Consider the following 57,671-nt stretch of genomic DNA (forward strand, 5'->3'; position numbering starts at 1 on the left):
CTGAGTCAGCTGCCGGTAATGCGTAGTCATCTGCGCTTGAATCCTTCGGTGTGAGAGCCTGGATTCTACCGGTGGCTGGCTCTCTGCCTCTCGTTTCAAGCGTTGCGCTTATTCTATGAATTCAGGACTGGTTGGATCATGTGATCGATGGCAAATCAGCGACCAAAGCAATCCGTTTGCTCTTTGCTCCCAATGTAGGAGCGATTCCCGAAAGCGATAGCCGAAGGGAACGGACGATCAAACAAAAACAACACGTCCGAAATACCAATAACAACAAAGCACGCAACATCTTTTAAAGGGGAGCTTCGGCTCCCCTTGTGCTTTCCAGCTCCTGGTCGAATTTTGACACCTCCCCACGCTTCGTTCACCATCCCTGCTCCCGGTGCTAGAATTCACGCCAGTTTCGTGCTTGTTTTCTAAGGTCTGTACGAAAAGTGTCCGAGCGAAGGTCAGGCGAGGCAAAAATTGGTGAGGAAGCGGAGTGTACGAGCTGTACATGAGCATTCCGAACCGATTTTTAACGAAGCATCACCGAGCGCAGGTACTTTTCGTACAGAGCCTGGTCACCCGTCCTTTCGCCACACAGTGCCTCCCATGCTGAAAAAGCTGTTCCAGTCTTTTCGTTCTCCCCTGCGCCGCTTTCCGCGCCCTCGACACACACCTGAAATTCTGTCCGGCAGGCAGCATTCACTGCACAGCGAGGACATCAGCCGACACGCCGTCAGCGTCGTCGAGCGGCTCCAGCAGGCCGGCTATCAGGCTTATGTGGTGGGCGGCTGCGTGCGCGACCTGCTGCTACAGCTGTCGCCCAAGGACTATGACGTGGCCACCAGCGCCACACCCGAGCAGGTTCGGGCCGAATTCCGCAATGCACGCATCATCGGTCGGCGCTTCAAGCTGGTGCATGTGCACTACGGTCGCGAGATCATCGAAGTCGCCACGTTCCGCGCCAATCATCCCGAAGCCGATGACGAGGAAGATGCCAGCCATCTGGCCTCACGCAACGAAAGCGGGCGCATACTGCGTGATAACGTTTATGGAACGCTGGAAGACGATGCCCAGCGTCGCGACTTCACCATCAACGCGCTGTATTACGACCCGACCACCGAACGCATTCTCGACCATACCCACGGCGTCCATGATATCCGCAACCGGCTGATCCGCCTGATCGGCGACCCGGAGCAGCGCTACCTGGAAGATCCGGTGCGCATGCTGCGGGCAGTCCGCTTCGCCGCCAAGCTGGATTTCGAGATCGAGAAACACAGCGCCGACCCCATCGCCGAACTGGCCGACATGCTCTGTGACGTGCCTTCGGCACGGCTGTTCGATGAAATCCTCAAGCTGTTCCTGGGCGGCAAAGCCTTGCGCACCTTCGAACTGCTCTTGGAGTACGACCTGTTCGCCCCGCTGTTCCCCGCCAGCGCCGAAGCGCTTGAGGACAACCCGGAATACGCCGGCACGCTGATTCGCAACGCCCTGACCAATACCGACCAGCGCATTGCCCAGGGCAAGCCGGTCACGCCGGCCTTTCTGTTTGCCGCACTGCTCTGGCCAGCGCTGCCGGCGCGTGTACTGCAAGCGCAAGAGCGCGGCCTGCCGCCGATACCGGCAATGCAGGAAGCGGCCCACGACCTCGTCTGGGAACAATGCCAGCGCACCGCCATTCCCAAGCGCTTCACCCTGCCGATGCGCGAAATCTGGGACATGCAGGAACGCCTGCCGCGTCGCCAGGGGCGCCGCGCCGACCAGTTGCTGGACAACCCGCGTTTCCGCGCCGGTTACGACTTCCTGCTGTTGCGCGAAAGTGCCGGCGAGCAGACCAATGGCCTTGGCGACTGGTGGACCGAGTATCAGGAAGTCAGCGACAGCGAGCGCCGCAACATGATTCGCGACCTCAGCAAGCGGGACGATGACGGCAGTGCGCCACGCAAGCGCCGACGCAGCGGCGGACGACGCAAACGCGGGCCGGCCGAAGGCACGCCGACCGCTAACGAATGATGGAGCGCGTCTATATAGGCCTCGGCAGCAATCTCGCCGAACCGGGGGAGCAGTTGCGCTGCGCGCTCATGGCGCTGGATGCCCTGCCCGACTGCCATCTCGCCGCCGTTTCCTCCCTGTATGCCAGCGACCCGCTCGGCCCGGCGGACCAACCACGCTACAACAATGCCGTCGCGGCGCTGGATACCCGCCTGTCGCCCCTGCAACTGCTCGACGCGCTGCAGGCCATCGAGCAGGCTCAGGGCCGTGAGCGCAAGGCCGAACGCTGGGGGCCGCGTACGCTGGACCTGGACATCCTGTTGTTCGGTGAACGCTTGCTCGACGAACCCAGGCTGACCGTTCCGCATTATCACCTGCACGCCAGAGCCTTCGTGCTCTACCCGCTGGCCGAGATCGCCCCGCCAGACCTGCAACTGCCCGATGGCCGCCTGCTGGCCGAACTGCTTGCGGCCTGCCCTTTCGAGGGGATCGAGCGACTGGATGCCCTTCTGGTATCAACAGGCCGTTGAAAACGTAGGCGAGGCAGGCAAGACAAGGCAAAAACAGCCGAAGAAGCGGAGTTTAGGTGTTCTAAATGAGCATGACTCACTTCGTTCGCCCTTCGGGCCGCGCTGAAGCGCGTTAGCCGCAAGCGGCTTTCTGAGGCTGTTTTTAACGACGTATTGCCAACGCAGGTAGTTTTTCAACGGTCTGTTGCCAGGTAACAGGCGTAACGCCTCCGGTAACACTCACGATTGACTTGGCACGCCGCCATCGAGACTATAAGCGCCCTCTGCCGGCACGCGCCTATTTGACGCAGCAACGCGGCTCGCGATGAACCCTAGGAGGACGGCATTCATGCCTGACGTAACCCTGACCACCCTGCAAGGCCTCAAACAGAAAGGCGAAAAGATCGTCATGCTTACCTGCTATGACGCCACGTTCGCCAAGACCGCCAGCGAAGCCGGGGTCGAAATGCTGCTGATCGGCGACTCCCTGGGCATGGTCCTGCAAGGGCATGACAGCACGCTGCCCGTCTCCGTCGAAGAGATGGCCTACCACACCGCCTGCGTCAAACGCGGCAACCGTGGCGCGATGATCGTCGCCGACCTGCCGTTCATGGCCAATGCCACCACCGAGCAGACGCTGAACAACTCGGCCACGCTGATGAAGGCCGGCGCGCACATGATCAAGGTCGAGGGCGCGGCCTGGCTGGCCGAATCCATCCGGTTGCTGGCCGAGCGCGGCATTCCTGTCTGCGCCCACATGGGCCTCACGCCACAGGCGGTGAATATCTTCGGCGGCTACAAGGTTCAGGGCCGCCAGGAAGCCCAGGCGCAGCAGATGATCGCCGACGCACAAGCCCTGGAAGCCGCTGGCGCAGCCCTGTTGCTGCTCGAATGCGTGCCCAGCGAACTGGCCGCACGTATCACCCAGGCCGTCGACATACCCGTCATCGGTATCGGCGCCGGCAGCGACACCGACGGCCAGGTGCTGGTCCTGCATGACATGCTGGGCCTGTCGCTCAGCGGGCGCGCACCGAAGTTCGTGAAGAACTTCATGGCCGAGCATGGCGACATCGCCAAGGCCATCGCAGCCTATGCGGCAGCCGTCAAGGCCGTGGAATTCCCCGCAGCCGAACACGGGTTCTCCGCATGAACGTTGTCAGAACGGTCGCCGACCTGCGCGCGGCGATCAACCGCGCGCGCGGCGAAGGCAAGCGTATCGGCTTCGTGCCGACCATGGGCAACCTGCACGACGGCCATATCGCGCTGATCAGAAAGGCCGGGCAGCGGGCGGATTTCGTCGTCGCCAGCATCTTCGTCAACCCGCTGCAGTTCGGCCCGAACGAAGACCTGGCCAGCTACCCGCGCACCCTCGCCGCCGACCAGGACAAGCTGTTCGAGGCCGGTTGCCACCTGCTGTTCACACCCAATGTGGAAGAGATGTATCCCAGCGGCCAGGCCCTGCAGACCATCGTCAGCGTTCCCGGCGTTTCCGAAGGGCTCTGTGGCGGCAGCCGTCCAGGTCACTTCGACGGCGTCTCGACGGTCGTCAGCAAGCTGTTCAACATGGTGCAGCCTGATCTTGCGGTATTCGGTGAAAAGGACTTCCAGCAACTGGCAGTGATCCGCACCATGGTGCGCGACCTGAACATGCCGGTGCAGATCATCGGCGAGCCCATCGTGCGTGCCGAAGACGGCCTGGCACTGTCCTCGCGCAATGGCTACCTCAGCCCGGAAGAACGCGCCAGCGCTCCGGCGCTGTACCGCACCCTGCACCAGATGGCTGACGCCCTGCGCAACGGCGAGCAGGATTATGCCGCGCTGCTGCTCAAGGGCCGGGAAGCCCTGCAGGCCGCCGGCCTGCGCCCTGACTATCTGGAGATTCGCAGCGCCACCGACCTGCAACCCGCCACCACCGGGACACGCGAGCGGGTCATCCTCGCGGCGGCCTTTCTCGGCAAGACCCGCCTGATCGACAACCTGCAGGTCGATATCGGCCCACCCGTGCAGTAAAGCCCTGCCGCAACCAGGGATATCCCACGAACCCTCGGCCTTGATCACACCCCAGGGTTCGGGCACACTCTGCGCCGCTTGCGCACCCGGAGGACCCCCGCCATGCACGCCATCATGCTCAAGGCCAAACTGCACCGCGCCCAGGTGACCCACTCGGTACTGGATTACGAAGGTTCCTGCGCCATCGACGGCGACTGGCTGGACCTGGCCGGCATCCGCGAATACGAACAGATCCAGATCTACAACGTCGACAACGGCGAGCGCTTCACCACCTACGCCATTCGTGGCGAGGAAGGCTCGAAGATCATTTCCGTCAACGGCGCGGCAGCGCACAAGGCGGGTGTCGGCCATCGACTGATCATCTGTGCCTACGCCCACTACAGCGAAGCCGAACTGGCCAGCTTCAAGCCGCACGTCCTTTATATGGGCGCCGATGGCGATCTCAGCCATACCAGCAACGCCATTCCGGTTCAGGTTGCCTGAGGCGTCAGCCGAAAGTTCGAAGCCCGCAACGCTCAGCGCGTCGCGGGCTTTTTATTGTTTCGGGGTTTCGCTCGACAAGTGAATCTGCAATGGTTTCGCTGTTGTGCCCGGTGGCAGCGAAGCGGCAAAGTTGTTTCGGAACGCAGCGCGATTTTTCCAGTCAGACCAGTCTGCGACGCCGGATGTGTCGCCGCCGCTTCGACTGTCCCGGAGCGGTCCGCACCTACAGGATTCAGGAAGAATGCCCGTGCACCCGCATGATCGAGCGCCCCTCGGGGACGACCCTGTCACTGCCGGCGCACGCAACCGCAACCGTGCAGACAGTCCGCCACGCAAAGGAAGCCGCACCCCATGAGCTACTACCAGCACCCTCTCGACGCCACTGCCCTGCCCTCCTGGAAGGCCCTGGAAGACCATCGCCTGGCCATGCAGCACTTCAGCATGCGCGAGGCGTTCAAGGCCGATCCGACACGCTTCGAGGACCTCTCGGCTTCCTGCTGCGGCCTGTTTCTCGACTACTCGAAGAACCTGATCACGCCCGAAACCCGCGCACTGCTGGTCAACCTCGCACGCGAGGCTGGCGTCGAGCAGGCGGCGCGCGCCATGTTCGAGGGCGAGCGGATCAATGCCTCGGAGGGGCGCCCAGCGCTGCACACCGCACTGCGCCGCCCGATGGGTGACAGCGTGATGGTCGACGGGCAGAACATCATGCGCGAAGTGCACACGGCCCTTGCGCAGATGACCGATTTCGTCACGCGCATCCACAATAATCTCTGGCGCGGCTTCAGCGACAAGACCATCACCGACGTGGTGAACATCGGCATCGGCGGCTCCTTCCTCGGTCCGCAGCTGGTCTCCGAGGCGCTGCTGCCCTTCACCCAGCACGGCGTGCGCACGCATTACCTGGCCAATATCGATGGCAGCGAATTCCGCGAAGTGACCGCCAAGCTGAACGTCGAAACCACCCTGTTCATCATTTCCAGCAAGACCTTCAGCACCCTGGAAACCCTGAAGAACGCCCAGGCCGCACGCAACTGGTATCTGGGCAAGGGTGGCACTGAAGAGAAGCTCTATCGCCACTTCATCGCGGTGACCAGCAACCGCCAGGCCGCTGTCGAGTTCGGCATTCAAGAGAAGAACATTTTCCCCATGTGGGACTGGGTCGGCGGGCGCTATTCCCTGTGGTCGGCCATCGGCCTGCCTATTGCCCTGGCCATCGGCATGTCCAACTTCAAGGACCTGCTCTCCGGTGCCTACAGCATGGACCAGCATTTCCTCAACGAACCCTTCGAGCGCAACATGCCGGTGCTGCTGGCCATGCTCGGCGTCTGGTATCACAACTTCTGGGGTGCGCAGAGCTATGCCTTCCTGCCCTACGACCATTACCTGCGCAACTTCGTCAAACACCTGCAGCAGATGGACATGGAGTCCAACGGCAAGAGCGTGCGTCAGGACGGCAGCGCGGTTGCCTGCGGCACCGGACCGGTGATCTGGGGCGGCGTCGGCGCCAACGGCCAGCACGCCTATCACCAGTTGCTGCACCAGGGCACACCGCTGATCCCGGCGGACTTCATCGTCCCGGTGGTCAGCCACAATCCGGTGTCCGACCACCATGAATGGCTCTATGCCAACTGCCTGTCGCAGAGCCAGGCGCTGATGCTCGGCAAGACCCGTGAAGAAGCCGAAGCCGAATTGCGCGCCAGGGGGCTGGGCGAAGCCGAGATCGAGCGACTGGCGCCGCACAAGGTCATTCCTGGCAACCGACCGAGCAATACCGTGGTGATGGAGACCATCAGCCCCGGTCGTCTCGGCGCGCTGATCGCCCTCTACGAGCACAAGGTATTCGTGCAGGGCGTGATCTGGGGGATCAACTCCTTCGACCAGTGGGGCGTCGAACTCGGCAAGGATCTGGGCAAGACCGTTTATGGCCAGATGACCCGCTTCGACGCGCCACCCGCCGAGGACGCCTCGACCCAGGGCCTGATCGACTTCTTCCGCAGCCGTCATCGCGGCTGAGCCTGTGCGCCGCAACCGGATGGCGCGGCGCTCGCTGTCCGGTTCCTTGCTCCACGCAACGCAGAGGGTTCAGGTAACATTCGCCCTCTTCCGCCACCGCCGCCGTCCGCCATGGAATTTCTCCGCCGTCATATCGAAACCCAGGTACTGAGTCTCACCGGCCTGGCCATCGGCGGTGTGGACTATGAAAACCCGCCGGGCGATCCAGGCCTGTTCGGCCCGGACTCGGTGTGCTGGAAGGTGCATGGCGATTTCACCTCGATGCTGATCGGCGGCATCTCGGCTCTGCTGCTGCAGGCGCTGCATCCGCTGGCGCTGGCCGGTGTCTGGGACCACTCGAACTTCCGCCAGGACCTGCTGGGACGCCTGCGCCGTACCGGGCAGTTCATCTCGGCCACCACCTTCGGCAGCCATGCCGATGCCGAGCGCCTGATCAAGCGGGTCCGCGCGATACACCTGAACGTCAACGGCCATGCAGCGGACGGTCGCCCCTATGCCGCCAGCGACCCGGAGCTGCTGACCTGGGTTCACGTGGCCGAAGTCAGCAGCTTTCTCAAGGCGCACCTGCACTACCTGAACCCATCCCTGCCCGGCAGCGAGCAGGACCGCTACTACGCCGAAGTCGCACGGATCGCCGAAGCCCTCGGCGCTCGCGACGTACCACGCTCCAGAGAGCAGATCGCACGCTATCTCGACACGATACGACCACAATTGCAGTGCGATGAACGCTCACGGGAAGTTCTGCGCATCCTGTTCAACGCACCGGCACCCAGCGCACTGGCCAGGCCCTTCGGCGCCCTGATGATGCAGGCCGGCGTCGAGCTGCTGCCGGACTGGGCCGGCGATATGCTCGGGCTGCAGCAAGGCCCACGCCAGCGCCAGGCGATACGCTTCGGCGTCAGGAGCACCGCGCCGCTGCTGCGCTGGGCGGTTCGCAATGGCTCCGTACATCGCGCCAGACGCCGCATGGGCCTGCCGATTCGCTAGAGCCCTCTTTATCCTGCGCCACACACCTGAAGCCGGCTCCCATGCCATACTCCAAAGCAGTCAATCGCCTGGAATCAACGTCGCATGCCCAACGGAATGAAGCGAGCGCTCATCGGCCTGATGACCGCACTGACCTGCTATTGCCTGATCGGCTTTCTGATCCTGCCGGGTGTAGCCCAGCGGATCGTCAACCAGCAACTGATCCAGTACGCCACGGTCCCGGCGCGCCTGGAGCGGATCGAATTCAATCCCTTCACGCTCGAACTGACGCTGTTCAACCTGCATCTGGGCGAAGAAGGTCAGCAGCAGCTCGGGTTCGAACGGCTCTATCTGGATCTCGAATGGAGCAGCCTGTGGCGCCGCGAGCTGCAGATCGCCGACCTCGAACTGGTCCGTCTGCAGACCCAGGTGCTGTTCGACGAGCAGGGTGTACTCAACCTGAGCCAGCTCTTCAACCTGCCGCCGAGCAGCGAAGAACAGGCTGAAGAGGCCGATCAGGAGCCTTTTGCCCTGAGCATCGGTCGACTGCAACTGGTGGAGGGCTCGATTCGATTCGCCGATCAGCGTCCCGCCGAGCCCATCGATTTCCTGCTCGACTCGCTCAACTTCGAGCTGCTCAACTTCGCCACCCGCTCGGATGAGTCCGCCGAGGCGGTTCTGGTCGCCAGCGGCCCCAGCGGCGCGCGCGTGGACTGGACAGGGCAGCTCAGCCTCTCGCCCGTGGCCTCATCCGGTCAGCTGAAGATCAGCAACCTGCAGCTGAAGGATTTCTGGGCCTACGCCCAGGACGCCCTCCCCTTGCGGCTCGTCGAGGGCCGGGCCAGTTTCGCCAGTGATTACCGGCTCGACCTTGGCGAAGGCACCGAACTGCAACTGAGCGATCTGAGCCTGCAGCTTTCGCCCTTCCAGCTCGACACGCCGGATGGCCAGCCGCTGCTGCGCCTGGAGCAGCTCGATATCAGCCAGACCTCGGTGGACCTGGCCGGACAGCAGGTCGTCATCGGCGCGCTGCGCAGCCAGAAACTCGAAACCTGGGCGGCCCGCGAAGCCGACGGCGAACTGAACTGGCAGAAGCTGCTCGCCAGCGCCAATAGCGAAGAGAGTGCAGCCGAAAGCCCCGCCGCAGCGGATGATGCCGACACGACGCCAAGCTGGCAGGTGCTCTTGCAGAGCGCGCAACTGCGCGACTATCAGCTGCACTTGAGCGACCGAGTGCCGGAACAGGAAGTCGCTCTGGAACTCGGTCCGCTGAATCTCGACCTGTCCGATTTCGACAGCCGGGGCACCTCGCCTTTCACCATTGAACTCGACACCGGCATCGGCAACCGGGGCTCGCTACAGGCACAGGGACAGCTGCAGCTGACGCCACTGACGGGCACGCTGGCCATCGACAGCCAGGACATCGACCTGCGCATCGCCCAGGCCTACCTGACGCCTTTCGTGCATCTGGAACTGCGCAGCGGCTTTCTCGCCAGCCAGCTGAAGCTCGAACTGCTCGAAGCCGAACCGCTGGCCTTCAACCTGGGCGGAGCGGTCGAGATCACCCAGCTGCATACGCTGGACACCATCAAGAACCGCGACTTCCTCAAATGGCAGCGGCTGCAGCTCAAGGGCCTGGATTACCGCCACCCGCAGCAATTGCAGATGCAAAGCATCGATCTGGCGCAGCCCTACACCCGCTTCATCATCAACCCCGACCTCACCACCAATATCAACGACCTACTGGTGGACAAGCCTTCACCAGATGCCACTGCACCCGAGGCAACGGAGCAGGAAGCGCTGGCCATCCGCATCGGCGGCATCAATATCGCCGAGGGTTCGGCCAACTTCTCCGACCTCAGCCTGCGCCCGCCCTTCATCACCGCCGTGCAGGAGCTCAATGGCGCGGTCGGCACGCTGGACAATCGCCAGCAGCAACCGGCTTCGGTGGACGTCACAGGCAAGGTCGATCGCTATGCGCCGGTCAGCATCAAGGGCACGCTCACCCCCTTCGACCCGCTGCAGAGCCTGGATATCGCCACCAGTTTCAAACAGGTCGAACTGACCACGCTGTCGCCCTACTCCAGCAAATTCGCCGGTTATCGCATCCAGAAGGGCCGCATGGACCTGGACCTGCACTATCGCATCCAGCAAGGGCAGCTCAACGCCGACAACAAGGTCGTGCTGCAACAGCTGCAGCTCGGCGAACAGGTCGACAGCCCCGAAGCGGTCGATCTGCCCGTTCGGCTGGCCGTGGCGCTGCTCAAGGACAGCAAGGGCACCATCTCCCTCGAACTGCCGGTACAGGGCGACCTCAACAACCCGCAGTTCGACGTCATGCCCATCGTCTGGCAAACGCTGCGCAACCTGATCACCCGTGCCGTCCAGGCACCCTTCAAGTTTCTTGCCGGGCTGGTGGATGGAGACCAGGTCGACCTCAGCCAGGTACTGTTCGCCCCCGGCAGCAGCGAACTCGACCCGCAGGCACGCGGCAACCTGGACACCCTGGCCCGTGCGCTGAACGAACGTCCGGTGCTGCGCCTTGAAATCGAAGGTCAGAGTTCGCCGCAGGCAGACGGCCCCTTGCTCGCCGAACAGTGGCTGCAGCGCGAATACCAGCAGACCCTGTACAGCATGCTGCAGCGGCGCGGCGACAAGGTGCCAGCCGATGCGGCGCAACTGGACGTCAGCGAAGAGGACAAGGCGGCCTTGCTCGAAGGCATCTACCGTAGCCGCCTGAAGCAGCAGCCGCCCGAGGCATGGAAAGAACTCGACGATGCACAGCGCCGGCAGAACATGCATGACGCGGTGATCGCCAGCCGTGCGGACAGTACCGCGCTGCTGCGCAGCCTGAGTCGTGCCCGTGCCAACGCGATCAAGGATTACCTGGTCGATCAGGCTGGCCTTGATGCCTCACGGGCCTACCTGCTCGATACAGGCACCAGCGAAACCGCAGAGAACGGGCAGGTCCCGACCTCTCTGCATCTGGGAAGCGAATGATATGCGCACGGCTTTTCATCTCCTGCTACTCGGCCTGATGGGCGCCAGCCCGATGTCACAGGCCGACACCCTGCGCTGCGGCAGCCAACTGGTCAGCACCGGCGACCGGACTTTCGAGGTGGAACGCAAGTGCGGCCCCCCTATGCAACGCGACCTTGTCGGCTATACCCTCGGCCCGCATGCCAGGCAGGAAATGATCATCGAGGAGTGGCTCTATGGCCCCACCAACGGCAAGCTCAGTATCCTGACCTTTGAAGGCAATCGCCTGATACGCATCGAATCGCGCCGCGCCCGCTGAACCAGGATTAAGTGAACATGCCTCTCTTGCTACCCCTTACCGTACTGCTACTCACAGCTATCGGTACCGCCCAGGCTTCTTCCACCTATCGCTGCGGCAGTGCCCTGGTCAGCCTGGATGCCTCTACGGCTGAAGTCAGAACAAAATGCGGCGAGCCCACCAGCGCAGCGCAGGTAGGCTTCAAGGACATCATTGACAGGTATGGGTATCACCAGGAAGTACAGGTCGAAGAGTGGACCTATGGTCCTACCCATGGCATGTACCATTTCCTGCGTTTCGAGGGGAACCGCCTGCGGCGTATAGACAGCGAACGGGGCCGCTGAAATCGGATAGCCCTGACAGCCCTGCTGGCGAGGCATCCATGCCTGTCGCCAGAGGCGTGTCAATCAATCAGCGCAGCGGATCAGTCAGCCGCTTTCAGGCCGTCTGCCGAAACGTCCCGCACACCCTTGATGCCTTTGGCCTTGTTGATGGCCACTTCACGCTCGGCCTCGGTGGCCACGGTACCGGACAGCGAAACAACGCCGTCCTTGGTTTCCACTTCGATATCCATACCGGGTGTGGCATCGTCGGCCAGCAAGGTTGATTTCACCTTGGTGGTAATCCAGGTATCAGAAACGGCGTCACCGGCCTTTTCCACGCGGTCATTGGTGGCCAGCATCAGCGTATCGGTCTTCTGCGTCGCTGGGGTGACATCGGCAAATGCAACACCTGCCACGGGCAGGCTCAGGGCGGCGGCAATGGCGGTAGCTGTAAGAGACTTCTGGATTGTATTCATAGTGGCACTCCTGTTCTTTAAATGACTGCGGTATCACTCCGACCGCAGGTCCACAGGAGATATCGCAAGCGGCATGCCAGTTTTTGCCACTTTTCAAAGCCCTATAAATCAACAACTTAGCTATATGCAGTAGCTTAACGCCACTAGCACACTGCATGTTTTGCCTCAGCAGGGCGTGCAAGTTGCAACAACCGGCGCCAGCAGAAAAACAAACGCCCCGAACAGTCGGGGCGTTTGTTCAAGCCGCAGACCTGAAGCGTTCAGGCCCTGCGAAGTGCTTGTCTCACATCAGGCCAATCAGGCTTCGGAAGCCTTCGCCGCCGCTACATCCTTGATCGACAGCTTGATGCGACCGCGGTTGTCCACGTCCAGCACCAACACTTCGACTTCCTGGCCTTCCTTGAGAATATCGGTGACTTTCTCCACGCGCTGATCACTCAGCATCGAGATGTGCACCAGACCATCCTTGCCCGGCAGGATGTTGACGAAGGCGCCGAAATCGACGATGCGCTCCACCTTGCCAACGTAGATCTTGCCGATCTCGGCTTCTGCGGTGATGCCCAGCACGCGCTGACGGGCAGCCTCGGCCGCTTCCTTGGTTTCGCCGAAGATCTTGATCGAACCGTCGTCCTCGATATCGATGGACGCCTTGGTCTCTTCACAGATACCACGGATGGTCGCGCCACCCTTGCCGATGACGTCGCGGATCTTGTCCTGGTCGATCTTCATCGCAATCATGGTCGGTGCGTTGGCCGACAGCTCGGTACGCGACTGAGCAATGACCTGGTTCATCTGACCGAGAATGTTCAGGCGCGCTTCCAGTGCCTGGCCCAGCGCGATTTCCATGATCTCTTCGGTAATGCCCTGGATCTTGATGTCCATCTGCAGCGCGGTGACGCCCTTGGCGGTACCGGCCACTTTGAAGTCCATGTCGCCCAGGTGATCTTCGTCGCCGAGGATGTCGGTCAGTACGGCGAATTTCTCGCCTTCCTTGACCAGGCCCATGGCGATACCGGCCACCGGCGCCTTCATCGGCACACCGGCGTCCATCAGGGCCAGGGAAGCGCCGCAGACCGAAGCCATGGAGCTGGAACCGTTGGATTCGGTGATTTCCGACACCACGCGAATGGTGTACGGGAACTCGTCGGCGCTCGGCAGCATGGCGGCCACGGAGCGGCGGGCCAGACGACCGTGACCGATTTCGCGGCGGCCAGTGGCGCCCATGCGACCACACTCGCCCACCGAATACGGCGGGAAGTTGTAGTGCAGCATGAAGGGGTCTTTCTTCTCGCCTTCCAGGGTGTCGAGCAACTGTGCGTCACGCGCGGTACCGAGGGTAGCGACCACCAGCGCCTGGGTTTCGCCACGGGTGAACAGGGCCGAGCCGTGGGTCTTGTCGAGCACGCCGACTTCGATGTTCAGGCCACGTACGGTGCGGGTATCGCGACCGTCGATACGCGGCTTGCCGTTGACGATGTTCTCGCGCACGGTGCGGTATTCGATTTCGCCGAAGGCTTCCTTCACTTCGCCGGCGGAAGGCTGACCTTCTTCGCCGGAGAAGCGGGCGACGACCTGCTCGCGCAGCTCGCCCAGGCGCGCATAGCGGTCCTGCTTGATGATGATGGTGTAAGCCTGGGAAATCGCTTCGCCGAACTCGCTGCGAATCGCATTGAGCAACTCGGTGCTTTCCGCTTTCGGCTGCCAGTCCCAGGTCGGCTTCGCGGCTTCAGCTGCCAGCTCGGTCACAGCCTGGATCACAGCCTGGAATTCGTCGTGGGCGAACAGCACGGCGCCCAGCATCTGGTCTTCGGTCAGTTCCTTGGCCTCGGACTCGACCATCAGTACGGCGTCCTTGGTGCCGGCCACGACCATGTCCAGGCTGGAGGCCTTGAGCTGCTCGTAGGTCGGGTTCAGCAGGTAGCCGGTTTCCGGGTGGAAGGCTACGCGTGCGGCACCGATAGGACCATTGAACGGAATGCCGGAAATGGCCAGCGCAGCAGAGGTACCGATCATCGCAGCGATATCCGGATCGGTCTTCTTGCTGGTGGAAATCACGGTGCAGATGACCTGCACTTCGTTCTGGAAACCTTCCGGGAACAGCGGGCGGATCGGGCGGTCGATCAGGCGCGAAGTTAGGGTTTCCTTCTCGGAGGGACGTGCCTCGCGCTTGAAGAAACCGCCGGGGATCTTGCCAGCCGCGTAGGTTTTTTCCTGATAGTGCACGGACAGCGGGAAAAAGCCTTTGCTCGGATCAGCCGTCTTCGCGCCAGTGACGGCGACCAGTACAGCGACATCATCGTCAACGGTGACCAGCACAGCGCCGGAGGCTTGACGGGCGATACGACCCGTCTCGAGGGTTACGGTCGACTCACCGAACTGAAATTTCTTGATTACCGGGTTCACGGTGTTTTCCTTCTCTGTGTTGCCTTTGGGGGAAATTGGCGGAAAGCACGGGAGTCGGACCCAGCACTTTCTACGAAAAGCCTGAAGCTGAAAGCCGAAAGCTGGAAGCAGGAACGACGTCCTGCTTCCAGCTTCCGGCTTCTAGCTTCCAGCTCGCTACGTCTTAACGACGCAGACCCAGACGACCGATCAGGGTGCTGTAACGAGTAGTGTCCTTGCCCTTCAGGTAATCCAGCAGCTTACGACGCTGGTTGACCATACGGATCAGGCCACGACGCGAGTGGTGGTCCTTGCCGTTGGCCTTGAAGTGACCTTGCAGCTTGTTGATGTTGGCGGTCAGCAGGGCAACCTGCACTTCCGGGCTACCGGTATCGCCTTCAGCTTGCTTGTACTCGTTAACGATCTGGGCTTTTTCTTCAACGCTAAGTGCCATGATGGGCTCCTTACAGTGAACAGGCCGGGAAAGTCCCGTGTTTTAAAAGAGGGCTGACCGTGCCTGCCAACAGCCATCCTCGTGATGCAACGCGCCATCAGGCGCAGTGCATATCGGTCATTCCGACCGAATCAGTCGACGCGGCGCAATGCGCCCGTCATCGCTCATTTCACCGATACCGATAAAGCGTCCGGTATGATCCTGCACCCGCATCATGCCGAACTGCGGGGCCTGCGGTGCGCGCACCGGCTGCCCGTGCAGCCAGTAAAATGCGCTGTGCTCCGAAAGCTGCACCAGCGGCCAGTGCTCCAACCCGCTGTCGACCGGCAGGAGAAAGGTATCGAGCGCCTCTGCTCCACCATTGGCATGAGCCTGTTCCAGCGCTTCGAGCGTGACCGTCCGGGACAGATCGAAGGGGCCTGCCTGGGTTCGCCGCAGCTCCGCCACGTGTGCCCCGCAGCCCAGTTCATACCCGATATCCTCGACCAGCGTGCGGATATAGGTGCCTTTGCTGCACGACACCGCAAGTCTCGCCCGATCAGCGTCCAGCGACAGCAGATCCAGGCGTGCAATGGTAACAGAACGCGGCTCGCGCTCCACTACCTCTCCGGCGCGCGCCAGCTTGTAAAGTGGCTGGCCGTCACGCTTGAGCGCCGAGTACATCGGTGGAATCTGCTGAAGATCACCGCGAAACTGCGGCAGTATGGCTTCGAGCTGAGCCTGGCTGATATTGACCGGCTTGCGCTCGATAACCTCGCCCTCGGCATCTGCCGTAGTGGTGGTCACACCGAGCTGGGCGACCGTCTCGTAGGCCTTGTCGGCATCGAGCAGGTACTGGGAAAACTTGGTGGCCTCACCGAAGCACAGGGGCAGCACCCCGGTGGCCAGCGGGTCGAGGCTGCCGGTGTGCCCGGCCTTCTCGGCATTGAGCAGCCAGCGAACCTTCTGCAGCGCCGCGTTGGAAGTGAACCCGCGCGGCTTGTCGAGAAGAATGATGCCGCTGACTGCGCGGCGAATGCGTTTTACCTGTGCCACGCCTTAGCCCCCATCGCTGTGCTTGCGGTCTTCTGCGACCGCCCGCTCGATCAGCGACGTCAACTCGACTCCGCGACGAACACTGGCGTCATAGCTGAAATGCAGCTGCGGCACCGTGCGCAGCTTCATCGCCTTGCCCAGCTGCATGCGCAGGAAGCCGCCCGCATCGTTGAGTATCCGCAGATTGCTCTTGACCGCATCCTCGTCATCGTCCTTGCCCATGATGGTGATGAACACCTTGGCATGGGAAAGATCACGACTGACCTCGACGGCGGTGATGGTCACCAGACCGAGACGCGGGTCCTTGATTTCACGCTGGATCAAGGATGCCAGCTCGCGCTGCATCTGGTCGCCTATGCGCTGGGTACGACTGAATTCTTTGGCCATATAAGCTGCCTCAAGCTTCAAGCGCTAAGCTTCAAGCTAAAAAATACCAAAAAGCCAAACGGCAAGCTCAATCGGTGGACCAGGCCACTTCTTGAAACTTGCCGCTTGTAGCTTGCTGCTCGGATTACAGCGACCGCGCCACTTCGACTTTTTCGAAGACTTCGATCTTGTCGCCAGCCTTCACATCGTTGTAGCTCTTCACCGCGATACCGCACTCCATGCCGGCACGCACTTCGGCCACGTCATCCTTGAAGCGACGCAGCGATTCCAGCTCGCCTTCGAAGATGACCACGTCGTCGCGCAACACGCGGATCGGACGGTTGCGGTGCACCATGCCCTCGAGGACCATGCAGCCGGCGACGGCGCCGAACTTCGGCGAACGGAACACGTCACGAACCTCAGCGATACCGAGAATATTCTCGCGGACATCACTGCCGAGCATGCCGGTCAGGGCTTTCTTGACGTCCTCGATGATGTCGTAGATCACGTTGTAGTAACGCAGATCCAGACCTTCCTGCTCGACGATCTTGCGCGCGCCCGCATCGGCCCGCACGTTGAAGCCGAACAGCACCGCGTTGGACGCCAGCGCCAGGTTGGCATCGCTCTCGGTGATACCACCGACACCGCCACCGATGACGCGCACCTGCACTTCATCGTTGCCCAGGCCGCTCAGCGAGCCCTGCAGCGCTTCGAGGGAACCACGGACATCGGATTTGAGGACGATATTGAGCGTCTTCTTCTCTTCCTGCCCCATGTTCTCGAAGATATTTTCCAGCTTGCCGGCATGGGCGCGGGCGAGTTTGACTTCACGGAACTTGCCCTGACGGAACAGCGCCACTTCACGCGCCTTCTTCTCGTCGCTCAGCACGCTGAGCTCGTCGCCGGCTTCAGGCGTACCGTCCAGACCGAGAATCTCCACAGGAATCGACGGACCGGCTTCCTTGATGCTGTTGCCGTTCTCGTCGAGCATCGCACGGATGCGTCCATAGGTGGAGCCGACCAGCGCCATGTCGCCCTGACGCAGCGTGCCTTCCTGAACCAGAACGGTCGCGACCGGGCCACGACCCTTGTCCAGACGCGACTCGACCACCACGCCACGGCCAGGCGCCGAAGGCGTGGCTGTGAGCTCCAGCAGCTCGGCCTGCAGCAGTACCGCTTCGAGCAGCTCGTCGACACCGGTGCCCACCTTCGCCGATACCGGCACGAATGGGGTATCGCCGCCCCAATCCTCGGGGATCACATCCAGCGCGGCCAGGCCGTTCTTGATGTTGTCCGGGTTGGCGTCCGGCTTGTCGATCTTGTTCACCGCAACCACGATCGGCACACCAGCGGCCTTCGCATGCTGGACGGCTTCCTGGGTCTGAGGCATCACACCATCGTCGGCGGCAACCACCAGGATCACGATATCGGTCGCCTTGGCACCACGGGCACGCATTGCGGTAAAGGCCGCGTGACCGGGGGTATCGAGGAAAGTGACCATTCCGCGCTCGGTTTCCACATGGTAGGCACCGATATGCTGGGTGATTCCGCCAGCTTCGCCGGTAGCGACCTTGGCGCGACGAATATAGTCGAGCAGCGAGGTCTTGCCGTGGTCGACGTGACCCATCACCGTCACCACTGGTGCACGTGTGATGGCTTCGCCTTCGAACCTCAGCAGTTCCGCGAGTTGCTCTTCCAGGGCGTTATCGCTGACCAGGCGGACCTTGTGGCCCAGTTCTTCGGCGATCAGCTGGGCAGTTTCCTGATCCAGCACCTGGTTGATGGTCACCGGAGTACCCATCTTGAACATGAACTTGATGACTTCCGCAGCCTTGACCGACATCTGCTGCGCCAGATCGGCGACCGAGATGGTCTCGCCAATGGCCACGTCGCGAACGATAGGGCCGCTCGGGCTCTGGAAGCCGTGCGCATTGCGCTTCTTCAGCTTGGATTTGCCACGACCGCCACGACGGAAGCCGTCGGCATCGTCATCGCCGCTACGCACGGTACGCGACAATGGCGCCTTGGACTTGGGCGCAGGACGTTGCTGAGCCTGCTTGCGATCACGACGTTCGTCGTCATCGCTGCGTGCCTTCTCGGTACGACGAGGCTCTTCCTTCTTGCGCTCATCAACCGGCGCTACGGGCTCGACCGGAGTCTCCTGGGAAGGAGCCGGAGCAACAACCGGCGAACCGACACGCGCCTCCACTTCAGCCTGCGCCTTGCGCCGCGCCTCTTCCTCGGCACGCTGACGCGCTTCCTCTTCGCTCTTCAGGCGCGCGGCTTCTTCAGCGGCACGCTGCTCTTCCAGCTCGCGCTGCTTCTCGGCCTCGATCTCGTCCGGGGTGCGCTTGACGAAGGTTTTCTTCTTGCGAACCTCGACACTGATGGTCTTGCTGCCACCCACCTTCAGTTTGGTCGTGGTCTTGCGCTGCAAGGTAATCTTGCGCGGCTCATCCACCTTGGCGCCGTGGCTGCTCTTGAGGTGCGCCAACAGGGCCTGCTTTTCGTTATCGGTCACTACTTGCTCGGCGCTGGTGTGCGGCAGTCCTGCCTCACGCATCTGCTGCAGCAGTCGCTCGACCGGTGTGTCGACCACCTGGGCCAGTTCTTTCACCGTGACTTGCGTCATGCATCTCTCTCCTCAGGCCGCTAATTACTTACTCGAACCAATGGGCTCGGGCGGCCATGATCAGCTTGCCGGCACGTTCTTCATCGATGCCGTCTATGTCGAGCAGGTCGTCAATCGACTGCTCGGCCAGGTCTTCACGGGTGATGACACCCCGCACGGCCAACTCGACCGCCAGTTCCTTGTCCATGCCTTCCAGCGCGAGCAAGTCCTCGGCCGGCTGAGCATCTGCCAGTTTTTCTTCCGTCGCGATCGCCTTGGTCAGCAGGCGATCCTTGGCACGGGTCCGTAGCTCATTGACGATGTCTTCGTCGAAGCCTTCAATACCGAGCATTTCCTCCATGGGGACGTAGGCAACTTCTTCGAGGGAAGTGAAACCCTCCTCGACCAGTACTTGCGCCAGCTCTTCATCGACATCCAGCTCTTCAATGAAATTGCGCAGAATGTCGCCGGTTTCTTCCTGCTGCTTGGCCTGGATGTCGTCCTCGGTCATCACATTCAGCGTCCAGCCGGTCAGCTGGCTGGCCAGACGCACGTTCTGGCCGCCGCGACCGATGGCCTGGGCCAGATTGTCTTCGCCGACGGCGATGTCCATGGCGTGGGCATCTTCATCGACGATGATGGCAGCGACTTCTGCGGGCGCCATCGCATTGATGACGAACTGGGCCGGGTTCTCGTCCCACAGGACGATATCGACGCGCTCGCCACCGATTTCACCCGAAACCGCCTGCACACGCGAACCGCGCATACCGATGCAGGCACCTTGCGGGTCGATGCGCTTGTCCTTGGAGCGAACCGCGATCTTGGCCCGCGAACCAGGGTCACGCGAGGCGCCCATCACCTCGATCAGCTCCTCGGCGATTTCCGGCACTTCGATGCGGAACAGCTCGATCAGCATCTGCGGCGCGGTACGCGAAAGAATCAATTGCGGACCGCGGTTCTCGGTGCGGATCTCCTTGAGCAACGCACGCACACGGGCGCCGACGCGGAAGGTTTCGCGGGCGATGATGTCCTCGCGCGCCAGCAGCGCCTCGGCATTGTTGCCCAGATCGACGATGACGCTGTCGCGCGTCACCTTCTTCACCGTGCCGGAAATGATCTCGCCCAGGCGATCGCGATAGGCCTCGACAACCTGCGCACGCTCGGCTTCGCGCACTTTCTGCACGATGACCTGCTTGGCGGTCTGGGCGGCGATACGACCGAACTCGATGGACTCGACCTTGACTTCGAGCACGTCGCCAACCTTGGCGTTGGCTTCGCGAGCCTGCTCCATATCGGTCGTCAACTGATGCGCCGGATCGTCGAAGTCTTCTTCCTCGACGACCGTCCAGCGACGGAACGTTTCGTAACTGCCGTTCTGTCGATTGATTTCCACACGCAGGTCAACTTCATCTTCGAAGCGCTTCTTGGTAGCCGTGGCCAAAGCCAGCTCCAGCGCCTCGAAAATCACACCGGCCGGTACGCCTTTTTCATTGGATACCGACTCCACAACCAGCAGTACTTCTTTGCTCATCGTACGCCTCGCCTTTCGCAATCCATTGGGGTCCGCGGGAACCGCGTTTCACTCAAAACGGGGAACAATATTGGTCTTGTCGATCATGTCGATCGGCAACAGATACTCGTGATCATCAACCAGCACCACCACATCCTGCTCTTCCACCCCGCGGAGAAGACCCTGGAAATTGCGCCTGCCCTCGAAGGGCGAGCGCAGCTTTATTTTTACCTGTTCGCCCACATTCGCGACGTACTGTTCAAGCGTGAACAGTGGCCGATCCATCCCGGGCGAAGACACTTCAAGGGTGTAATCGCTGCTGATGGGATCTTCGACGTCGAGGACACCACTGAGTTGACGACTGACCTTTTCGCAGTCGTCGATAAGAATCCCGTTGGCATGATCGATATAGACCCTCAACAGGGAATGTCTACCCTGCGAAAGGAATTCGATCCCCCAGCACTGATAGCCAAGCGCCTCGACCACCGGGGCCAGCAAGGCGTGCAACTGTTCTAGCTTGCTCGACATCGAAGTCCCTCGCGCATGCTGTACAAATGAAAAATGGGCGAAACGCCCATCCCTATTGATCGCCTGTAGATGCCGGCGACCTGGCTAGAAGCTAATAAAAAGCCCCTCTGTAGGGGCCTTTATCAACTGGTTGCGGGGGCTGGATTTGAACCAACGACCTTCGGGTTATGAGCCCGACGAGCTACCAGACTGCTCCACCCCGCGACAAACTGGGCACGAATTATACGATCGCACCACTCACAGGTCAACCAAAACGCAGAAACAAGAAAGCCCGCATCTGCGGGCCTGCTTGTTTGGTACCGAGGAGGGGACTCGAACCCCTACAGCCTATGGCCACTACCACCTCAAGGTAGCGTGTCTACCAATTCCACCACCTCGGCAAAAACCCTTGCTACTGCCCTTCCCCTACCTCAGGAACATCGCCAGTAGCGCCTGCGGACGGAGCGGACTCCAGAACAGGCACATCTTCAACAGCCGGCTTGCTGACTGGAATCTCCAGAACCGCCGGATCCGGCAAGCCCGCCCGGGACAGCTGACCCGCCTGCTGCGTTGCGAAGTACGCCAACCCCAGACTTGTCACGAAAAAAACGCCGGCGAGTATAGCAGTAAAACGACTAAGAAAGGTAGTAGAACCTTGGCTTCCGAAGACGGTTGCCGAAGCACCCGAACCGAACGAAGCGCCAGCATCCGCACCCTTGCCCTGCTGCAGCAGCACCAGCACAACCAAAGCAAGGGCAACCAGCAGATGCACCACGATCACAACAGTCTGCAACATCTGATCAGTTCCCTGCGGCACGACAGATCGCACCGAAATCATTCGCTTTCAGAGAGGCGCCACCGATAAGCCCCCCATCGATATCCGCCATTCCAAAAAGCTCGGCGGCATTTTCCGCCTTTACACTGCCGCCATACAGAATACGCACGCCATCGGCGATACGCCTATCCTCACGCGACAGCTGCTCACGAATGGCAGCATGTATTTCCTGCGCCTGCTCCGGCGTTGCCGTCAATCCGGAACCAATCGCCCAGACCGGCTCATACGCCACAACCGCCCTCTCGAAAGAGGCAATTCCGGCAGTCGCCAGCACACAGGCCAATTGACGCCCGACCACATCCAGCGTCTGCCCTGCCTGACGCTGCTCCAGCGTTTCGCCAAGGCACAGCACCGGCGTCATTCCGCACGCCAATGCCGCTTCGAACTTCTGGCTCGTCACCTCGTCGCTTTCGCCCAGAATCAGGCGCCGCTCGGAGTGACCAACCAATACCCATCCGCATCCGGCATCGGCCAACTGGGAAGCGGACACTTCACCTGTAAAGGCACCGAAACCGGCGTCTGCCGCACAGTCCTGAGCGCCAACGGCAATCGAACCATCCGCCAACCCGCTCACGACCTGCTCGACATGGACACAGGATGGAAAAACCACGACCTCGACCGCTGCAGGAAACTCCTGCTGGCGGAGCGCTTGGATCAGCTCTGCGACGCTGGCGCGGGTACCGTTCATCTTCCAGTTACCAGCTACCAGGGGGCGACGCATGCTTTACCTCGTCGATCAAAGTGGGCGCAGATGGTACTCAACGAAAACCAACCTGGCAAGCGAGAATCACGCACAAACTTCGCTAACCACTGCCGCCAGTTCTTCGGCATGGCTGCGCACCTGTCTTTCATCGTCGCCTTCGACCATCACCCGCACCAGCGGCTCGGTTCCCGACTTGCGCAATAGCACGCGACCACGTCCCGCCATGCGTTCGGTGACGCTGTCACAGACGGCTTGCACCTGCGGATCGGCAATCGGATCACGATCACCGGCAAAGCGCACATTGATCAGCACCTGCGGACATTTTTTCCAGGCCAGGCGCTCCTGCGCCAGGCTTTGCCCGCGCCGCCTGAGCGCAAGCAGAACCTGCAGTGCGGCAATGATCGCATCACCCGTGGTCACATGCTGCGAGCAGACGATGTGCCCCGAATTCTCGCCACCCAGCACCCAGTTACGCTCCAGCATTTCCGCCATCACATACCTGTCACCCACATTGGCGCGAACGAAGGGAATCTCACGCTCCCTGAGCGCCAGCTCCAGCCCCAGGTTGCTCATCAGGGTGCCGACAACGCCGCCTTCGAGACGACCACGCTCCTGCAGGTCGGTCGCGATCACATAGAGCAGCTCGTCACCATCGACCAGAGCCCCGGTGTGATCGACCATCATCACACGGTCGCCATCACCGTCGAAGGCGATACCGAGATCGGCACCATGTTCGACCACGGCCTTCTGCAACTGCCCGACATGGGTCGAACCGACATCGGCGTTGATATTGAGGCCATCAGGCTGCGCGGCGATGACCACCACCTCGGCACCCAATTCGCGGAATACGCTGGGCGCCACCTTGTAAGTCGCGCCGTGGGCGCAATCGACCACCAGCTTGAGGCCGGAGAAATCGGTACTGGTCGGTACGCTGCTCTTGCAGAACTCGATATAGCGCCCAGCCGCATCGTTGATGCGCGAAGCCTTGCCCAACTGAGCGGACTCGACCACCGTCATCGGCGTATCGAGCAGTTCCTCGATCATCAGTTCGACCTCGTCGGGCAGCTTGCTACCGCTCCCGGAAAAGAACTTGATGCCATTGTCATGATGCGGGTTGTGCGATGCACTGATGACAATCCCCGCCTCGGCGTGGAAGGTGCGGGTCAGATAGGCCACCGCGGGGGTCGGCATCGGGCCGAGCAGCGCCACATCGGCACCCGCGGCGGACAGGCCGGCCTGCAGCGCGGACTCGAACATATAGCCGGAAATGCGCGTGTCCTTGCCAACCAGGATGCGGCATTTGCCCTGCTTGCGAAATGCCATCCCGGCCGCCCAGCCAAGCTTGAGCATGAAGTCCGGGGTAATCGGAAACTGCCCTACGTGGCCGCGAATGCCATCGGTCCCAAAATATTTTCTGCTCATGCTGATTTCCTATTCTGCAGCCTGTACTGCGGCGACCATTCGGACGACATCAACCGTTTCAGCCACATCGTGCACGCGCACGATACGAGCACCCTTGGTAACAGCCAGTGCCGCCAGCCCCAGGCTGCCGTACAGACGTTGTGCGACCTCCCGCCCCAGCGCCTGCCCGATCATGCTTTTGCGTGAAACACCGACCAGCAGCGGACGCCCCAATTCGTGCAGACGCTCCATATGCTTGAACAGACTGAGATTGTGCGAAAGATTCTTGGCAAAGCCGAAACCCGGATCGAGCACGACCCGTTCGCCGGGAATGCCCGCAGCGGCACACGCCGCCATGCGCTCGGCAAGAAACCCGCAAACGGCCTCGGTCACGTTGTCGTAGCGCGGATCGTCCTGCATGTCACCCGGCTCGCCACGCATGTGCATCAGGCACACGGGTAGACCGCTGTCGGCAGCGGCATCCAGCGCCCCATCGCGCGTGAGCGAACGGACATCATTGATCAGACCGGCCCCCAGCCGTGCGCACTCGCGCATCACCGATGGCGTCGAGGTATCCACCGAAATGATCACATCGAGTTCGCGCGCGATGGCATCCACCACCGGCGCGACACGCTCCAGCTCTTCGGTCGGCGAGACCGCCCGCGCACCTGGCCGTGTCGACTCCCCGCCCACATCCACCAGCGTCGCACCCGCCGCCACCATCGCGGCGGCATGGCGCAACGCGGCATCGATGCCGGCATGCCTGCCACCGTCAGAAAACGAGTCGGGAGTCACGTTGAGAATGCCCATGACATGCGGGCGTGACAAATCAAGAACCCGACTGCCGCAAGGCAGTCGGGTCGGGTGCATCGTTTCAGTCATCGTTGAAGCCTTGGCTCAGTGTTCGCCCGCCGGACCGCCGATGGGCGTCTGCGGAAGATCACCTTCCGGCTGTACGGGCGTGCCTGCCGAGCCGGAGCCGCCCTGCCAGTCACGCGGTTCACGTGGAGTACGACCGGCCATGATGTCGTCAATCTGCTCGGCATCGATGGTTTCGTACTTCATCAAAGTCTCGGCCATGAGGTCGAGCTTGTCGCGATTATCGGCCAGGATCTGCTTCGCCGTGTCGTAGCACTGATCGATGATGCTGCGCACTTCAAGGTCGATCAGCTTGGCGGTGTCACCGGAGACGTTGGTGTGCTGACTGCCCGCACTGCGACCGAGAAACACTTCGCCCTCTTCCTCGGCATACATCAACGGACCGAGCTTCTCGGACAGACCCCACTTGGTCACCATGTTCCGCGCCAGCTGGGTCGCACGCATGATGTCGTTGGAAGCGCCGGTGGTGACACCATCAAAGCCCAGGGTCATCTCTTCGGCGATACGGCCACCGAACAGCGAGCAGATCTGGCTGATCAGGGCACGCTTGGACAGGCTGTAACGGTCTTCCTCGGGAAGGAACATGGTCACACCCAGCGCCCTGCCACGCGGAATGATGGAAACCTTGTAGACCGGATCATGCTCGGGCACGAGACGACCGACGATGGCGTGGCCCGCTTCGTGATAGGCGGTATTCAGCCGCTCCTTTTCGGACATGACCATGGATTTGCGCTCGGCGCCCATCATGATCTTGTCCTTGGCCAGCTCGAACTCCTTCATCTCCACCACGCGCTTGCCGGCACGCGCCGCAAAAAGGGAAGCCTCGTTGACCAGGTTGGCCAGATCGGCACCGGAGAAGCCCGGCGTACCGCGCGCAATCAGCGCCGGCTCCACGCTGTCACCCAGCGGCACCTTGCGCATGTGTACATTGAGAATCTGCTCACGACCGCGGATATCCGGCAGGCCAACCACGACCTGGCGATCGAAGCGCCCCGGACGCAGCAGTGCCGGGTCAAGCACATCGGGACGGTTGGTGGCGGCGATGACGATGATGCCATCGTTCATTTCGAAACCATCCATCTCCACCAGCAACTGGTTGAGGGTCTGCTCGCGCTCGTCGTGACCGCCACCCAGACCGGCGCCACGATGGCGACCGACGGCATCGATCTCGTCGATGAAGATGATGCAGGGAGCGTGCTTCTTGGCCTGCTCGAACATGTCACGCACACGGCTGGCGCCGACCCCGACGAACATCTCGACGAAGTCCGAACCGGAGATGGTGAAGAACGGCACCTTGGCCTCGCCCGCCACCGCCTTGGCCAGCAGCGTCTTGCCGGTCCCCGGCGAACCGACCATCAGCACACCGCGCGGAATCCGACCGCCGAGACGCTGGAACTTGCCAGGGTCACGCAGGAATTCGACCAGCTCGGTCACCTCTTCCTTTGCTTCGTCGCAGCCAGCGACATCGGCAAAAGTGGTCTTGACCTGATCTTCGGACAACAGGCGCGCCTTGGACTTGCCGAAACTCATCGGCCCGCCCTTGCCACCTGCGCCACCCTGCATCTGGCGCATGAAGAACATGAACACCGCGATGATCACCAGGATCGGGAAGCTGGCCACCAGCAACTGGGTCCAGATGCTCTGCTGCTCGGGCTGCTTGCCTTCGATCAGGACATTGTTGTTGATCAGGTCACCGATCAGGCCATTGTCCTGGATTGCCGGGCGGATCGTCTTGAAGCTTTCGCCATCGCTGCGCTTGCCGATGATCACGTAGCCGTCGACGGTTACGCGCTCGACACGACCTTCCCTGACCTGTTCAAGGAATTGCGAATAGTTGAGCGTCTGCGGCTCGGTCGGGCTGGAAAAGTTGTTCATCACGGTCACCAGGACGGCGGCGATGATCAACCACAGAATCAGGTTTTTTGCCATGTCATTCAAATTCATTACCCTCTGGAACAGACCCGCTGTCGTTGGCCCGCTTGACGGCGCCTGTTGGCTGCTCTGGCTAACTTACTACACAACCCGCCCAAACACGCAGGTCGCTCTGTAACCCCATATGAAACATATTAGTCCGTCTGCGCCGGATCGCCGCGAAAACCTCGCGCCAGCAGGTACTGCTCACGAGAACGGTCCCTGGACGACAACGGCTTGCGCATCTGCACCTTGTCGAAATTCTGCCGTATGTCCTTCAGATAGGCATCGAAGCCATCGCCCTGAAAGATCTTGATCAGGAAATCTCCCCCCGGACGCAGTACGCGCATGGCCAGATCAAGCGCCAGCTCGCAGAGAAACATCGCACGGGCCTGATCGGCCACCTTCACCCCACTCATATTGGGGGCCATATCGGAAACTACAAGGTCGACCTGCTTATCACCTACCGCATCAAGAATCTGCGCGAATACTTCGTCTTCGGTGAAATCACCCTGGATAAAGGTGACATCGGCAATGCTGTCCATAGGCAGGATGTCGGAGGCAATCAGCCGCCCCTTGTCCCCGATCAGACGGCTGGTCACCTGCGACCAGCCGCCCGGCGCCGCGCCCAGATCGATCACGGTCATGCCGGGACGCAGAATGCGGTCCTTCTCCTGGATCTCCAGCAGCTTGTAGCTGGCGCGCGAGCGATAGCCGTCGCGCTGCGCCATCTTCACGTAGGGATCGTCGAAATGTTCTTTCAGCCAGCGCGAGCTGGTCTTGGAGCGTGCCAAGCTGTTACCTCATCTGTGCGGCCCGGAACCTCTCGGTTACACTAGCGGACGTTTTTCAGGGTTCTGACGCAAGGGTCGAATTATGCCGCTCACCAACGAGCAGAAGAAACACTACAAATCCATCGGCCATCATCTGAAGCCGGTACTGATCGTATCCGAAAACGGCCTGACCGAAGGTGTGCAGGCCGAACTGGAGCGCGCACTGAGCGATCATGAGCTGATCAAGGTACAGCTACGCATCACCGAACGCGATGATCGCCGCGCTCTGATCGACGAACTATGCCAGATCGGACGCTGCGAACTGGTGCAATCCATCGGCAAGATGGCGCTGGTTTATCGCAAGAACCCCAAGGTCAACAAGCAACTGTCCAACGTGCACCGCTATCAGGCCTGACCCGACCAGCCTGAGCATCAGGCTGGGGGAAACTCAGCGGAGCCCGTCGCGCGCGGCGGCTCCTGCAATACCAGCATCAACCCGCACAGTCCGATGATCAGATAGCTGAACAGCGACCAGCGAGCCGATTCGAGCCATGGCGTCCCAGCGGCGAAAAAGCTGGCGGCCAGCAGCAAAACCGTCAACAGCAACTGCCCGCGCACATCCCGCCATAGACTGCGAAACCCTGCCGCCTGCATCAGCACGACGGCCTGCAGCACGGCACAGAAAGCAGCGAAACCCACCAGCAGCGGCCTCAGGGTGCCGGCGATTTCTGCCACCAGCAACGGTGCCAGGCCGATCTTGTCCAGCGCCGGCAACATCACGAACTGCAACAGCCAGAGGCCACCGACCCAGAATGTCTGGGCCAGCTGCCAGCTGATGACACCTGCGCGCATGGGCTGCGACTCAGAGATGACGAACCTCGACGATCTCGAACTCGACCAGCCCGCTGGGTGTCTTGACCACGGCGACATCGCCTTCCAGCTTTCCGATCAGTGCGCGCGCAATGGGTGAACTCACCGAAATCTTGCCCAGTTTGATCTCCGCTTCGTCCTCACCCACGATCTGGTAGGTGACGCGTTCGTCGGTCTCGACATTGGCGATCTCGACCGTCGTACCGAAGATCACCTTGCCGGTGTGTGGAATTGCCGTGACATCGATGATCTGCGCGTTCTGCAGACGGCCTTCGATATCGCGAATCCGCGCCTCGACCATGCCCTGCTGTTCACGGGCGGCGTGGTATTCGGCGTTCTCCTTGAGATCACCGAGCTCACGCGCCACGCCGATGTCATGGCTCAGCTTGGGACGCAGCACCTTGGTCAGGTGCTGATGCTCTTCTTCCAGGGCGCGTGCGCCCTGAACGGTCATTGGGTATTTGGTCATGTCTCGATTCCTGCATGGAGATCCTGCAGACGGCGCACGGTCTTCTCGGGACCGAACTTGAGCGCCTCACAGATCGCCTGGCCACCGGCAATGGTGGTGGTGATGCAGATCTTGTGCTGCAGAGCGTTGCGACGAATGGAGTAGGAGTCCGCGATGGACTGGCGCCCCTCGGTGGTATTGATGATCAGGGTGACTTCGTCGTTCTTGATCATGTCGACCACATGCGGACGACCTTCGGTCACCTTGTTCACACGGCGTACCGGCAAGCCAGCCGCCTCGATGATACGCGCGGTACCGGCGGTGGCAACGACCTCGAAGCCGAGATCGACCAGATCGCGGGCAACCTGCTCGACGTAGGGCTTGTCGTCCTCGCGCACGCTGATGAAGGCGCAACCGGAGGTCGGCAAGATTTCACTGGCGCCCAGCTGAGCCTTGGCGAAGGCTTCGGCGAAGCTGTCGCCGACGCCCATCACTTCGCCGGTGGATTTCATTTCCGGGCCGAGGATGGTGTCGACACCGGGGAACTTGGCGAAGGGGAACACCGCTTCCTTGACGCTGAAGAACGGCGGAATGATTTCCTGGGTGAAGCCGATTTCGGTCAGTGTCTTGCCCGCCATGACGCGCGCCGCGACCTTGGCCAGCGACTCGCCGATGCACTTGGAGACGAACGGCACGGTGCGCGATGCACGCGGATTCACCTCCAGCACGTAGATATCCTCGCCCTGCACGGCCATCTGCACGTTCATCAGGCCGATCACGTCGAGCTCCAGGGCCATCTTGCGCACCTGCTCGCGAATCTCGTCCTGAATGTGCGCAGGCAGCGAATAGGCCGGCAGCGAACAGGCGGAGTCACCAGAGTGAACGCCGGCCTGCTCGATGTGTTGCATGATCGCTCCGATCACCACGATCTCGCCGTCGCACACCGCATCCACGTCCACCTCAATGGCGCAGTTGAGGAAGTGGTCGAGCAGCACCGGACTGTCGTTTGACACCTTCACGGCTTCGCGCATGTAGCGCTTGAGCTCGTCTTCCTCATAGACGATTTCCATCGCCCGACCGCCCAATACGTAGGACGGACGCACCACCAGCGGATAGCCGATGGCCTTGGACGCGGCGATGGCTTCTTCCTCGCTGCGCGCGGTGGCGTTCTGCGGCTGGCGCAGGTTCAGGCGCTGGACCATCTGCTGGAAGCGTTCGCGGTCTTCGGCGCGGTCGATAGCGTCCGGGCTGGTGCCGATGATCGGCACGCCGGCCTCTTCCAGGGCGCGGCAGATCTTCAGCGGGGTCTGGCCACCGTACTGCACGATGACGCCCTTGGGCTGTTCGACGCGGACGATTTCCAGCACGTCTTCCAGAGTCACCGGCTCGAAGTAGAGACGATCGGAGGTGTCGTAGTCGGTGGAGACGGTTTCCGGGTTGCAGTTGACCATGATGGTCTCGTAACCGTCTTCACGCATCGCCAGCGCCGCGTGTACGCAGCAGTAGTCGAACTCAATACCCTGGCCGATACGGTTCGGCCCGCCACCGAGGATCATGATCTTGTCGCGGCTCGACGCATTGGCCTCGCACTCTTCCTCGTAGGTCGAATACATGTAGGCGGTGTCGGTGGCGAACTCGGCGGCACAGGTGTCGACGCGCTTGTAGACCGGCAGCACCTTGAGTTTGTGGCGATGGCTGCGCAGGTTCTTCTCGGTGACGCCGAGCAGCTTGGCCAGGCGCGCATCGGAGAAACCCTTGCGCTTGAGCCGGAACATCAGATCGCGATCGATGCTGGACAGACCCAGAGTCTTGACCTGCTCTTCTTCCTTGACCAGATCTTCGATCTGCACCAGGAACCAGGGATCGATCTTGGTCAGGGCAAAGATATCCTCGATGCTCTTGCCGGCACGGAAGGCATCGGCCACATACCAGATGCGGTCAGCACCGGGCACGGTCAGCTCGCGGGTCAACGTGCTTTCAGCCTCGGCGGACTCCAGGTTCAGCTTGGGATCGAAACCGGTGACACCGACTTCCAGGCCGCGCAGCGCCTTCTGCATCGACTCCTGGAAGGTCCGACCGATAGCCATCACCTCACCGACCGACTTCATCTGGGTGGTCAGGCGCGCGTCGGCCTTGGGGAATTTCTCGAAGGCGAAACGCGGGATCTTGGTGACCACATAGTCGATGGCCGGCTCGAAGGATGCCGGGGTACGACCGCCGGTGATGTCATTCGACAGCTCGTCGAGGGTGTAGCCCACGGCCAGTTTGGCGGCGATCTTGGCAATCGGGAAACCGGTGGCCTTGGAAGCCAGCGCGGAGGAGCGCGATACGCGCGGGTTCATCTCGATGACCACCATGCGCCCGGTGTCCGGATGAATGCCGAACTGCACGTTGGAGCCGCCGGTTTCCACACCGATCTCACGCAGCACCGCCAGCGAGGCGTTGCGCATGATCTGGTATTCCTTGTCAGTCAGGGTCTGCGCCGGGGCGACGGTGATGGAGTCGCCGGTGTGCACGCCCATCGGGTCGAAGTTCTCGATGGAGCAGACGATGATGCAGTTGTCCTTCTTGTCGCGGACCACTTCCATCTCGTATTCCTTCCAGCCGATCAGCGATTCGTCGATCAGCAGCTCCTTGGTCGGCGACAGGTCCAGACCGCGGGTGCAGATTTCCTCGAACTCTTCACGGTTGTAGGCGATGCCGCCACCGGTGCCGCCCATGGTGAAGGAAGGCCGGATGATGCAGGGGAAGCCGACCTTGTCGAGCACGCCGTAGGCTTCCTCCATGCTGTGGGCGATGCCCGAAACCGGGCAGGCCAGGCCGATATCCTTCATCGCCTTGTCGAAGCGCGAGCGGTCCTCGGCCTTGTCGATGGTATCGGCATTGGCGCCGATCATCTCGACGCCGAATTTCTCCAGAACGCCGTGCTTTTCCAGGTCCAGCGCGCAGTTCAGCGCGGTCTGGCCGCCCATGGTCGGCAGCAGCGCGTCAGGACGCTCTTTCTCGATGATCTTGGCCACGGTGGCCCATTTGATCGGTTCGATGTAGGTGGCGTCGGCCATGGCCGGGTCGGTCATGATGGTGGCCGGGTTGGAGTTCACCAAGATGACACGGAAGCCTTCCTCACGCAGGGCCTTGCAGGCCTGGGCGCCGGAGTAGTCGAACTCGCAGGCCTGGCCGATGACGATGGGGCCGGCGCCGAGGATCAGGATGCTTTTGATATCTGTACGTTTTGGCATGGAGTAACTCTCGAATTCCTGATTTCAGCGATCAGCGACGGGCCGCCATGGCGGAGATGAAGCGGTCGAACAGCGGCGCGACGTCGCAAGGACCAGGGCTCGCTTCCGGGTGCCCCTGGAAACCAAAGGCCGTCTTGTCGGTACGTTCGATACCCTGCAGGGTGCCATCGAACAGCGACTTATGAGTGGCACGCAGATTGGCCGGCAGAGTCGTCTCATCGGCGCAGAAGCCGTGGTTCTGGCTGGTGATCATCACTACGCCGGTTTCCAGATCCTGCACCGGATGGTTGGCGCCGTGATGGCCGCTGGACATCTTCACCGTGGTCGCACCGGACGCCAGCGCCAGCAGCTGATGACCGAGGCAGATGCCGAAGACGGGGATATCGGTCTCCAGCACTTCCTGGATCGCCCGGATCGCGTAATCGCACGGCTCGGGATCACCCGGGCCATTGGCCAGGAAGATACCGTCCGGATTCAGCGCCAGCGCCTCGCTGGCCGGCGTCTGCGCCGGCAGCACGGTAACCCGGCAGCCACGCGCGACCAGCATGCGCAGGATGTTGTACTTGACGCCATAGTCGTAGGCGACCACGTGGTACGGCAACTCACTGGCCGGAATCTCCGGATGGCTGTCGGTTTCCAGGCTCCAGAGGCTGGAACGCCATTCGTAGCGTTCCTTGACGCTGACTTCCTTGGCCAGGTCCATGCCCTTGAGGCCGGGGAAGCTGCGCGCCAGCTCCAGCGCCTTCTCTTCGGTCGCATCAGTTCCAGCCAGGATGCAACCATTCTGCGCACCCTTCTCACGCAGAATGCGGGTCAGGCGACGGGTATCGATACCGGCGATGGCGACGGTGCCGTTTTCCTTCAGATAGGCATCCAGCGGCTGCTTGTTGCGCCAGTTGCTGGCCAGCAGCGGCAGGTCGCGGATGACCAGACCGGCCGCCCAGACTTTCCAGGACTCGGCATCTTCCGGCGTGGTGCCGGTATTACCGATGTGCGGATAGGTAAGCGTGACGATCTGCTTGGCATAGGACGGGTCGGTAAGGATTTCCTGATAGCCGGTCATGGCGGTGTTGAACACCACCTCGCCGATTGTCTGGCCGTCGGCACCGATGGATTCGCCGCGAAAGATGCTGCCATCGGCAAGGGCCAGAATGGCTGGCGTAGGAGCTGGCTTAGTCAAGAGACCTCCCAAAGATCAAGGCTGGAGCAGGCGCAGATTGTAAAAAAGCGGGATGACGTGTGAAGGTCATCCCGCTTTTTATTGGAGTCATTCTGCGCAACTTTTAGTGGACACACTAAAGCGGGAAGCTTACAGAAAACCCCTTTTGCGGTCCAGCCGAAATCCACCCGAATTGCAGTGCAGCGGCGAACTCAGCGCAAACCCAGCACATCCTGCATGTCGTACAACCCGGCTGGCTTCTCATCCAGCCAGAGCGCCGCGCGCACCGCCCCCTTGGCGAAGGTCATACGACTCGAAGCCTTGTGCGTAATTTCCACCCGCTCGCCATCGGCGGCGAACAGCACGGTGTGGTCACCCACCACATCACCGGCACGCACCGTGGCGAAGCCGATGGTGTCGCGCTCACGCGCACCGGTCTGGCCTTCACGCCCATAGACCGCAACCTTCTGCAGATCGCGCCCCAGGGCTTCGGCAACTACCTCGCCCATGCGCAGGGCGGTACCGGACGGCGCATCGACCTTGTGCCTGTGGTGCGCTTCGATGATCTCGATATCCACCTCGTCGCCCAGCACCCTGGCGGCTGTATCCAGCAGCTTCAGGCAGAGATTGACGCCGACACTGTAATTGGCCGCGAAAACGATGGGGATGTCCTTCGCTGCGGTGGCGAGACGCTCTTTCTCTTCAACCGAAAAACCGGTGGTGCCGATCACCATTGCCTTGCCTGCGCGACGACAGACATCCAGATTCTTCAGCGTCACGGAGGGATGAGTGAAATCGATCAGCACATCGAACTCATCCACGGCCCTGGCGAGATCGCCGGACAGCGGCACACCGAGACGACCGATGCCGGCCAGTTCGCCAGCATCGGCACCGACCAGCGTACTGTCCGGGCGATCCACTGCGGCGGTCAGCCCGGCGGTGCCAGCGGTCTGCTGCACCGCTTCGATCAGAATCTTGCCCATGCGCCCCGCGGCGCCCATCACTGCAATACGTTGCATATAAAATCAGCTCCAAGCTGCAAGCCTCAAGCTGCAAGCCAAGCGCAACACCCTCTTGCGGCTTGAAGCTTGCAGCTTAAAGCTTCTTTCAAACATCACCGAAAAAGCGCTTCACACCCTCGAACCAACCGCTGGCCTTGGGTGAATGGGAGGTGTCGCCCTGCAGGGTGCCGCGAAACTCTTCAAGCATCTCGCGCTGGCGCTTGCTCAGGTTGACCGGCGTCTCCACCGCCACCCGGCACAGCAGGTCGCCTGCCGCACCACCGCGCACCGGCGCCACACCCTTGCCGCGCAGACGGAACTGCTTGCCGGTCTGGGTGCCCTCGGGAATCTTCAGCTTGACCCGTCCATCCAGGGTCGGCACTTCCAGCTCGCCACCCAGCGCCGCGTCGGCGAAGCTGATCGGCACTTCGCAATACAGATGCTTGCCGTCGCGCTGGAAGATCGCGTGCTCACGCACGTTGACCACCACGTACAGGTCGCCCGCCGGACCACCCTGGGTTCCGGCCTCGCCTTCGCCGGTCAGGCGAATGCGGTCGCCGGTGTCGACGCCTGCCGGCACCTTGACCGAAAGCGTCTTCTGCTCTTCCACACGACCCTGGCCATGGCAGCTGCCACAGGGATCGGAAATCATCTTGCCGCTGCCATGGCAGCGCGGGCAGGTTTGCTGCACCGAAAAGAAGCCCTGCTGCATACGTACCTGGCCGATGCCACCGCAGGTGGTACAGGTAACGGGGCTGGTGCCTTTCTTCGCGCCCGAGCCATCGCAGGTCTTGCATTCGGCAAGCGTCGGCACGCGAATGGTCACCGTCGTACCACGCACGGCCTCTTCCAGATCCAGCTCCAGCGTGTAACGCAGATCGCTGCCGCGCTGAGCGCCACCGCGTGAGCTACCGCGCGCGCCGGTAAAGAAATCGCTGAACACGTCGCCGAAGATATCGGAGAAATTAGCGTTGCCATACGCCGCGCCCGCGCCAGCCCCCATCTGCGGGTCGACGCCGGCGTGGCCATACTGGTCGTACGCCTGCCGCTTGCTGGCATCGGAGAGCACTTCGTAAGCCTCGTTGGCCTCCTTGAAGGCTTCCTCAGCCGCCTTGTCATCCGGGTTGCGATCGGGATGATGCTTCATGGCGAGGCGGCGGTAAGCCTTTTTCAGCTCCGCCTCGCTGGCGCCACGCTCGACGCCCAGCACTTCGTAATAATCACGTTTGGCCATAAATTTCCTGAACCTTCAAATTCGTACCCTCCAGACACGCCGACGCGGGAGCAAGCCCCCGCGCAGCGGTCACGCCTGTCGCGAACGCGTCGCGGCAGACCGGAAGGAAAGGCAGCCCGCACTGACAGCGACAGGCTGCGCGCCCTTCCATGTGGGTCACAAGTGGCGGATTACTTGTTGTCCTTGACCTCTTCGAACTCCGCATCGACCACGTCATCGCCCGGCTGCGCGCCGTCATCCGCCGGCTGGCCTTCACCACCCTGGGGCTGTTCGGCATACATCTTCTGCGCCAACGGCGTGGACGCCTGGGATACTGCCGCGATCTTGGCTTCGATCTCGGCCTTGTCGTCGCCCTTGATGGCTACTTCCAGCTCGCCAATGGCCTTTTCGATAGCGGTCTTGTCGTCCTCGCTGGCCTTGTCGCCTGCCTCGGTCAGCATCTTGCGCGTGGCATGGACCAGCTGGTCGCCCTGGTTACGGGCGCCGGCCAGCTCTTCGAACTTGCGGTCTTCCTCGGCGTTGGCCTCGGCGTCGCGCACCATCTGTTCGATCTCCTCCTCGGACAGACCGGAGTTGGCCTTGATCACGATGGACTGATGCTTGCCGGTGGCCTTGTCTTTTGCCGAGACATGCAGGATGCCGTTGGCATCGATATCGAAGGTGACTTCGATCTGCGGCATGCCACGCGGTGCTGGCGGAATCTCGGCCAGGTCGAAACGACCCAGCGACTTGTTGCCGCTGGCCTGCTTGCGCTCACCCTGCAGCACATGAATGGTCACAGCGCTCTGGTTGTCGTCGGCGGTGGAGAACACCTGGGACTTCTTGGTCGGGATGGTGGTGTTCTTCTCGATCAGCGCGGTCATCACGCCGCCCATGGTTTCGATACCCAGGGTCAGCGGCGACACGTCCAGCAGCAGCACGTCCTTGACGTCACCGGCCAGTACCGCGCCCTGGATCGCAGCACCCATGGCCACGGCTTCATCCGGGTTGACGTCCTTGCGTGCTTCCTTGCCGAAGAACTCGGCGACCTTCTGCTGCACCAACGGCATGCGGGTCTGACCACCGACCAGGATCACATCATCGATCTTGCCGGTGTCGATACCGGCGTCCTTCAGGGCGATGCGGCACGGTTCGAGAGTACGCTGCACCAGGTCTTCCACCAGCGCTTCCAGTTTGGCGCGGGAGATCTTCACGTTCAGGTGCTTGGGACCGGTGGCATCGGCGGTGATGTACGGCAGGTTGACGTCGGTCTGCTGGCTGGACGAGAGCTCGATCTTGGCCTTCTCGGCGGCTTCCTTCAGGCGCTGCATGGCCAGCGGGTCGCCCTTGAGGTTCATGCCGGTTTCTTTCTTGAATTCGTCGACGAGGTAGTCGATCAGGCGGATATCGAAGTCCTCACCACCCAGGAAGGTATCGCCATTGGTGGCCAATACTTCGAACTGGTGCTCGCCGTCGACTTCGGCAATCTCGATGACCGAGACGTCGAAGGTGCCGCCACCCAGGTCATAGACGATGACGGTGTGGTCGCCCTTGGCCTTGTCCATGCCATAGGCCAGCGCAGCCGCGGTCGGCTCGTTGATGATGCGCTTGACGTCGAGCCCTGCAATGCGACCGGCATCCTTGGTGGCCTGGCGCTGGCTGTCGTTGAAGTAGGCCGGCACGGTGATGACCGCTTCGGTGACCGGCTCGCCGAGGTAGTCTTCGGCGGTCTTCTTCATCTTCTTGAGGATTTCCGCGGAAATCTGCGGCGGCGCCATCTTCTGGCCGTTCACTTCCACCCAGGCATCGGCGTTGTCGGCCTTGACGATCTTGTAGGGGACCATCTGGATGTCTTTCTGCACGACCTCTTCTTCGAAACGACGACCGATCAGTCGCTTCACCGCGTAGAGGGTGTTATGGGGGTTGGTCACTGCCTGACGCTTGGCCGACTGGCCAACCAGAATTTCGCCATCATTGGCGTACGCAATGATCGACGGCGTGGTGCGACCGCCTTCGGCGTTCTCGATGACCTTGGCCTTGCCGTTTTCCAGAATGGAGACGCAGGAGTTGGTAGTCCCCAGGTCGATACCGATAATTTTGCCCATTTGTCTATCTCCGAAAATCTTGGATGAAATCCGCGCCTGTTTACCGGCTGCGGGTAACACAAAAACGCTTGGCTACCAGATGGGGGTCAGCCGTGAGAATTCAAGCCTTCTCGTCGATCGAAGGCGGAGTCTGCGCAGGCGCCTTGCTGACCACCACCATCGCGGGGCGCAGCAGACGACCGTTGAGCAGGTAACCCTTCTGGAACACCTTGAGCACGCTGCCCGGCTCGGCGTGGGTGCTTTCCTCCATCGCCATGGCCTGATGATGCTCGGGATTGAAGGGCTCACCCTGGGGATCGAGCTGTGTCAGTTGATGGCGCGCCAACGTATCGAGCAGAAGCTTGAGCGTCAGCTCGAGTCCTTCGCGTACAGCCTTGACGGCTTCATCGTCAGGGCTAGACAACTCAAGGCCACGCTCCAGGCTATCAGCCACCGCCAGCAGGTCACCGGCGAACTTTTCCAGGGCGAACTTGTGCGCCTTCTCGACATCCTGTTCGGCACGGCGACGGATGTTCTGCAGCTCGGCAGCAACCCTCAAGGACTGATCCTGCGCAGCGGCCAGCTGTTCTTCCAGAGAGGCTACGCGCCCAGCCAGATCCTCACTCGCCTCGGCGTGCAGGTCTTCATTTTCTTCAAGGGTCTGGTTGTCCAGGTTCTGCTCGTCGGCCATGCGGTCCTCCTCATCAAGTCTTCAGCGGACTGTCGGGTCCGCGCTTGTGCGGCTATATGGGGGCGCGAAATCGTGGTTCAAGGGGCGGGACAGCAGCTGCAAGCAAGCGTAGGGTGGATGTCGCTTTTTACATCCACCGAGGCTCCGCTCGTCGGGTCGATGAAGCGTGACCCGACCTACAGCTGCAGCGAATCAGTGTGCGGGCCGGCGCTCAGAGCCCGTCAAGCTTTCCTCTTCCAGCCTCAGGCTTCCGGCTTCAGGCCGCTTTTACTTGAAGCTTGCGGCTTGCAGCTTGCCGCTGTTTTTTTCCCACTTGTAGCCGCCCGAAAAACTACTGTATAAATAGCCAGCCACAGCTTTCGGAGCCCTGACATGCTGGTTCATCTGTCCGTTCACAATTTCGCCATCGTCGAACACCTCGATCTCGAACTGCAGCGCGGCATGAGCGTGATCAGCGGCGAAACCGGCGCCGGCAAATCAATCATGCTCGACGCCCTCGGGCTCGCCCTGGGGGATCGCGCCGACAGCAGCGCGGTGCGCATCGGCGCGGACAAGGCCGATATTCTCGCCAGCTTCGACCTGGACGACATTCCCGATGCCCGCGCCTGGCTCGCCGAGCGCGACCTGGACAACGACGGGCCGTGCATTCTGCGCCGCGTCATTACGGCCGAGGGTCGCTCACGCGGCTACATCAACGGCACGCCCTGTCCCCAGGGCGATCTCAAGGCGCTGGGTGAGCTGCTGATCGATATCCACAACCAGCACGAACACCAGTCCCTGCTCAAGACCGATACCCATCGGCGCCTGCTCGACGAGTACAGCGGCAGTCAGGAGCTGGTACGCCAGGTGCAGCTGGCCGCGCAGCGCTGGCGCCAGACCCGACAGACACTGGAGCGACTGAGCAACAGCAGCGACGAACAGCGCGCACGTCACCAGTTGCTCAGCTACCAGCTGGAAGAACTGGAGAATCTGGCACTCGGCGAGAACGAACAGGAACAACTGGAGCACGAACACCGCAACCTAGCCAACGCCGAACAGCTGCTCGGCGCCTGCCGCCAGGTCATGGACATGTGCAGCGAGAGCGATGCTGGCAACGTACTGTCGGCACTGACCGGCAGCCTGCAGCGGCTTTCCGCTTTCCAGAATCAGCCCGGCGCACTGGCCGAAGCGGTGAACCTGCTGGCCAGCGCACAGATTCAGGTCGAGGAAGCCATGGGCGAGTTGAATCGCTTCGTCGATCACTTCGATGCCGACCCCGAGCGCCAGCAAACGCTGGAAGAACGACTGGACGCCATCTACACCCTGGCCCGCAAACACCGCATACAGCCTGCCGAACTGCCGCTGCTGCAGCAGCGCCTGCTTGAGGAGCTTGAAAGCCTCAACGCCGATGACGAGGCCCTTGTACGCCTGGGCGAAGAATTGGCCGCCTACGGTCGTCACTATGAGGAAAAAGCGTCCGAACTGAGCAGGATTCGCCGAAATGCAGCCGAGACACTCGCCGCCTCGGTCGAAAGCGAAATCCAGCGCCTGGGCATGCCGGGCGGAAGATTCAGCGTGCAGCTCAAGCCCGCCGCCGAAGGCGACTACATGCCCTTCGGCCTGGAACAGGTGGAGTTTCTGGTCAGCGCCAACCCGGGCCAGCCACTGCGCCCCCTGGCGAAGGTCGCCTCCGGCGGCGAGCTGTCGCGCATCAGCCTCGCGATTCAGGTGATTACCGCACAGACCTCGCGCGTACCGACCCTGGTATTCGACGAAGTCGACGTGGGCATCGGTGGCCCGACCGCCGAAGTGGTTGGCCAGCTACTGCGGCGCATTGGCGAACAGGGGCAGGTATTGACCGTCACCCACCTGCCCCAGGTGGCCGCACAGGGGCATAATCACCTGTTCGTGCACAAGGCACGCGGGCAGGATGAAACCCATACGGCGGTCGCGACGCTGCAGGAGGACGAACGCATCGAAGAGATCGCACGAATGCTCGGCGGTGTCGACCTGACCGAACAGGCGCTGGCGCATGCGCGTCAGATGATCGATTCAGCCCAGGCATGACCGAGCGTGCACCAGAAAGGCGACCCGCAGGTCGCCTTTCTGGTATTCCCGCGACTATTCGGGCTTCTTGCGTACGTAGAGCACCAGATTGTGGTCTACCAGCTCGTAGCCATGGCGTGTGACGATCTCTTTCTGCAACATTTCGATCTCATGGTCGAAAAATTCGATGACCTCGCCACTATCGACGCAGACCATATGATCGTGGTGACCGCCGTCGGCGAGTTCGAATACCGCATGACCGCCATCGAAGTTGTGGCGGACAACCAGCCCTGCCGCCTCGAATTGCGTGAGCACACGATAAACAGTGGCCAGGCCGACATCTTCGCCCGCCTCCATCAGCGCCTTGTAGACATCCTCGGCGCTCATATGGCGCTGATCGGCGGTATCCAGCATCTGCAGGATCTTGACCCGTGGCAGGGTCACCTTGAGGCCAGCTTTGCGTAGTTCGCTATTTTCAACCATGGTTGGCTTTCTCACTGCTGCTGTTTCGCAGCCTCCTTCAATACGGGTATGATCCGGGCTTTGCCCAGCCAAGATAGTGGAAGTCATCTACCGATGCAAAACACCAAGCTCATGCTGTCCAGCCTCACGCTCGTGGGCCTGTTCGCACTCGCCGGTTGTTCATTCCCCGGGGTTTACAAGGTGGACATTCAACAGGGCAATGTCGTTACACAGGACATGATAGACCAGTTGCGCCCTGGAATGACCCGGTCTCAAGTGCGGTTTATCATGGGCAACCCCCTGATTACCGACACCTTCCATGCCAGCCGCTGGGATTACCTGTACAGCATCCAGCCGGGCGGCAGCCAGCGCCAGCAGGAGCGCATGAGCCTGGTCTTCAACGCCAATGACCAGCTGGCAGGTCTTGCCGGCGACTTCAAACCCGGCGTCAGTCGCGATGAGGCGATCCTCGGTACCGGCCAGCCTGCAGGGCAGATCCCGCAGCGCACCGAAGCGCAAGACGAGGCCATCGAGCCCGGCTCCCTGCTCGAACAGATCCAGCGCGAAGTCGATGCCGCAGAGCCAGTGCCTGTGCCGTCGCCGACACCTATCGATACAAACTGATTTCAGTAAAACGTCGGATTACCGCCTGCGGAACGCCGGATCACGCCTTCGGCCAATCCGACCTACGCCTCGCCAGCCTCGGCCTTGCTCTTCGCAGCCTTGGCAGCGCGTTGCTTGCGCACTTCCTTGGGGTCGGCAATCAGCGGGCGGTAGATCTCGACCCGCTCGCCCTCTTCCAGCACGCGCTCATCCGGCTTGGGCACTGCCCTGCCGAAAATCCCCAGCGGGGCAGTTGCCAGATCCAGTCCCGGAAAGAAGCCATCCATTCCCGAAAGCAACACCGCCTGACGCACGCTCGTTCCGGCAGGCACGGTCAGGCTCAATAGTTTCTGCTTGTCAGCCAGCGCGTAGACGACCTCGATCGCAATGACGGCCTTATCCATAGAGCTGCTTCGCGCGGTCACAAAAGGCATCGACCAGGGTGTTGGCCGCCTGGTTGAACAGCGGTCCGAGGGTGGCCTTGACCAGCGGCCCGGCGTAATCGAAGGTCAGGTCCAGGCTGATCTTGCAGGCCTTTTCTCCCAGCGCCTTGAACTCCCAGATGCCGTGCAGATGACTGAAGGGGCCTTCTTCCAGCTTCATCTCGATACGCTTGCCCGGCTGCAGCTCATTGCGCGTCAGAAAGCGTTGGCTCAGCCCAGCCTTCGCCACGGTCATGCTGGCCTGCATCTGCGTCTCGCTGGTGGACAGTACTTCGGTCGCGGAACACCAGGGCAGGAACTGGGGGTAGCTGGCCACGTCGTTGACCATCTCGAACAGCGCGTGCGCCGGGTACGGCAGCAAGGCCGAGCGTTGAATATGTGTCGTCATGCAGACCTTCTACTTCAGTCGACAGCCAAAGACCGCCACAACCCACAGACGCCACTGGCGTCGATGGCAGGAATCGGAGCACCCGTACAGCTATCCGCACACAGCTCAACCGGCACGAGTGAATCAAAAGATGGCACATTGTCGGGGATAAGACCGCCCCTCTCAAGTTTCATGCCGTCGCAGTCCGCAGGTTCTCGCCAGCCGCAACCGGACTCCCTATAATGCGCGGCTATGGCCAAACAGAAGAAACAGTCCCCAGGGACAATCGCGCTGAACAAGAAAGCGCTACACGACTACTTCATCGAACAGAAATTCGAGGCGGGCCTCGTTCTGGCCGGCTGGGAAGTCAAAAGCCTGCGCGCCGGCAAGGCCCAACTTGTCGACAGCTACGTGCTGCTGAAAGATGGCGAGGCCTGGCTGATGGGTTGCCATATCACCCCTCTGAGCACCGCCAGCACACACGTCATCGCCGATCCGACACGCACTCGCAAGCTGCTGCTCAACAAGCGTGAGCTGGGCAAGCTGTTCGGTGCCGTCCAGCAGAAGGGCTACGCCTGTGTTGCCCTTTCGCTGTACTGGAAAAAGCACATGATCAAGTGCGAGATCGCGCTGGCCAAGGGCAAAAAGGAATTCGACAAGCGTCACACCGAGAAGGAACGCGACTCGGCACGCGAGATCCAGCGTGTCATGCGCACAAAGGGCAAGGAAGACTAAGCTTCAGGCAACAGCCCCCTCTTCCTTAAACAGCACTTTCTCGCAAGCCTTTCGCCTTGCCATCTTTACTGCCTTGCCGCCGTTGCGCCCTGGCCAGGCGCTGTGCTTCCTGCTGGCCCTCGGCGAGAACCTCCTGCACGTAATTGATATGGCGGTGAATCACGTCGCGTGCGTCTGTCGCCCGCCGCTCGATGATCGCGTCGTAGAGTTCCTGATGCTGTTTCATCAGCATATTGCGCGTCTCGTCACGTAGCGCATACATGCCACCGATATTGGTCACGACATTGCGCTTGAGCAGGTCGAACAGGCCCCGGATCGTATGCAGCAACACCGTGTTGTGGCTGGCCTCAGCGATGGCCAGATGAAAGCGTGCATCAGCGGCCCCCTCCTCCGCTCGACTGACGTTACCTTCGCGCGAATAACAGTCCTGCAGTGCCGCAAAGGCCTCGCCAAGGCGCCGCTGATCGAGTTCGGTGGCACGCAGCGCCGCGTAGTAGGCACAACTGCCTTCCAGTGTATGCCGGAATTCCAGCAGGTCACGCTGGGCGTCCGGGTTGTTTTCCAGCAGGTGCAACAGCGGATCACTGAAGGTCGAGCCCAGGGACTCGACTACAAAATTCCCACCGCCATGGCGGCTGATCAGCAAGCCCTTTGCTGCAAGCTTCTGAATGGCCTCGCGCAGTGACGGGCGGGACACCCCGAACTGCTCAGCCAACACTCGCTCTGCCGGAAGCCGCTCCCCCGCCTTGAGCGTTCCCTCAAGAATCATGGTTTCAAGCTGTTCCACAATTCTGTCGGCCAGCCTCCGCTGACGAACCATTCCGACTTCCATGACACCTCTCGACTGGTTTGACCACTAACAGGTCCAGCGTAACCACGCGACACCCTTGCCGCAAGACAAGCCTTTGCGACGAAAGTATATAGCTAGCTAATTGACGTAGTTGCCGGAGAGCTCTTACGCTGGCCAAACTCTGTTGAGAATTGGTATTACCAATTGACAAAACCAGAGCGCCAACAAAAAGAGGACTATTAATGCGGTCTCCAGACATCTGCTACGCAACGGTCCATTCGGGCCCCCACCCGCACTTCATGACTACGGGAGCCTGAACATGTCCAATGGACTGCTTGCCCTATTCGCTTTCGCTCCCATCCTGCTGGCGGCCATTCTACTGATTGGCCTGCGCTGGCCCGCCAGCCGCTCCATGCCGCTGGTATTCCTGTTTACTGCCGCAATCGGTCTTTTCGTCTGGGACATGAGCGTAACCCGGATCATCGCTTCCAGCCTGCAAGGTCTGGTCATCACCCTCGGTCTGCTGTGGATCATCTTCGGCGCCATTCTGCTTCTCAACACCCTCAAGCACTCGGGCGGTATCACCGCCATTCGTGCCGGTTTCACCACCATCAGCCCTGACCGCCGTATCCAGGCCATCATCATCGCCTGGCTGTTCGGCTGCTTTATCGAAGGCGCTTCGGGCTTCGGTACGCCCGCCGCCATCGCAGCACCGCTGTTGGTCGCCGTAGGCTTCCCCGCCATGGCCGCCGTACTGCTGGGAATGCTGGTGCAAAGCACGCCAGTGTCTTTCGGTGCAGTCGGCACGCCTATAGTGGTCGGCATCAACAGTGGTCTGGACACAGCCACCATCGGCGCTCAACTGGTTGCCCAAGGCTCCAGCTGGGATATTTTCCTGCAGCAGATCACCAGCAGCGTGGCGATCACTCACGCCACCATCGGCACCGTGATGCCGCTGATCATGGTGGTGATGCTGACGCGCTTCTTCGGCAAGGAAAAAAGCTGGAAGGCTGGCTTCGAAGTCCTGCCGTTCGCGATCTTCGCCGGCCTGGCCTTCACCCTGCCCTACGTTGCCACGGGCATTTTCCTCGGCCCGGAATTCCCCTCGCTGCTGGGCGGTCTGGTGGGTCTGGCCATCGTCACCACAGCGGCTCGCTTCAACTTCCTGACGCCGAAGAATACCTGGGACTTCGCCGATGCCCGCGAATGGCCTGCCGAGTGGGTCGGCACCATCGAGATGAAGCTCGACGAACTTGCGGCACGCCCGATGAGCGCCTTCCGCGCCTGGCTGCCCTACGTGCTGGTGGGCGCGATTCTGGTGATCAGCCGGGTTTTCCCAGAGGTTTCCGCTGCGCTGAAATCAGTCTCCATCGCCTTCAGCAACATCCTCGGCGAGACAGGCATCAGCGCAAGCATCGAGCCATTGTTCCTGCCTGGTGGCATCCTCGTTGCCGTGGTGCTGATCACCTTCTTCCTGCATGGCATGCGCGCCTCGGAACTCAAGGCCGCCGTGAAAGAATCCAGTGGTGTTCTGCTCAGCGCCGGCTTCGTGCTGCTGTTCACCGTGCCGATGGTGCGCATCCTGATCAACTCGGGCGTCAACGGCGCTGAGCTGGCCAGCATGCCAATCCTCATGGCGCGCTACGTCGCGGACAGCGTGGGCGGCATTTATCCACTGCTGGCTCCAGCCGTAGGTGCCCTGGGCGCCTTCCTGGCTGGCTCCAATACCGTCAGCAATATGATGTTCAGCCAGTTCCAGTTCGGCGTTGCGCAGTCGCTGGGGATCTCCGGTGCAATGGTGGTTGCCACCCAGGCCGTCGGTGCCGCTGCGGGCAACATGGTCGCCATTCACAACGTGGTTGCCGCTTCCGCCACGGTCGGGCTGCTGGGCCGCGAGGGTCTCACACTACGCAAGACCGTATGGCCTACGCTGTACTATGTGCTTTTCACGGGCATCATTGGCCTGATTGCCATCTATGTATTGGGCGTCACCGACCCTCTGGTCGGCGTGTAAAAAAGCAATGGTTGCCTTGCCCTGCCGGGCAAGGCTGCATTCCAGAAACCGCGTATAGCGGATAACCGGGCCCACCCGGAGACCAAGCCGATGAGCGAACTCTTCTACGACGCCGCGCCCAACGCCACCCGCGTTGCGCCACCGCTGCCGAAACCACGCCTGTACCCCGCCAAGCCGAGCCAGGTCTACCTGTTCGGCACCTGCGTGGTGGACCTGTTCTATCCCGAGGCCGGTCTGGATGCCATACAACTGCTGGAACGCGAAGGCCTGACCGTGCATTTCCCGCAAGGGCAGACCTGCTGTGGCCAGCCGGCCTATACCACCGGCTACACCGACGAAGCGCGCAAGGTGGCCCGTGCACAACTGGCGCTGTTCGCCAATGACTGGCCGGTGGTGGTGCCCTCGGGTTCCTGCGCCGGCATGCTACGCCACCATTATCTGGAACTGTTCAAGGACGAGCCGGAAAGCCTGAAGAAGGCCCAGGCGCTGGCCGAGCGCACCTTCGAGCTGGCCGAGTTCCTGCTTTATGTCTGCAAGGCCGAGTTCCGCGATCAGGGCACTCAGGTCAAGGTCGCCCTGCACACGTCCTGTTCCGCGCGGCGCGAGATGAATACGCACCTGCACGTGCGTGAACTGCTGGCTCAGTTGGGCAATGTCGAGCGCGTCGAGCACGACCACGAAAGCGAATGCTGCGGCTTCGGCGGCACCTTCTCGGTGCGCATGCCGGATATCTCCGGCGCCATGGTGCTGGACAAGACCCGCGCGCTGAAGGAGTCCGGCGCCCACCAAGTCATCAGCGCCGACTGCGGCTGCCTGATGAACATCAACGGTTCGCTGGAAAAACAGCGCGAAGCACTGCGCGGCCAGCATCTGGCGTCCTTCCTCTGGCAACGCACGGGAGGTGCCCGATGAACGCTCCGCAACGGATTCCCGCAATCGAGCTGGACTTCAAGGGCCGCGCCCACAACGCCTTGGGCGACGATCAGCTGCGGCGCAACTTCCGCACGGCGATGGATTCGCTGATGACCAAGCGCGCCGCCTCCTTCAGCGATGCCGACGAACGCGAGCGCCTGCGTGAGATGGGCAACCATATCCGCGCTCGCGCCCTGTCCAAGCTGCCGGAACTGCTGGAACGCCTGGAAGCCAACCTGACCCGCAACGGCGTCAAGGTGCACTGGGCCGAAACGGTGGAAGAAGCCAACCAGATCGTGCTGCAGATCGCCCAGGTGCGTCAGGCGAAGCAGGTGATCAAGGGCAAATCCATGGTCAGCGAAGAAATGGAGATGAACCATTTCCTTGAAGGCCACGGCATCGAAAGCCTGGAATCGGACATGGGCGAGTACATCGTCCAGCTCGATAACGAAAAGCCCTCGCACATCATCATGCCGGCCATCCACAAGAACGCCGGCCAGGTCGCCTCCCTGTTCACCGACAAGCTCGGCGTGGAATACACCAAGGATGTCGACCAGCTCATCCAGATCGGTCGCCGCACTCTGCGGCAGAAGTTCTTCGAGGCCGATATCGGCGTCTCGGGCGTTAACTTCGCGGTGGCCGAGACCGGCACCCTGCTGCTGGTGGAGAACGAGGGCAACGGGCGCATGTCGACCACGGTGCCGCCGGTGCATATCGCCGTAACCGGCATCGAGAAGGTGGTGGAGAACCTGCGCGACGTGGTGCCGCTGCTCTCCTTGCTGACCCGCTCGGCGCTGGGCCAGCCGATCACCACCTATGTCAACATGATCTCCGGCCCGCGCAAGGAACATGAGCTGGACGGCCCGCAGGAAGTGCATCTGATCCTGCTGGACAATGGTCGCAGCCAGGCCTTCGCCGACAGCGAACTGCGCCAGACGCTGAACTGCATCCGCTGCGGGGCCTGCATGAACCACTGCCCGGTGTACACCCGCGTCGGCGGTCACACCTACGGCGAGGTCTACCCCGGCCCCATCGGCAAGATCATCACCCCGCACATGGTCGGCCTGCACAAGGTCCCGGACCATCCCAGCGCCTCGTCGCTGTGCGGCGCCTGTGGCGAAGTCTGCCCGGTGAAGATCCCGATCCCGTCGCTGCTGCGTCGTCTGCGCGAGGAGAACGTCAAGGCACCGGACGATCCGCACAAGGTCATGCGCGGCCAGGGCAGCAAGTATTCGAAGAAGGAGCGGATGATGTGGAGCGGCTGGCGCCTGCTCAACACCAGTCCTGCGCTGTACCGGGTCTTCAGCTTCTTCGCCACCCGCCTGCGCGGCCTGACGCCTTCCAACGTCGGCCCCTGGACGCAGAACCACAGCGCACCGAAACCCGCTGCCCGCTCGCTGCATGAGCTGGCCCGTCAGCATCTGGAGGGCAAGCGATGAACGCCAAAGCCAACATTCTCGCCAAGCTGAAGAAGAGCCTGGAAGGCACCACCCCGCTGGTCGATGACTACGACGAGTCGCTGGTCACCCAACCCTGGAGCTACGCGCCGGAGCAGCGCATCGCCCGTCTGCGCCAGCTGATGGAAGCGGTGCACACCGAAATCCACCTGACCAGCGAGGCCGCCTGGCCGGCGCTGCTGGAGCAGCTGCTGCACGACCGCCAGTTGCCCAGCCTGCTGATCGCCCCGACCACGCCTTACGGCCAGCGCTTCGCCGAGCATTGCGCCGGTCGCGAAGGGCTGCCGACGCTCAAGGCCTACGACCGCCCCGTCGAGGAATGGAAGGACGAACTGTTCAACGACACGCCGGCAAGCCTTACCGGCACCCTCGGCGCCATCGCCTCCACCGGCAGCCTGATCATGTGGCCGACCCGCGAGGAACCGCGCCTGATGAGCCTGGTGCCGCCGGTGCATTTCGCCCTCCTCAAGGCCAGCGAAATCCATGACAACTTCTACGAGATCCAGCAGAAGTTCCAGTGGGCCGCCGGCATGCCGACCAACGCGTTGCTGGTCTCCGGCCCCTCGAAGACCGCCGACATCGAGCAGGTGCTGGCCTACGGTGCCCACGGACCGAAGGATCTGATCGTGATGATCCTGGAGGACGCATGAACGCCGCCGTATCGCTCGAACGCTCGCCGTTGCCGGCAGCTTTCCTCGCGGCGATCGAACGGCTGATCCCAGCCGAGCGCCGCTTCGACGACCCGCTCTCGACCCTGGCCTTCGGCACCGACGCCAGCTTCTATCGACTGGTGCCCAAACTGGTGGTGCGCGTCGAGTCCGAAAGCGAGGTGGTCGGCCTGCTCAAGCTGGCTCATGCCGAACAGGTGCCGGTGACCTTCCGCGCCGCCGGCACCAGCCTGTCCGGCCAGGCGATTTCCGACTCGGTGCTGATCGTGCTCGGCGACAACTGGAACGGTCGCGAGATTCGCCACGGCGGCGCGCAGATCCGCCTGCAGCCGGGCGTCATCGGCGCCAATGCCAACGCCGTGCTGGCGCCGCTGGGGCGCAAGATCGGCCCGGACCCGGCCTCGATCAACGCGGCGAAGATCGGCGGTATCGTCGCCAACAACTCCAGCGGCATGTGCTGCGGCACCGCGCAGAACAGCTACAAGACCCTCGCCGGCCTGCGCATCGTGCTGGCCGACGGCACCCTGGTTGACAGCGAGGATGCCGCCAGCGTCAGCGCCTTCCGCCAGAGCCACGCCGCGCTGCTCGACGAGCTGGCCGAACTGGGCCGGCAGACCCGCGCCAACAGCGAGCTGGCGGCGAGGATTCGCCACAAGTACCGGCTGAAGAATACCACCGGCTTCTCGCTCAACGCCCTGGTCGACTACGACGAGCCGCTGGACATCCTCAATCACCTGATGGTCGGTTCAGAGGGCACCCTGGGCTTCATCAGCGCGGTGACCTACGACACCGTGCCGGACCATCCGCACAAGGCCAGCGCGTTGATCGTCTTCCCCGACGTGGAAACCTGCTGCCTGGCCGTGCCGGTGCTCAAGCAGCAGCCGGTCTCAGCGGTGGAACTGCTGGACCGGCGCAGCATGCGCTCGGTGGAGAACATGCAAGGCCTGCCGGAGTGGGTCAAGGCGCTCTCCGCCAATGCCTGCGCGCTGCTGATCGAGTCCCGCGCGGCGACCCAGTCGCTGCTGCACGAGCAGATCAACCTGATCATGGCGTCCATCGCCCACTTCCCGGTGGAGAAGCAGGTCGACTTCAGCGAAGACCCGGTCGTCTACAACCAGCTCTGGCGCATCCGCAAGGACACCTTCCCCGCCGTCGGCGCCGTGCGCCAGACCGGCACCACGGTGATCATCGAGGACGTCACCTTTCCCATCGAACGCCTGGCCGAGGGCGTCAACCGCCTGATCCAGCTGTTCGAGACCCACGCCTACAGCGAGGCGATCCTGTTCGGCCATGCGCTGGAAGGCAACCTGCACTTCGTCTTCACCCAGGGTTTCGACGACCCGGCCCAGGTCGCCCGTTACGAAGCCTTCATGCACGACGTCACCCAGCTGGTGGCCGTGGAGTTCGGTGGCGCCCTGAAGGCCGAGCACGGCACCGGGCGCAACATGGCGCCCTTCGTCGAGCTGGAATGGGGCAGCGAAGCCTACGCGCTGATGTGGAAGATCAAGCGCCTGCTCGACCCCACCGGCATCCTCAACCCGGACGTGGTGCTCTCCGAAGACCCGCAGATCCACCTGAAGAATCTCAAGCCGATGCCCGCCGCCGACGAGATCGTCGACAAGTGCATCGAGTGCGGCTTCTGCGAGCCGGTCTGCCCCTCCAACGGCCTGACCCTGACGCCGCGCCAGCGCATCGTCATCTGGCGCGACATCCAGGCCAGAAAACGCGCCGGCGTCGATACCACCGAGATCGAGCGGCTCTATCACTATCACGGCGTGGAAACCTGCGCGGCCACCGGCCTCTGCGCCCAGCGCTGCCCGGTGGGCATCAACACCGGCGACCTGGTGCGCAAACTGCGCGGCAAGGAAGCCAACAAGATCGGCACCGCCAACTGGCTGGCCGACCACTTCGCCACTGCGGTGCAGGGCACGCGTTTCATGCTGCACGTGGCCAATGGCGCGCACCTGATCATGGGCAGCAAGGCCCTCGGCAAGACCTCGGCGGCGTTCTCCAGGCTCAGCAAGGGCCGTGTGCCGCAGTGGACACCGGCCATGCCGCAGCCGCTGCAACGCCTGCACCTACCCAAGCCGGCAGCGCAGGACGAGCGTCCGCGCGTGGTCTACCTGGCCGCCTGCGTCTCCCGCGCCATGGGGCCGGCGGCGCGCGATCAGGAACAGCAGCCGCTGCTCGACACCACCCGCGCGCTGCTGGAAAAAGCTGGCTATCAGGTGATCTTCCCGGACAACCTCAACGATCTCTGCTGCGGCCAGCCCTTCGCCTCCAAAGGCTACGCCGAACAGGCCGAGCGCAAGCGCCAGGAAGCCCGCGATGCGCTGCTCAAGGCCAGCCGTGGCGGGCTCGACCCGATCTACTGCGACACCAGCCCCTGCACCCTGCGCCTGGTGCAGGACCTGGCCGACGAGCGCCTGCAGGTCTTCGATCCGGTGCGCTTCATCCGCACGCATCTGCTGGACAAGCTGGACTTCGTCCCTCAGGAAGCGCCCATCGCCGTGCATGTCACCTGCAGCACCCAGCACCTGGGCGAGGCGCAGGCGCTGATCGACATCGCCCGGCGCTGCGCGAAAGAAGTGGTGGTTCCCGAAGGCATCCACTGCTGCGGCTTCGCTGGCGACAAGGGCTTCACCACGCCGGAGCTGAACGCCCACGCGCTGCGCAGCCTGAAGGATGCGGTGCAGGTCTGCGAGGAAGGTATCTCCACCAGCCGCACCTGCGAGATCGGCCTGTCGCAGCACGGCGGCATCGACTATCACGGCCTTGTCTATCTGGTCGACCGGGTGACTCGCAGCAAGGCCAGCGCAACCCTCTAACGCCAAACACGGCCCCGACAGCAGTGTCGGGGCCGCTGCGTTCAATCACGCTTCCTGTGACCTGGCCTCCAGCGCTGACGCCAGTGCCGCTTCCAGGGCCGGGACCGTCTCGAAAATGTCACCTACCAGCCCGTAACTTGCCACCTGGAAGATGGGCGCTTCCTCGTCCTTGTTGATGGCAACGATCACTTTCGCACCGCTCATGCCGGCAAGATGCTGGATGGCACCGGAGATACCCAGAGCGATGTAGAGGTCCGGCGCGACGATCTTTCCGGTCTGGCCGACCTGCAGGCTGTTGGCCGCGAAACCGGCATCCACCGCCGCGCGCGAGGCGCCGACGGCAGCGCCGAGCCTATCCGCCAGACGTTCGACGAGCGCGAAATTTTCCGCGCTGCCGAGCCCGCGCCCACCGGAAACCACGATCCGGGCGCTGGCCAGCTCGGGCCGCTCGGACAGCGCACGCTGCTCGCCGACGAAGCGTACGCGCGGGTGCCGGTGCAGCGCGGTCACGGTCTCGATGACGGCGCTGCCGCCCTCGACCGGCGCCGCCACAAAGGCAGTAGCGCGCACCGTGAGTACCTGCCGCGACTCCAGCGACTGCACGGTAGCGATGGCGTTGCCCGCGTAGATCGGTCGGCGGAACGTGTCCGCCGCCTCGATGCCGATCACGTCGGAAATCTGCGCAACGTCCAGCAGCGCAGCGACCCGTGGCAGCAGGTCACGCCCGGCGGCGGTAGCGGCGGCCAGCACATGCGAGTGGCCGTCAGCCAACTCGGCGGCCAGCCGCGCGAGATGTTCTGCCAGGTGATGGCGGTACGGCTCGGCATCGGCCAGCAGCACCTTGTCCACGCCGGCGATATGCGCCGCCTGTTCGGCGACCGCGCGGCAGTCGCTGCCGGCCACCAGCAGATGTACCGGCGCACCCAAGGCGCGGGCGGCAGTGACGGCGGACAAGGTCGCGTCGTTCAGCGTGAGATTGTCGTGTTCGGCAATGAGCAGGATGGCCATTCAGATCACCTTCGCTTCGTTCTTCAGTTTCGCCACCAGCTCGTCCACGCTGGCCACCCGGGTGCCGGCTTGGCGCGGCGTCGGCGCTTCCACGCGCAACACCTTGAGGCGTGGTCGTAGCGCGACACCGAGCATCTCGGGGGTGAGGACTTCCAGCGGTTTCTTCTTGGCCTTCATGATGTTGGGCAGGCTGGCGTAGCGCGGCTCGTTGAGCCGCAGGTCGGTAGTGACGAGCGCCGGCAGATCAAGCGCCAGCATGCGCAAGCCGCCATCCACTTCGCGGGTCACTTCGAGGGCAGCGCCCTCCAGCCGCACCTGCGAGGCGAAAGTCGCCTGCGGCCAGTCGAGCAGCGTGGCGAGCATCTGCCCGGTCTGGTTGTTGTCGCCGTCGATGGACTGTTTGCCGGCGAGCACCAGCTCGGGCGCCTCGCGCTTCACCACCTCGGCCAGCAGCCGGGCGATATCGAGTGGCTCAAGCGCCTCGCCCGTCTCCACCAGCATGGCGCGGTCGGCCCCCAGGGCCAGTGCGGTGCGCAGTTGTTCCTGGCAGGCCGCCGGCCCCACCGAGACGACGATCACTTCTTCGGCGATGCCGGCTTCCTTGAGCCGCACCGCCTCCTCGACGGCGATCTCGCAGAAGGGGTTCATCGCCATCTTGACGTTGGTCAGGTCGACGGCAGTCTGGTCCGGTCGCACCCGCACCTTGAGGTTGTAGTCGAGCGTTCGCTTGACGGTTACGAGTATCTTCATCGGGTTTCCCCTGTCGGTTGGCATGTTTTCAGGGCGCAGGAACCCATCACGAGGGCTTGCGTCCTCGCGCGGGAACCGCCTGCGGATACGCTTTAGAACTGCTCTTCGTCGAGTGCCATGGTGCTTTCGCTGCCAGCCAGCACGCTGGTCAGCAGCGCGCGGGTGCGCGGCAACAGGTGCTCGGCGTAGAAACGCGCGGTGACCAGCTTGACCTCGAGAAACATCGGATCGCCGCGCCCGGCGTCTAGGGCGGTCGCGGCGGCCAGCGCCGAGCGGGCCATGGCCCAGCCGCCACAGAGATAACCAAGCAGCATCAGAACGTTGAAGGCAACACTGCCGGATAGCGCGGGATCATCGGCAGCGCCGTCGAGCAGGTGCTGGCGAGCCTGGCGTGCAGCATCCAGCGCTTCGGCCAGCGGTCCGGCAAGCAATGCGCAACGCGAATCGTGGCGCAGCTCGCCGAGGGTCGTCTCGATTTCGTCGAGCAGCCCGGCGAGCAGCGCGCCGCCGTTGGCCAGGATCTTGCGACCGACCAGGTCCATCGCCTGCACACCGCTGGTGCCCTCGTAGATCGGCAGGATGCGCGCGTCCCGGAAGTGTCGCGCCACGCCGGTTTCCTCGACATAGCCCATACCGCCGTGGACTTGGATGGCCAGCGAGGTGACCTCCTGCGCCATCTCGGTCAACCAGCCCTTGATGATCGGCGTGTACAGCTCCACCCGCCCCTGCGCACGCGCGGCATCGGCGGTTGCATGGCGGGCGCGGTCCAGCCCGGCCGAGGCGATCAGCGCCAGGGCGCGCATGGCCTCGGTGGAAGCCTTCATCTGCATGAGCATGCGCCGCACATCGGGGAAATGGATGATCGGGTAGCGGCTGCCGTCGCGGCTGGTGCCCTGCAGACGCTCGCGGGCATAAGCTCGGGCGTCCTGCCAGGCGCGCTCGGCGATCGCCAGGCCCTGCAGGCCGACGGCCTGGCGCGCATGGTTCATCATGGTGAACATGCAGGCCAGGCCCGAGTGTGGCGCGCCGATCAGGTAACCGATAGCGCCGCCCTGGTCGCCAAAGCTCATGGTGCAGGTGGGACTGGCATGGATGCCCAGCTTGTGCTCCAGCGACACACAACGCACGTCGTTGCGCTCGCCGGGTTCCCCCGCCGCATCAGGCAGGTACTTGGGCACCAGGAACAGCGAGATGCCCTTGACTCCGGCGGGAGCACCCGGCAGGCGAGCCAGCACCAGATGAATCACGTTGGACGTCATCTGATGGTCGCCCCAGCTGATGAAGATCTTCTGCCCGCTGATGCGGTAGTGGTCGCCTTCAGGCACGGCACGGCTCTTCACCGCGGCGAGATCCGTGCCGGCATCCGGCTCGGTGAGGTTCATCGTACCGGCCCATTCGCCGCTCACCAGCCGGGGCAGGTAGAGCGCCTGCAATTCGGGTGCAGCGTGGTGAAGCAGCGCCTCGACAGCCCCCAGGGTCAGCAGCGGGCACAACGCGAAGGACATGTTCGCCGCATGCCAGACCTCGCTCACCGCAGTGCCGAGCACGTTGGGCAACGCCTGGCCGCCGAAGGCCTCGGGCGCGGTGAGCGAGCACCAGCCGCTTGCGCTGAACAGCTTGTAGGCTTCGGCGAACCCCGGAGCTTCCCTGACGCCCTCTTCAGTCAGGCGCACGCCCTCGCGGTCACCCACGGCGTTGAGTGGCGCCAGCACTTCGGCGCCCAGTTTGCCGGCTTCAGCCAGCACCGCCGCCGCCAGTTCGCCACTGACCTCCGTGAGGCCGAGATCGGTGCACAGGCGATCGAAGCCCAGCACTTCGTCGAGGACGAATTCGGTGTCACGGTATGGATGGATGTAATCGGCCATTGTGATGGTCCTCGTGTCGCTCAGTAGTAGCGCTGGCCGGTCTGCAGCCGGGCGCGGAAGTCATCGGTCAGCCTGTACAGTCCGCCGTGACGCGCATGGCGCTCGGCGCGGGCGGCGAACTCGGCCAGCCCCAGGTTCTGGATGTAGCGCAGCGCGCCGCCGCGAAAGCGCGGAAAACCCAGGCCCAGCACCAGCCCCATGTCGGCCTCCTCGGCACTGGCGACGATGCCTTCCTCCAGGCAGCGCAGCGTTTCCAGGCAGAGCGGAATCATCATGCGGTCGACGATATCCGCATCGCTGATTTCAGCGTCCGGCGCACCCAGCAGCGCGCAGGCATCGGCGGACGGTTCGCGCTGGCGCCGGCGCTGCTCATCGCTGCCGTAGAGATAGAAGCCACGGCCATTCTTCTGCCCCAGGCAACCGGCACCGAGCAGACGCTCCACCACCGGTTCGCCATCGTGCCCCATACGCGCCGGATAGCCCTGCTGCAACACCCGGTCGGCGTGGACCATGGTGTCCAGACCGATCACATCGGCCAGGTACGCCGGCCCCATGGGCCAACCGAAGGCTTCCATCACCCGGTCGATGCGCACGAAGTCGACACCGTCCGCAAGCAGGCGGTTGAAGCCGTTGAAGTAGGGAAACAGCACGCGATTGACCAGAAAGCCCGGGCAGTCACGCACCACGATGGGCGTCTTGCCCAGCGCCAGGGCGAAGGCCACGGTCCGGGCCAGCGTGGCGTCGCTGGTGCAGCGCCCACGGATGACCTCCACCAGCGGCATCTGCGGCACCGGGTTGAAGAAATGCATGCCGCAGAAGCGCTCGGGCCGGGCCAGACCCTCGGCCAGGCGGTCGATGGAAATGGTCGAAGTATTGGACGCCAGCACCGCATCGTCGGCGATCATCCGCTCGGCTTCGGCCAGCACCGCGGCCTTGATGTCCGCGCGCTCGACCACCGCCTCCACCACCAGTTCGGCTTCGGCGAAGCCTTGCCAGTCCAGCGTCGGGGTGATGCACGCCAGTGCTCGCGCCTTGCCTGCCTCGTCCATCCGGCCCTTGGCGATCTGCCGGTCCAACTGGCCGCCAGCGGTGTGCATGCCCAGTTCCAGCGCCTCGGCGCGGATGTCCTTCATCAGGATCGGCGTGCCGCGACTGGCGGCCTGGTAGGCGATGCCGCCGCCCATGATGCCGGCACCGAGCATCGCCGCCTTGCGGACCGGCGTGGAGCCCTGGGCGTACTGCCGGGCCTGCCTGCGCACCGCCTGATCGGCGAGAAACAAGCCCACCAACGCGGCGGCCTCGGGGCTGTGCGCCAGGCGCACGAAGGTATCGCGCTCGACGGCCTGTGCCTCGTTCGCCGGCAGCGTGGCCTGCGCCGGGGCCGCGGAAAGGATCGCCAGGGCCGCCGGGTAGCGCGGATCCAGCCGGTCGCCGCGCGTCGCAAGTCCGTCCGGCAGCGGCAGCGGCTCCTGCTTGCGCGACCGCAAGGCCTGCCAGTCATTGCCTTCGGCCAGTTGCCGCAACAGCACCAGCGCCTCGTCGTGCAGTGCCTCGGGCGCGGCGAGCCGGTCCACCGCGCCGGTCGCCAGCGCCTCCTCGGCCTTGCGCGGCTGGCCATCGAGCATCCAGTCCAGCGCCGATGCCACGCCGATCAGCCTTGGCAGGCGAACCGTGCCGCCGAAGCCCGGACAGATGCCCAGCGTGACCTCCGGCAGTCCGATCCGCGCATCCGCTGCCAGCACCCGGCAATCGGTCGTCAGCGCCAGCTCCAGCCCGCCCCCCAGGGCCAGGCCGTTGATTGCCGTGACGCTCGGACAGGGCAGCGCCTGTATCCGCTCGAAAAGGCTCTGTGCCTGTTCCAGCCAACGTCGCTGGTCAGCCTCGCCAGAGGCGAACAGCGCGGGGAACTCGGTGATGTCCGCACCGACCACGAACGCCGCTTTGTCGCTGCGCAACAGCAGGCCACGCACCGGCTCGCGTTCGAGCAGAGCCACGGCTGCGGCCAGGTCATCCATCGTGGCGCGGTCCAGCTTGTTCACCGTCGAACCTTGCAGGTCGAGCACCAGCTCGACAATGCCGTCTTCGAGACGCTCCAGACGCAAGGCCCGGCCTTGAGAGGCCACCATCAGAGTCGCTCCAGCAGCGCGGCGATGCCCTGCCCACCGCCGATACACAGGCTGACCACGGCGAACCGCCCGCCAGTGCGCTGCAACTCGTGCACGGCCTTGACCATCAGGATGGCACCGGTGGCACCGATCGGATGGCCGAGCGAAATACCACTGCCGTTGGGATTGACCTTCTCTGGCGGCAGCTCGAGTTGCTGCGTGACCGCCAGCGCCTGGGCGGCGAAAGCCTCGTTCAGTTCGAAGAAATCGATGTCGTGGATACCCAGGCCATTGCGCGCCAGCAACTCGCGCACTGCCGGCACCGGGCCGATGCCCATGATGTCCGGCGCGACGCCAGCCACCTGGTAGTCCACCAGCCGTGCCAGCAGGCGTTGGCCGCTCGCCTCGGCGCATTCGCGGTCCATCAGCAGCAGGGCGGCAGCCGCGTCGTTGAGGCCGGAAGCATTACCGGCGGTAACGGTGCCCCCTTCGCGCTTGAACGCCGGGCGCAGGGCGGCAAGCTCATCGGG

General features: G+C 62.6%; 50 protein-coding genes and 2 tRNA genes (1 of these 52 running past the window's edge). 19 read left to right on the top strand and 33 right to left on the bottom strand.

The genetic code is table 11. From position 1 onward, the window contains the following. The first annotated feature begins 594 nt into the window (after positions 1-594). From G7020_RS16230 to G7020_RS16275, 10 genes are all read left to right on the top strand, one after another. Positions 595-1,998: a polynucleotide adenylyltransferase PcnB gene (locus G7020_RS16230; protein WP_181086216.1), complete on the top strand. Its 1,404-nt coding sequence runs from the start codon at positions 595-597 to the stop codon at positions 1,996-1,998. Beyond that, positions 1,998-2,507, top strand: a complete 510-nt coding sequence (gene folK, locus G7020_RS16235) for a 2-amino-4-hydroxy-6-hydroxymethyldihydropteridine diphosphokinase (protein WP_181086281.1) — start codon at positions 1,998-2,000, stop codon at positions 2,505-2,507. Before G7020_RS16230 ends, folK begins: the two co-directional genes overlap by 1 nt. A 328-nt stretch (positions 2,508-2,835) precedes the next feature. Beyond that, positions 2,836-3,636, top strand: coding sequence for a 3-methyl-2-oxobutanoate hydroxymethyltransferase (gene panB, locus G7020_RS16240; protein ID WP_181086218.1), 801 nt, complete (start codon positions 2,836-2,838; stop codon positions 3,634-3,636). After that, positions 3,633-4,496, top strand: a complete 864-nt coding sequence (panC, locus tag G7020_RS16245; RefSeq protein ID WP_181086220.1) for a pantoate--beta-alanine ligase — start codon at positions 3,633-3,635, stop codon at positions 4,494-4,496. Before panB ends, panC begins: the two co-directional genes overlap by 4 nt. A 102-nt stretch (positions 4,497-4,598) precedes the next feature. Further along, on the top strand, positions 4,599-4,979 hold the full coding sequence (gene panD / locus G7020_RS16250; RefSeq protein ID WP_025240609.1) for an aspartate 1-decarboxylase: 381 nt from the start codon (positions 4,599-4,601) through the stop codon (positions 4,977-4,979). 351 nt (positions 4,980-5,330) lie between these two features. Then, complete coding sequence (gene pgi / locus G7020_RS16255; RefSeq protein ID WP_181086222.1) at positions 5,331-6,995, top strand: glucose-6-phosphate isomerase; 1,665 nt, start codon at positions 5,331-5,333, stop codon at positions 6,993-6,995. 111 nt (positions 6,996-7,106) lie between these two features. Continuing rightward, entirely contained in the window at positions 7,107-7,982 is an 876-nt protein-coding gene (locus tag G7020_RS16260; protein WP_181086224.1) for an oxygenase MpaB family protein, read from the top strand. Between the two features lie 84 nt (positions 7,983-8,066). Further along, the gene (locus G7020_RS16265) at positions 8,067-10,961 is read left to right on the top strand and encodes a DUF748 domain-containing protein (protein ID WP_181086226.1); all 2,895 of its coding nucleotides are present in this window, start codon (positions 8,067-8,069) and stop codon (positions 10,959-10,961) included. Between the two features lies 1 nt (position 10,962). Further along, a complete protein-coding gene (locus tag G7020_RS16270; protein WP_181086228.1) occupies positions 10,963-11,259 on the top strand; it encodes a DUF2845 domain-containing protein in 297 nt (98 codons plus the stop codon). A 17-nt stretch (positions 11,260-11,276) separates the two neighbouring features. After that, complete coding sequence (locus tag G7020_RS16275; RefSeq protein WP_181086230.1) at positions 11,277-11,582, top strand: DUF2845 domain-containing protein; 306 nt, start codon at positions 11,277-11,279, stop codon at positions 11,580-11,582. 80 nt (positions 11,583-11,662) lie between these two features. On the opposite strand, the gene G7020_RS16280 is transcribed toward G7020_RS16275, so the two are convergent. The 16 genes from G7020_RS16280 to rlmE all read right to left on the bottom strand — a co-directional run bounded on the left by G7020_RS16280 (position 11,663) and on the right by rlmE (position 27,425). Further along, entirely contained in the window at positions 11,663-12,037 is a 375-nt protein-coding gene (locus G7020_RS16280) for a BON domain-containing protein (RefSeq protein WP_181086231.1), read from the bottom strand. A gap of 297 nt (positions 12,038-12,334) precedes the next feature. After that, positions 12,335-14,440: a polyribonucleotide nucleotidyltransferase gene (gene pnp, locus G7020_RS16285; protein WP_181086233.1), complete on the bottom strand. Its 2,106-nt coding sequence runs from the start codon at positions 14,438-14,440 to the stop codon at positions 12,335-12,337. Positions 14,441-14,603: 163 nt separating this feature from the next. Further along, positions 14,604-14,873 carry a 30S ribosomal protein S15 gene (rpsO, locus tag G7020_RS16290; RefSeq protein ID WP_003280896.1) on the bottom strand — a complete coding sequence of 90 codons (270 nt, stop codon included), beginning with the start codon at positions 14,871-14,873 and terminating at the stop codon, positions 14,604-14,606. A 117-nt stretch (positions 14,874-14,990) separates the two neighbouring features. After that, positions 14,991-15,908, bottom strand: coding sequence for a tRNA pseudouridine(55) synthase TruB (truB, locus tag G7020_RS16295; protein WP_181086235.1), 918 nt, complete (start codon positions 15,906-15,908; stop codon positions 14,991-14,993). Positions 15,909-15,911: 3 nt separating this feature from the next. Further along, positions 15,912-16,295 carry a 30S ribosome-binding factor RbfA gene (gene rbfA, locus G7020_RS16300; protein ID WP_181086237.1) on the bottom strand — a complete coding sequence of 128 codons (384 nt, stop codon included), beginning with the start codon at positions 16,293-16,295 and terminating at the stop codon, positions 15,912-15,914. Between the two features lie 124 nt (positions 16,296-16,419). Then, entirely contained in the window at positions 16,420-18,906 is a 2,487-nt protein-coding gene (gene infB, locus G7020_RS16305; RefSeq protein ID WP_181086238.1) for a translation initiation factor IF-2, read from the bottom strand. Between the two features lie 28 nt (positions 18,907-18,934). After that, positions 18,935-20,416, bottom strand: coding sequence for a transcription termination factor NusA (nusA, locus tag G7020_RS16310; protein ID WP_181086239.1), 1,482 nt, complete (start codon positions 20,414-20,416; stop codon positions 18,935-18,937). A gap of 48 nt (positions 20,417-20,464) precedes the next feature. Continuing rightward, positions 20,465-20,923: a ribosome maturation factor RimP gene (gene rimP / locus G7020_RS16315; RefSeq protein WP_181086240.1), complete on the bottom strand. Its 459-nt coding sequence runs from the start codon at positions 20,921-20,923 to the stop codon at positions 20,465-20,467. 127 nt (positions 20,924-21,050) lie between these two features. Further along, positions 21,051-21,127: transfer RNA gene (locus G7020_RS16320), tRNA-Met, on the bottom strand. Between the two features lie 90 nt (positions 21,128-21,217). Beyond that, a tRNA-Leu gene (locus tag G7020_RS16325) sits at positions 21,218-21,303 on the bottom strand. An 11-nt stretch (positions 21,304-21,314) separates the two neighbouring features. Beyond that, positions 21,315-21,698 (bottom strand): preprotein translocase subunit SecG, encoded by a 384-nt coding sequence (gene secG, locus G7020_RS16330; protein WP_181086241.1) that lies wholly within the window; start codon positions 21,696-21,698, stop codon positions 21,315-21,317. A 4-nt stretch (positions 21,699-21,702) separates the two neighbouring features. Beyond that, positions 21,703-22,458, bottom strand: coding sequence for a triose-phosphate isomerase (gene tpiA, locus G7020_RS16335; protein ID WP_181086242.1), 756 nt, complete (start codon positions 22,456-22,458; stop codon positions 21,703-21,705). Positions 22,459-22,524: 66 nt separating this feature from the next. Continuing rightward, positions 22,525-23,862 (bottom strand): phosphoglucosamine mutase, encoded by a 1,338-nt coding sequence (gene glmM / locus G7020_RS16340; RefSeq protein ID WP_181086243.1) that lies wholly within the window; start codon positions 23,860-23,862, stop codon positions 22,525-22,527. Positions 23,863-23,871: 9 nt separating this feature from the next. After that, positions 23,872-24,723, bottom strand: a complete 852-nt coding sequence (gene folP, locus G7020_RS16345; protein WP_181086244.1) for a dihydropteroate synthase — start codon at positions 24,721-24,723, stop codon at positions 23,872-23,874. 15 nt (positions 24,724-24,738) lie between these two features. Then, positions 24,739-26,649: an ATP-dependent zinc metalloprotease FtsH gene (gene ftsH / locus G7020_RS16350; protein WP_181086245.1), complete on the bottom strand. Its 1,911-nt coding sequence runs from the start codon at positions 26,647-26,649 to the stop codon at positions 24,739-24,741. Positions 26,650-26,786: 137 nt separating this feature from the next. Beyond that, the gene (gene rlmE / locus G7020_RS16355) at positions 26,787-27,425 is read right to left on the bottom strand and encodes a 23S rRNA (uridine(2552)-2'-O)-methyltransferase RlmE (RefSeq protein ID WP_181086246.1); all 639 of its coding nucleotides are present in this window, start codon (positions 27,423-27,425) and stop codon (positions 26,787-26,789) included. An 82-nt stretch (positions 27,426-27,507) separates the two neighbouring features. On the opposite strand from rlmE, the gene G7020_RS16360 reads away from it, so the two are divergent. After that, positions 27,508-27,819, top strand: a complete 312-nt coding sequence (locus tag G7020_RS16360) for a YhbY family RNA-binding protein (protein WP_181086247.1) — start codon at positions 27,508-27,510, stop codon at positions 27,817-27,819. A 17-nt stretch (positions 27,820-27,836) separates the two neighbouring features. On the opposite strand, the gene G7020_RS16365 is transcribed toward G7020_RS16360, so the two are convergent. The 8 genes from G7020_RS16365 to grpE all read right to left on the bottom strand — a co-directional run bounded on the left by G7020_RS16365 (position 27,837) and on the right by grpE (position 38,109). Further along, positions 27,837-28,256 carry a DUF4149 domain-containing protein gene (locus tag G7020_RS16365; RefSeq protein ID WP_181086248.1) on the bottom strand — a complete coding sequence of 140 codons (420 nt, stop codon included), beginning with the start codon at positions 28,254-28,256 and terminating at the stop codon, positions 27,837-27,839. Between the two features lie 10 nt (positions 28,257-28,266). Further along, entirely contained in the window at positions 28,267-28,743 is a 477-nt protein-coding gene (gene greA, locus G7020_RS16370) for a transcription elongation factor GreA (RefSeq protein WP_181086249.1), read from the bottom strand. Continuing rightward, complete coding sequence (gene carB / locus G7020_RS16375) at positions 28,740-31,961, bottom strand: carbamoyl-phosphate synthase large subunit (RefSeq protein WP_181086250.1); 3,222 nt, start codon at positions 31,959-31,961, stop codon at positions 28,740-28,742. The genes greA and carB overlap by 4 nt, the downstream gene beginning before the upstream one ends. A 31-nt stretch (positions 31,962-31,992) precedes the next feature. After that, positions 31,993-33,141 (bottom strand): glutamine-hydrolyzing carbamoyl-phosphate synthase small subunit, encoded by a 1,149-nt coding sequence (carA, locus tag G7020_RS16380; protein WP_181086251.1) that lies wholly within the window; start codon positions 33,139-33,141, stop codon positions 31,993-31,995. Between the two features lie 191 nt (positions 33,142-33,332). Continuing rightward, entirely contained in the window at positions 33,333-34,139 is an 807-nt protein-coding gene (dapB, locus tag G7020_RS16385) for a 4-hydroxy-tetrahydrodipicolinate reductase (protein ID WP_181086252.1), read from the bottom strand. 88 nt (positions 34,140-34,227) lie between these two features. After that, entirely contained in the window at positions 34,228-35,355 is a 1,128-nt protein-coding gene (gene dnaJ / locus G7020_RS16390) for a molecular chaperone DnaJ (RefSeq protein WP_181086253.1), read from the bottom strand. Between the two features lie 170 nt (positions 35,356-35,525). Further along, the gene (gene dnaK, locus G7020_RS16395; RefSeq protein ID WP_181086254.1) at positions 35,526-37,439 is read right to left on the bottom strand and encodes a molecular chaperone DnaK; all 1,914 of its coding nucleotides are present in this window, start codon (positions 37,437-37,439) and stop codon (positions 35,526-35,528) included. 100 nt (positions 37,440-37,539) lie between these two features. Further along, a complete protein-coding gene (gene grpE, locus G7020_RS16400) occupies positions 37,540-38,109 on the bottom strand; it encodes a nucleotide exchange factor GrpE (protein ID WP_181086255.1) in 570 nt (189 codons plus the stop codon). Between the two features lie 372 nt (positions 38,110-38,481). On the opposite strand from grpE, the gene recN reads away from it, so the two are divergent. Continuing rightward, positions 38,482-40,155, top strand: coding sequence for a DNA repair protein RecN (recN, locus tag G7020_RS16405; RefSeq protein WP_181086256.1), 1,674 nt, complete (start codon positions 38,482-38,484; stop codon positions 40,153-40,155). A gap of 54 nt (positions 40,156-40,209) precedes the next feature. Here the strand turns inward: recN and fur are convergent, their stop codons facing one another. Next, positions 40,210-40,617 (bottom strand): ferric iron uptake transcriptional regulator, encoded by a 408-nt coding sequence (gene fur / locus G7020_RS16410; protein ID WP_181086257.1) that lies wholly within the window; start codon positions 40,615-40,617, stop codon positions 40,210-40,212. Positions 40,618-40,710: 93 nt separating this feature from the next. On the opposite strand from fur, the gene G7020_RS16415 reads away from it, so the two are divergent. Beyond that, positions 40,711-41,220 (top strand): outer membrane protein assembly factor BamE, encoded by a 510-nt coding sequence (locus tag G7020_RS16415; RefSeq protein WP_181086258.1) that lies wholly within the window; start codon positions 40,711-40,713, stop codon positions 41,218-41,220. Between the two features lie 62 nt (positions 41,221-41,282). Here the strand turns inward: G7020_RS16415 and G7020_RS16420 are convergent, their stop codons facing one another. Together G7020_RS16420 and G7020_RS16425 are read right to left on the bottom strand one after the other, a co-directional pair. Next, the gene (locus G7020_RS16420; protein ID WP_181086259.1) at positions 41,283-41,603 is read right to left on the bottom strand and encodes an RnfH family protein; all 321 of its coding nucleotides are present in this window, start codon (positions 41,601-41,603) and stop codon (positions 41,283-41,285) included. Next, positions 41,596-42,030 carry a type II toxin-antitoxin system RatA family toxin gene (locus G7020_RS16425; protein WP_181086260.1) on the bottom strand — a complete coding sequence of 145 codons (435 nt, stop codon included), beginning with the start codon at positions 42,028-42,030 and terminating at the stop codon, positions 41,596-41,598. Before G7020_RS16425 ends, G7020_RS16420 begins: the two co-directional genes overlap by 8 nt. Positions 42,031-42,261: 231 nt before the next feature. Between G7020_RS16425 and smpB the strand changes: the two genes are divergently transcribed. Further along, entirely contained in the window at positions 42,262-42,744 is a 483-nt protein-coding gene (smpB, locus tag G7020_RS16430) for an SsrA-binding protein SmpB (RefSeq protein ID WP_181086261.1), read from the top strand. Positions 42,745-42,769: 25 nt separating this feature from the next. On the opposite strand, the gene G7020_RS16435 is transcribed toward smpB, so the two are convergent. Next, positions 42,770-43,576: a GntR family transcriptional regulator gene (locus G7020_RS16435; RefSeq protein WP_181086262.1), complete on the bottom strand. Its 807-nt coding sequence runs from the start codon at positions 43,574-43,576 to the stop codon at positions 42,770-42,772. 277 nt (positions 43,577-43,853) lie between these two features. Between G7020_RS16435 and G7020_RS16440 the strand changes: the two genes are divergently transcribed. The 5 genes from G7020_RS16440 to G7020_RS16460 all read left to right on the top strand — a co-directional run bounded on the left by G7020_RS16440 (position 43,854) and on the right by G7020_RS16460 (position 51,413). Next, the gene (locus tag G7020_RS16440; protein WP_181086263.1) at positions 43,854-45,548 is read left to right on the top strand and encodes an L-lactate permease; all 1,695 of its coding nucleotides are present in this window, start codon (positions 43,854-43,856) and stop codon (positions 45,546-45,548) included. A gap of 90 nt (positions 45,549-45,638) precedes the next feature. Beyond that, on the top strand, positions 45,639-46,460 hold the full coding sequence (locus G7020_RS16445; protein WP_181086264.1) for a (Fe-S)-binding protein: 822 nt from the start codon (positions 45,639-45,641) through the stop codon (positions 46,458-46,460). Beyond that, entirely contained in the window at positions 46,457-47,899 is a 1,443-nt protein-coding gene (locus tag G7020_RS16450) for a LutB/LldF family L-lactate oxidation iron-sulfur protein (RefSeq protein ID WP_181086265.1), read from the top strand. The genes G7020_RS16445 and G7020_RS16450 overlap by 4 nt, the downstream gene beginning before the upstream one ends. After that, on the top strand, positions 47,896-48,567 hold the full coding sequence (locus tag G7020_RS16455; RefSeq protein ID WP_181086266.1) for a LutC/YkgG family protein: 672 nt from the start codon (positions 47,896-47,898) through the stop codon (positions 48,565-48,567). Before G7020_RS16450 ends, G7020_RS16455 begins: the two co-directional genes overlap by 4 nt. Then, positions 48,564-51,413: an FAD-binding and (Fe-S)-binding domain-containing protein gene (locus tag G7020_RS16460; RefSeq protein ID WP_181086267.1), complete on the top strand. Its 2,850-nt coding sequence runs from the start codon at positions 48,564-48,566 to the stop codon at positions 51,411-51,413. Before G7020_RS16455 ends, G7020_RS16460 begins: the two co-directional genes overlap by 4 nt. 45 nt (positions 51,414-51,458) lie before the next feature. On the opposite strand, the gene G7020_RS16465 is transcribed toward G7020_RS16460, so the two are convergent. From G7020_RS16465 to bktB, 5 genes are all read right to left on the bottom strand, one after another. Then, on the bottom strand, positions 51,459-52,421 hold the full coding sequence (locus G7020_RS16465; protein WP_181086268.1) for an electron transfer flavoprotein subunit alpha/FixB family protein: 963 nt from the start codon (positions 52,419-52,421) through the stop codon (positions 51,459-51,461). Beyond that, a complete protein-coding gene (locus G7020_RS16470; RefSeq protein ID WP_181086269.1) occupies positions 52,422-53,171 on the bottom strand; it encodes an electron transfer flavoprotein subunit beta/FixA family protein in 750 nt (249 codons plus the stop codon). It abuts the gene before it with no gap. A gap of 92 nt (positions 53,172-53,263) precedes the next feature. Further along, complete coding sequence (locus tag G7020_RS16475; RefSeq protein WP_181086270.1) at positions 53,264-55,036, bottom strand: acyl-CoA dehydrogenase; 1,773 nt, start codon at positions 55,034-55,036, stop codon at positions 53,264-53,266. 20 nt (positions 55,037-55,056) lie between these two features. Beyond that, the gene (fadB, locus tag G7020_RS16480) at positions 55,057-57,159 is read right to left on the bottom strand and encodes a fatty acid oxidation complex subunit alpha FadB (protein WP_336509727.1); all 2,103 of its coding nucleotides are present in this window, start codon (positions 57,157-57,159) and stop codon (positions 55,057-55,059) included. 2 nt (positions 57,160-57,161) lie between these two features. Beyond that, on the bottom strand, positions 57,162-57,671 hold the final stretch of the coding sequence (bktB, locus tag G7020_RS16485; RefSeq protein WP_181086272.1) for a beta-ketothiolase BktB. 678 nt of this gene lie beyond the right edge of the window; the window shows 510 of its 1,188 coding nt (coding positions 679-1,188); its start codon lies off the right edge, out of view; it ends in the stop codon at positions 57,162-57,164.

It is taken from the genome of Stutzerimonas stutzeri, from assembly GCF_013522825.1.
In the GTDB taxonomy this organism is placed as follows: Bacteria; Pseudomonadota; Gammaproteobacteria; order Pseudomonadales; family Pseudomonadaceae; genus Stutzerimonas; species Stutzerimonas stutzeri_AK.

Excerpts from the sequence above, each read along its gene's own strand:
- G7020_RS16440 (WP_181086263.1), top strand. The coding sequence starts at position 43,854 with ATGTCCAATGGACTGCTTGCCCTATTCGCTTTCGCTCCCATCCTGCTG.
- rpsO (WP_003280896.1), bottom strand. The coding sequence starts at position 14,873 with ATGGCACTTAGCGTTGAAGAAAAAGCCCAGATCGTTAACGAGTACAAG.
- G7020_RS16275 (WP_181086230.1), top strand. The coding sequence starts at position 11,277 with ATGCCTCTCTTGCTACCCCTTACCGTACTGCTACTCACAGCTATCGGT.
- G7020_RS16460 (WP_181086267.1), top strand. The coding sequence starts at position 48,564 with ATGAACGCCGCCGTATCGCTCGAACGCTCGCCGTTGCCGGCAGCTTTC.
- pgi (WP_181086222.1), top strand. The coding sequence starts at position 5,331 with ATGAGCTACTACCAGCACCCTCTCGACGCCACTGCCCTGCCCTCCTGG.
- recN (WP_181086256.1), top strand. The coding sequence starts at position 38,482 with ATGCTGGTTCATCTGTCCGTTCACAATTTCGCCATCGTCGAACACCTC.
- G7020_RS16365 (WP_181086248.1), bottom strand. The coding sequence starts at position 28,256 with ATGCGCGCAGGTGTCATCAGCTGGCAGCTGGCCCAGACATTCTGGGTC.
- folK (WP_181086281.1), top strand. The coding sequence starts at position 1,998 with ATGGAGCGCGTCTATATAGGCCTCGGCAGCAATCTCGCCGAACCGGGG.
- panB (WP_181086218.1), top strand. The coding sequence starts at position 2,836 with ATGCCTGACGTAACCCTGACCACCCTGCAAGGCCTCAAACAGAAAGGC.
- nusA (WP_181086239.1), bottom strand. The coding sequence starts at position 20,416 with ATGAGCAAAGAAGTACTGCTGGTTGTGGAGTCGGTATCCAATGAAAAA.
- grpE (WP_181086255.1), bottom strand. The coding sequence starts at position 38,109 with ATGGCCGACGAGCAGAACCTGGACAACCAGACCCTTGAAGAAAATGAA.
- rimP (WP_181086240.1), bottom strand. The coding sequence starts at position 20,923 with ATGTCGAGCAAGCTAGAACAGTTGCACGCCTTGCTGGCCCCGGTGGTC.
- rbfA (WP_181086237.1), bottom strand. The coding sequence starts at position 16,295 with ATGGCCAAAGAATTCAGTCGTACCCAGCGCATAGGCGACCAGATGCAG.
- G7020_RS16470 (WP_181086269.1), bottom strand. The coding sequence starts at position 53,171 with ATGAAGATACTCGTAACCGTCAAGCGAACGCTCGACTACAACCTCAAG.
- ftsH (WP_181086245.1), bottom strand. The coding sequence starts at position 26,649 with ATGGCAAAAAACCTGATTCTGTGGTTGATCATCGCCGCCGTCCTGGTG.
- G7020_RS16465 (WP_181086268.1), bottom strand. The coding sequence starts at position 52,421 with ATGGCCATCCTGCTCATTGCCGAACACGACAATCTCACGCTGAACGAC.
- greA (WP_181086249.1), bottom strand. The coding sequence starts at position 28,743 with ATGACCAAATACCCAATGACCGTTCAGGGCGCACGCGCCCTGGAAGAA.
- panD (WP_025240609.1), top strand. The coding sequence starts at position 4,599 with ATGCACGCCATCATGCTCAAGGCCAAACTGCACCGCGCCCAGGTGACC.
- G7020_RS16260 (WP_181086224.1), top strand. The coding sequence starts at position 7,107 with ATGGAATTTCTCCGCCGTCATATCGAAACCCAGGTACTGAGTCTCACC.
- smpB (WP_181086261.1), top strand. The coding sequence starts at position 42,262 with ATGGCCAAACAGAAGAAACAGTCCCCAGGGACAATCGCGCTGAACAAG.
- G7020_RS16450 (WP_181086265.1), top strand. The coding sequence starts at position 46,457 with ATGAACGCTCCGCAACGGATTCCCGCAATCGAGCTGGACTTCAAGGGC.
- dapB (WP_181086252.1), bottom strand. The coding sequence starts at position 34,139 with ATGCAACGTATTGCAGTGATGGGCGCCGCGGGGCGCATGGGCAAGATT.
- G7020_RS16270 (WP_181086228.1), top strand. The coding sequence starts at position 10,963 with ATGCGCACGGCTTTTCATCTCCTGCTACTCGGCCTGATGGGCGCCAGC.
- G7020_RS16455 (WP_181086266.1), top strand. The coding sequence starts at position 47,896 with ATGAACGCCAAAGCCAACATTCTCGCCAAGCTGAAGAAGAGCCTGGAA.
- G7020_RS16445 (WP_181086264.1), top strand. The coding sequence starts at position 45,639 with ATGAGCGAACTCTTCTACGACGCCGCGCCCAACGCCACCCGCGTTGCG.
- G7020_RS16475 (WP_181086270.1), bottom strand. The coding sequence starts at position 55,036 with ATGGCCGATTACATCCATCCATACCGTGACACCGAATTCGTCCTCGAC.
- tpiA (WP_181086242.1), bottom strand. The coding sequence starts at position 22,458 with ATGCGTCGCCCCCTGGTAGCTGGTAACTGGAAGATGAACGGTACCCGC.
- G7020_RS16360 (WP_181086247.1), top strand. The coding sequence starts at position 27,508 with ATGCCGCTCACCAACGAGCAGAAGAAACACTACAAATCCATCGGCCAT.
- dnaJ (WP_181086253.1), bottom strand. The coding sequence starts at position 35,355 with ATGGCCAAACGTGATTATTACGAAGTGCTGGGCGTCGAGCGTGGCGCC.
- G7020_RS16420 (WP_181086259.1), bottom strand. The coding sequence starts at position 41,603 with ATGGATAAGGCCGTCATTGCGATCGAGGTCGTCTACGCGCTGGCTGAC.
- folP (WP_181086244.1), bottom strand. The coding sequence starts at position 24,723 with ATGACTGAAACGATGCACCCGACCCGACTGCCTTGCGGCAGTCGGGTT.
- panC (WP_181086220.1), top strand. The coding sequence starts at position 3,633 with ATGAACGTTGTCAGAACGGTCGCCGACCTGCGCGCGGCGATCAACCGC.
- G7020_RS16425 (WP_181086260.1), bottom strand. The coding sequence starts at position 42,030 with ATGACGACACATATTCAACGCTCGGCCTTGCTGCCGTACCCGGCGCAC.
- G7020_RS16415 (WP_181086258.1), top strand. The coding sequence starts at position 40,711 with ATGCAAAACACCAAGCTCATGCTGTCCAGCCTCACGCTCGTGGGCCTG.
- G7020_RS16230 (WP_181086216.1), top strand. The coding sequence starts at position 595 with ATGCTGAAAAAGCTGTTCCAGTCTTTTCGTTCTCCCCTGCGCCGCTTT.
- G7020_RS16265 (WP_181086226.1), top strand. The coding sequence starts at position 8,067 with ATGCCCAACGGAATGAAGCGAGCGCTCATCGGCCTGATGACCGCACTG.
- secG (WP_181086241.1), bottom strand. The coding sequence starts at position 21,698 with ATGTTGCAGACTGTTGTGATCGTGGTGCATCTGCTGGTTGCCCTTGCT.
- dnaK (WP_181086254.1), bottom strand. The coding sequence starts at position 37,439 with ATGGGCAAAATTATCGGTATCGACCTGGGGACTACCAACTCCTGCGTC.
- carB (WP_181086250.1), bottom strand. The coding sequence starts at position 31,961 with ATGCCAAAACGTACAGATATCAAAAGCATCCTGATCCTCGGCGCCGGC.
- glmM (WP_181086243.1), bottom strand. The coding sequence starts at position 23,862 with ATGAGCAGAAAATATTTTGGGACCGATGGCATTCGCGGCCACGTAGGG.
- fur (WP_181086257.1), bottom strand. The coding sequence starts at position 40,617 with ATGGTTGAAAATAGCGAACTACGCAAAGCTGGCCTCAAGGTGACCCTG.
- infB (WP_181086238.1), bottom strand. The coding sequence starts at position 18,906 with ATGACGCAAGTCACGGTGAAAGAACTGGCCCAGGTGGTCGACACACCG.
- G7020_RS16280 (WP_181086231.1), bottom strand. The coding sequence starts at position 12,037 with ATGAATACAATCCAGAAGTCTCTTACAGCTACCGCCATTGCCGCCGCC.
- G7020_RS16435 (WP_181086262.1), bottom strand. The coding sequence starts at position 43,576 with ATGGAAGTCGGAATGGTTCGTCAGCGGAGGCTGGCCGACAGAATTGTG.